Source organism: Enterococcus sp. DIV0682 (assembly GCF_051712685.1).
Lineage (GTDB): Bacteria > Bacillota > Bacilli > Lactobacillales > Enterococcaceae > Enterococcus > Enterococcus faecalis.
On record NZ_JBIOPK010000001.1, the window covers coordinates 798944 to 856614 of the forward strand.

47 protein-coding genes, 2 pseudogenes and 1 riboswitch (1 of these 50 cut by a window edge) are annotated in these 57671 nt (G+C 37.8%); of the genes and pseudogenes, 28 read left to right on the forward strand and 21 right to left on the reverse strand.

The genetic code is table 11. The annotated features are described in order from the left end of the window. Positions 1-102: 102 nt before the first annotated feature. Positions 103-705, reverse strand: coding sequence for a YczE/YyaS/YitT family protein (locus IGK96_RS03895; protein WP_010823843.1), 603 nt, complete (start codon positions 703-705; stop codon positions 103-105). An 84-nt stretch (positions 706-789) separates the two neighbouring features. Continuing rightward, positions 790-1569 carry an SDR family oxidoreductase gene (locus IGK96_RS03900; protein WP_085442969.1) on the reverse strand — a complete coding sequence of 260 codons (780 nt, stop codon included), beginning with the start codon at positions 1567-1569 and terminating at the stop codon, positions 790-792. Positions 1570-1984: 415 nt separating this feature from the next. Here IGK96_RS03900 and rseP point away from each other — a divergent pair, with 415 nt between their 5' ends. From rseP to asnS, 15 genes and pseudogenes are all read left to right on the forward strand, one after another. After that, positions 1985-3253, forward strand: a complete 1269-nt coding sequence (rseP, locus tag IGK96_RS03905; RefSeq protein ID WP_002362168.1) for an RIP metalloprotease RseP — start codon at positions 1985-1987, stop codon at positions 3251-3253. A 71-nt stretch (positions 3254-3324) separates the two neighbouring features. Then, a complete protein-coding gene (locus IGK96_RS03910) occupies positions 3325-5043 on the forward strand; it encodes a proline--tRNA ligase (protein WP_002359769.1) in 1719 nt (572 codons plus the stop codon). Positions 5044-5558: 515 nt separating this feature from the next. Beyond that, the gene (locus IGK96_RS03915) at positions 5559-6089 is read left to right on the forward strand and encodes a hypothetical protein (RefSeq protein ID WP_010707318.1); all 531 of its coding nucleotides are present in this window, start codon (positions 5559-5561) and stop codon (positions 6087-6089) included. A gap of 12 nt (positions 6090-6101) precedes the next feature. Further along, a pseudogene (locus tag IGK96_RS03920) lies at positions 6102-6425 on the forward strand (hypothetical protein); the annotation flags it as partial. Positions 6426-6486: 61 nt separating this feature from the next. Next, positions 6487-7023, forward strand: coding sequence for a hypothetical protein (locus IGK96_RS03925; protein ID WP_010828902.1), 537 nt, complete (start codon positions 6487-6489; stop codon positions 7021-7023). 13 nt (positions 7024-7036) lie between these two features. Beyond that, positions 7037-8353: a hypothetical protein gene (locus IGK96_RS03930; protein ID WP_010707320.1), complete on the forward strand. Its 1317-nt coding sequence runs from the start codon at positions 7037-7039 to the stop codon at positions 8351-8353. A 13-nt stretch (positions 8354-8366) separates the two neighbouring features. Continuing rightward, positions 8367-8657, forward strand: a complete 291-nt coding sequence (locus IGK96_RS03935) for a hypothetical protein (RefSeq protein ID WP_002400826.1) — start codon at positions 8367-8369, stop codon at positions 8655-8657. Positions 8658-8660: 3 nt separating this feature from the next. Beyond that, positions 8661-8996 (forward strand): hypothetical protein, encoded by a 336-nt coding sequence (locus tag IGK96_RS03940; RefSeq protein WP_002400825.1) that lies wholly within the window; start codon positions 8661-8663, stop codon positions 8994-8996. Between the two features lie 241 nt (positions 8997-9237). Further along, positions 9238-13593, forward strand: a complete 4356-nt coding sequence (locus IGK96_RS03945) for a PolC-type DNA polymerase III (RefSeq protein ID WP_085442968.1) — start codon at positions 9238-9240, stop codon at positions 13591-13593. Between the two features lie 210 nt (positions 13594-13803). Next, positions 13804-15261, forward strand: a complete 1458-nt coding sequence (locus tag IGK96_RS03950; RefSeq protein WP_002356790.1) for an amino acid permease — start codon at positions 13804-13806, stop codon at positions 15259-15261. A gap of 219 nt (positions 15262-15480) precedes the next feature. After that, the gene (locus IGK96_RS03955; protein WP_085442967.1) at positions 15481-16857 is read left to right on the forward strand and encodes a hypothetical protein; all 1377 of its coding nucleotides are present in this window, start codon (positions 15481-15483) and stop codon (positions 16855-16857) included. A 180-nt stretch (positions 16858-17037) separates the two neighbouring features. Then, positions 17038-19827, forward strand: coding sequence for an ATP-dependent DNA helicase DinG (locus IGK96_RS03960; RefSeq protein ID WP_085442966.1), 2790 nt, complete (start codon positions 17038-17040; stop codon positions 19825-19827). 75 nt (positions 19828-19902) lie between these two features. Next, on the forward strand, positions 19903-20421 hold the full coding sequence (locus IGK96_RS03965) for a cell wall elongation regulator TseB-like domain-containing protein (RefSeq protein ID WP_002382785.1): 519 nt from the start codon (positions 19903-19905) through the stop codon (positions 20419-20421). A gap of 38 nt (positions 20422-20459) precedes the next feature. Then, positions 20460-21659, forward strand: a complete 1200-nt coding sequence (locus IGK96_RS03970) for a pyridoxal phosphate-dependent aminotransferase (protein WP_002359774.1) — start codon at positions 20460-20462, stop codon at positions 21657-21659. A gap of 16 nt (positions 21660-21675) precedes the next feature. Then, on the forward strand, positions 21676-23028 hold the full coding sequence (asnS, locus tag IGK96_RS03975) for an asparagine--tRNA ligase (protein WP_002376912.1): 1353 nt from the start codon (positions 21676-21678) through the stop codon (positions 23026-23028). A 46-nt stretch (positions 23029-23074) separates the two neighbouring features. On the opposite strand, the gene IGK96_RS03980 is transcribed toward asnS, so the two are convergent. After that, complete coding sequence (locus IGK96_RS03980; RefSeq protein WP_002382786.1) at positions 23075-24034, reverse strand: Gfo/Idh/MocA family protein; 960 nt, start codon at positions 24032-24034, stop codon at positions 23075-23077. A gap of 166 nt (positions 24035-24200) precedes the next feature. On the opposite strand from IGK96_RS03980, the gene IGK96_RS03985 reads away from it, so the two are divergent. From IGK96_RS03985 to IGK96_RS04025, 9 genes are all read left to right on the forward strand, one after another. Then, on the forward strand, positions 24201-24725 hold the full coding sequence (locus tag IGK96_RS03985) for a hypothetical protein (protein ID WP_002382789.1): 525 nt from the start codon (positions 24201-24203) through the stop codon (positions 24723-24725). 59 nt (positions 24726-24784) lie between these two features. Then, positions 24785-24964, forward strand: a complete 180-nt coding sequence (locus IGK96_RS03990; protein ID WP_002384259.1) for a hypothetical protein — start codon at positions 24785-24787, stop codon at positions 24962-24964. A gap of 99 nt (positions 24965-25063) precedes the next feature. Further along, positions 25064-25705: a glycoside hydrolase family 73 protein gene (locus IGK96_RS03995; protein ID WP_002366997.1), complete on the forward strand. Its 642-nt coding sequence runs from the start codon at positions 25064-25066 to the stop codon at positions 25703-25705. A gap of 19 nt (positions 25706-25724) precedes the next feature. Then, positions 25725-26411 (forward strand): hydrolase, encoded by a 687-nt coding sequence (locus IGK96_RS04000; protein ID WP_002356802.1) that lies wholly within the window; start codon positions 25725-25727, stop codon positions 26409-26411. A gap of 146 nt (positions 26412-26557) precedes the next feature. Then, a riboswitch (purine riboswitch) is annotated at positions 26558-26655 on the forward strand. Positions 26656-26809: 154 nt separating this feature from the next. After that, on the forward strand, positions 26810-27391 hold the full coding sequence (locus IGK96_RS04005; RefSeq protein ID WP_002356804.1) for a xanthine phosphoribosyltransferase: 582 nt from the start codon (positions 26810-26812) through the stop codon (positions 27389-27391). 2 nt (positions 27392-27393) lie between these two features. Next, positions 27394-28713, forward strand: a complete 1320-nt coding sequence (locus IGK96_RS04010; protein ID WP_033625069.1) for a nucleobase:cation symporter-2 family protein — start codon at positions 27394-27396, stop codon at positions 28711-28713. Between the two features lie 327 nt (positions 28714-29040). Then, positions 29041-30156, forward strand: coding sequence for a 5-(carboxyamino)imidazole ribonucleotide synthase (gene purK / locus IGK96_RS04015; RefSeq protein ID WP_002382795.1), 1116 nt, complete (start codon positions 29041-29043; stop codon positions 30154-30156). A 42-nt stretch (positions 30157-30198) separates the two neighbouring features. Beyond that, the gene (purB, locus tag IGK96_RS04020) at positions 30199-31494 is read left to right on the forward strand and encodes an adenylosuccinate lyase (RefSeq protein ID WP_002356808.1); all 1296 of its coding nucleotides are present in this window, start codon (positions 30199-30201) and stop codon (positions 31492-31494) included. Between the two features lie 386 nt (positions 31495-31880). Then, complete coding sequence (locus tag IGK96_RS04025) at positions 31881-32942, forward strand: DUF916 and DUF3324 domain-containing protein (protein ID WP_029692814.1); 1062 nt, start codon at positions 31881-31883, stop codon at positions 32940-32942. A 153-nt stretch (positions 32943-33095) separates the two neighbouring features. Here the strand turns inward: IGK96_RS04025 and IGK96_RS04030 are convergent, their stop codons facing one another. The 4 genes from IGK96_RS04030 to IGK96_RS04045 all read right to left on the reverse strand — a co-directional run bounded on the left by IGK96_RS04030 (position 33096) and on the right by IGK96_RS04045 (position 35708). Then, a complete protein-coding gene (locus tag IGK96_RS04030; protein ID WP_001291561.1) occupies positions 33096-34313 on the reverse strand; it encodes a tyrosine-type recombinase/integrase in 1218 nt (405 codons plus the stop codon). An 81-nt stretch (positions 34314-34394) separates the two neighbouring features. After that, entirely contained in the window at positions 34395-34598 is a 204-nt protein-coding gene (locus IGK96_RS04035; protein WP_000814511.1) for an excisionase, read from the reverse strand. A 460-nt stretch (positions 34599-35058) separates the two neighbouring features. Then, positions 35059-35289 carry a helix-turn-helix domain-containing protein gene (locus IGK96_RS04040; protein ID WP_000857133.1) on the reverse strand — a complete coding sequence of 77 codons (231 nt, stop codon included), beginning with the start codon at positions 35287-35289 and terminating at the stop codon, positions 35059-35061. Beyond that, on the reverse strand, positions 35286-35708 hold the full coding sequence (locus tag IGK96_RS04045) for a sigma-70 family RNA polymerase sigma factor (RefSeq protein ID WP_000804885.1): 423 nt from the start codon (positions 35706-35708) through the stop codon (positions 35286-35288). The genes IGK96_RS04040 and IGK96_RS04045 overlap by 4 nt, the downstream gene beginning before the upstream one ends. A gap of 504 nt (positions 35709-36212) precedes the next feature. Here IGK96_RS04045 and IGK96_RS04050 point away from each other — a divergent pair. Beyond that, a complete protein-coding gene (locus tag IGK96_RS04050; RefSeq protein WP_001227347.1) occupies positions 36213-36566 on the forward strand; it encodes a helix-turn-helix transcriptional regulator in 354 nt (117 codons plus the stop codon). 59 nt (positions 36567-36625) lie between these two features. Here the strand turns inward: IGK96_RS04050 and IGK96_RS04055 are convergent, their stop codons facing one another. From IGK96_RS04055 to IGK96_RS04120, 14 genes and pseudogenes are all read right to left on the reverse strand, one after another. Then, positions 36626-36811 (reverse strand): cysteine-rich KTR domain-containing protein, encoded by a 186-nt coding sequence (locus IGK96_RS04055; RefSeq protein WP_011058338.1) that lies wholly within the window; start codon positions 36809-36811, stop codon positions 36626-36628. 100 nt (positions 36812-36911) lie between these two features. Continuing rightward, on the reverse strand, positions 36912-38831 hold the full coding sequence (gene tet(M), locus IGK96_RS04060; RefSeq protein ID WP_002371500.1) for a tetracycline resistance ribosomal protection protein Tet(M): 1920 nt from the start codon (positions 38829-38831) through the stop codon (positions 36912-36914). A gap of 15 nt (positions 38832-38846) precedes the next feature. Beyond that, positions 38847-38894: pseudogene (locus IGK96_RS04065) on the reverse strand (hypothetical protein); the annotation flags it as partial. Between the two features lie 313 nt (positions 38895-39207). Further along, the gene (locus IGK96_RS04070; protein ID WP_113851257.1) at positions 39208-40140 is read right to left on the reverse strand and encodes a conjugal transfer protein; all 933 of its coding nucleotides are present in this window, start codon (positions 40138-40140) and stop codon (positions 39208-39210) included. Further along, entirely contained in the window at positions 40137-41138 is a 1002-nt protein-coding gene (locus tag IGK96_RS04075; protein WP_000769868.1) for a bifunctional lytic transglycosylase/C40 family peptidase, read from the reverse strand. Before IGK96_RS04075 ends, IGK96_RS04070 begins: the two co-directional genes overlap by 4 nt. Next, positions 41135-43312: a CD3337/EF1877 family mobilome membrane protein gene (locus tag IGK96_RS04080; protein WP_000804748.1), complete on the reverse strand. Its 2178-nt coding sequence runs from the start codon at positions 43310-43312 to the stop codon at positions 41135-41137. The genes IGK96_RS04075 and IGK96_RS04080 overlap by 4 nt, the downstream gene beginning before the upstream one ends. Before the next feature lie 2 nt (positions 43313-43314). After that, positions 43315-45762, reverse strand: coding sequence for an ATP-binding protein (locus IGK96_RS04085; RefSeq protein WP_000331160.1), 2448 nt, complete (start codon positions 45760-45762; stop codon positions 43315-43317). Continuing rightward, positions 45746-46138, reverse strand: a complete 393-nt coding sequence (locus IGK96_RS04090) for a conjugal transfer protein (RefSeq protein ID WP_000723888.1) — start codon at positions 46136-46138, stop codon at positions 45746-45748. The genes IGK96_RS04085 and IGK96_RS04090 overlap by 17 nt, the downstream gene beginning before the upstream one ends. A gap of 88 nt (positions 46139-46226) precedes the next feature. Beyond that, positions 46227-46724: an antirestriction protein ArdA gene (locus IGK96_RS04095; RefSeq protein ID WP_000342539.1), complete on the reverse strand. Its 498-nt coding sequence runs from the start codon at positions 46722-46724 to the stop codon at positions 46227-46229. Between the two features lie 116 nt (positions 46725-46840). Beyond that, on the reverse strand, positions 46841-47062 hold the full coding sequence (locus IGK96_RS04100) for a hypothetical protein (RefSeq protein WP_001009056.1): 222 nt from the start codon (positions 47060-47062) through the stop codon (positions 46841-46843). A 42-nt stretch (positions 47063-47104) separates the two neighbouring features. Continuing rightward, positions 47105-48310 carry a MobT family relaxase gene (gene mobT / locus IGK96_RS04105; RefSeq protein WP_000398284.1) on the reverse strand — a complete coding sequence of 402 codons (1206 nt, stop codon included), beginning with the start codon at positions 48308-48310 and terminating at the stop codon, positions 47105-47107. 177 nt (positions 48311-48487) lie between these two features. Then, positions 48488-49873, reverse strand: a complete 1386-nt coding sequence (locus IGK96_RS04110; RefSeq protein WP_000813488.1) for an FtsK/SpoIIIE domain-containing protein — start codon at positions 49871-49873, stop codon at positions 48488-48490. A gap of 28 nt (positions 49874-49901) precedes the next feature. Beyond that, complete coding sequence (locus IGK96_RS04115; protein WP_000985015.1) at positions 49902-50288, reverse strand: YdcP family protein; 387 nt, start codon at positions 50286-50288, stop codon at positions 49902-49904. A gap of 15 nt (positions 50289-50303) precedes the next feature. Next, on the reverse strand, positions 50304-50618 hold the full coding sequence (locus IGK96_RS04120; protein ID WP_000420682.1) for a YdcP family protein: 315 nt from the start codon (positions 50616-50618) through the stop codon (positions 50304-50306). A 396-nt stretch (positions 50619-51014) separates the two neighbouring features. Between IGK96_RS04120 and IGK96_RS04125 the strand changes: the two genes are divergently transcribed. The 3 genes from IGK96_RS04125 to clpB all read left to right on the forward strand — a co-directional run. Then, positions 51015-55628: an InlB B-repeat-containing protein gene (locus IGK96_RS04125; protein WP_438755860.1), complete on the forward strand. Its 4614-nt coding sequence runs from the start codon at positions 51015-51017 to the stop codon at positions 55626-55628. 240 nt (positions 55629-55868) lie between these two features. After that, positions 55869-56240 carry a DoxX family protein gene (locus tag IGK96_RS04130; RefSeq protein ID WP_085443018.1) on the forward strand — a complete coding sequence of 124 codons (372 nt, stop codon included), beginning with the start codon at positions 55869-55871 and terminating at the stop codon, positions 56238-56240. Between the two features lie 271 nt (positions 56241-56511). Further along, a protein-coding gene (gene clpB, locus IGK96_RS04135) for an ATP-dependent chaperone ClpB (RefSeq protein WP_002362158.1) crosses the window boundary here: on the forward strand, positions 56512-57671 show its beginning. The gene runs 1447 nt beyond the window's last position; the window shows 1160 of its 2607 coding nt (coding positions 1-1160); the start codon lies at positions 56512-56514; its stop codon lies beyond the right edge, outside the window.

Below are 57671 nucleotides of genomic sequence, written 5' to 3' on the forward strand. Positions count from 1 at the left end.
ATACTAATCATGCTTCTTCAAAGAAGCACAAATAAAAAAGTGATGACTCGAGAAGAAAATCTCTATGAAGTCATCGCTTTTTCTTATATTTTAGTTAAAAAATTATTTTACTAAAGGTTGAAGTAACTTGTTCCAAAAACTAATAAGTGGGCCAGCACCAAATGCACAAATAATTGTACCAATCCCAATCGGACCACCAGCAATAAAGCCAATTAATAGGACCAACAAATCTTGTGCTTTTCGAACAGAAGCGTAAGGTTTGTTGATTTGTTGACAGATGGTTGGCGCAATCGCATCATAGGGGGATTCACCTTGATCTGTAGCCATGTATAAGGCGCAGCCAAATGTAAAAATCAGGACTCCGACGAATAAAGAAAGTAGTTTGCCAATTGTTGAGCCTCCTAAACTATCGGCGTAAGGTTGAAGCCAAGTAGAAATCTGTTGAATCAAAATCCCTACTAAAAGCATATTTAAAATAGTTCCCAGACCAATGGCTTTTTTGTTTTTTAAATAGACATAGAATAAAATAAACGCATTGACAATAATTTGAAAAATGCCTAATTGCATACCAAACATCGAAGAAAGTCCGATATTCATAGCAGTGAAAGGATCAACTCCTAAACCTGCCACTCTTAAAGTGGATGCGCCAATCCCGATAATAACTAAACCAATTAAAATTAAAAAAACATTTTTGACTAGTTTCATGGTAAGCCTCCTGAATAGATTTTGTGTGTGATAGTACAAAGTCTGCAACAAAAATTCATAGAGAATTTTGTTGCAGACTACTTTTTAACCAGCTCCGTGTTGGAACGAAGGGTATAGAGACATCCCGCCATCTACAAAGAGTGTTGTTCCGGTTACGTATGAGGATTCATCAGAAGCTAACCAAGCGGCCACAGCAGCTACTTGATTTGGTTTACCAATAATGCCCATAGGAACCATGCTCGTTGTTTGTTTTAACTGTTCGGGATCGGAAAATTTTTCAGCATTAATAGGTGTGTTAATCGCTCCAGGTGCAATACAGTTGGCACGAATACCATATTCCGCATATTCCAAAGCGATTGTTTTCGTGAACATTTCGGTTGCACCTTTACTTGCCGCATAGTGGGCGAACGTTGGCCAAGGAATTCTTTGGTGAACGGAGGACATATTAATGATTGACCCTTTGATTTTTTGATCTCTAAATATTCGGAGTGCCTCTCTAGAACCCAAAAAGACACCGTTTAAATTGACATCAATGACACGTTGCCATTCTTTTAATGGCATATCAATTGTCGGAAAAGAAGCCTCCACACCGGCGTTATTTACCCAAATGTCAACATGACCAAACTCTTTTAAAGCGGTTTCAGCTAACGCTTTAATATCCTCTTCATTAGAGACATCAGCCTTCACGAATTTTACGCGGTCTGCGTGCTTGGCTTGAACATCTTCAAATTCTTTAGGCAGCTCACCGACATAGTCAGCAACAACATTCATGCCCTCTAAGATATAACGCAGAGTAATAAATAATCCTAAACCCGTAGCTGCACCAGTGACAACGGCCACTTTACCATGTAATTCTCCATACATTGATTCATTCCCCCTAAAATTACTATTAATACTTTCATGGTAGCACATGTCAATCAGCGTGTTGATAAAATACGACAAACTGTCGGAAAAGTTTATGGTCTAAAGTTAGCTACTATTGTTGAAGGTCTTTAAAAAAATACTGGTCGTAGTAATCAATTCCTCTCATTTATAGAGTTTTCTAAAAAAACACAAAATATCCAGACGAAGTGGTCAAGTCCAATGGTTATTTATGAGTGAATATGCTAAAATAAAACTTGTCTTACATAAGGAAAGATTTGTTCACTAACAGTGGCGACTGTTCTCAGTAAACAGTTGCACTGGTTTATCGGGAAGGGAACAGAGCAAGTTTTACGAGACTTTCCCATGTAATAATAAAAAGCACTGAACGTCAGTGAATGAAGGAAGAAGGACATCTATGAAAACAATTATCACATTCATTATTGTCTTCGGTATTCTTGTCCTCGTACATGAATTTGGCCACTTTTATTTTGCAAAACGAGCGGGTATTTTAGTTCGTGAGTTTGCAATCGGAATGGGACCAAAGATTTTTGCGCATCGTGGAAAAGATGGCACCACTTATACGATTCGCTTATTGCCGATTGGTGGCTATGTGCGAATGGCTGGGATGGGCGAAGACATGACAGAAATCACACCAGGTATGCCTCTATCTGTTGAGTTAAATGCCGTGGGTAATGTGGTTAAAATTAATACAAGTAAAAAAGTACAATTACCTCATAGTATTCCGATGGAAGTCGTTGATTTTGATCTTGAAAAAGAATTATTCATCAAGGGTTATGTCAATGGAAACGAGGAAGAAGAAACCGTTTATAAAGTTGACCATGATGCAACGATTATTGAAAGTGATGGAACCGAGGTGCGGATTGCGCCACTTGACGTTCAATTTCAATCAGCGAAATTATCGCAACGCATTTTGACGAACTTTGCGGGACCCATGAATAACTTTATCTTAGGGTTTATTCTGTTTACGTTAGCGGTCTTTCTACAAGGAGGCGTCACTGATTTAAACACGAACCAAATTGGACAAGTGATTCCTAATGGCCCAGCCGCAGAAGCTGGGTTGAAAGAAAACGATAAAGTCTTATCGATTAATAATCAAAAAATCAAAAAATACGAAGATTTTACAACCATTGTGCAGAAGAACCCCGAAAAGCCGTTAACGTTCGTAGTTGAGCGTAACGGCAAAGAAGAGCAACTAACAGTGACACCAGAAAAACAAAAAGTGGAAAAACAAACGATTGGTAAAGTCGGCGTTTATCCTTATATGAAAACCGATTTACCGTCAAAATTGATGGGCGGTATTCAGGATACTTTGAATAGTACGACACAGATTTTTAAAGCACTCGGCTCACTATTCACAGGCTTTAGCTTAAACAAACTAGGTGGGCCAGTCATGATGTTTAAATTATCGGAAGAAGCATCCAATGCTGGAGTAAGTACAGTTGTATTCTTAATGGCCATGTTGTCAATGAACTTAGGGATTATTAATTTGTTGCCGATCCCAGCTTTAGATGGCGGGAAAATTGTTTTAAACATTATTGAAGGTGTACGTGGAAAACCAATTAGTCCTGAAAAAGAAGGCATCATTACGTTAATTGGCTTTGGGTTTGTCATGGTGTTAATGGTGTTAGTTACTTGGAACGATATTCAACGCTTTTTCTTTTAAGGAGAAAGCTTAAGTAAAAAAGTGTGTAAAGAAATCAAAAATAGTTGATTTTAAAATAGAGGAGAGTTTTAATGAAACAGTCAAAAATGTTAATTCCAACGTTAAGAGAAGTACCAAATGATGCAGAAGTCTTAAGTCATCAAATTCTGTTGCGCGCAGGCTATATTCGTCAAGTCGCTGCAGGGATATATTCTTATTTACCTTTAGCCAATCGTGTTTTAGAAAAATTAAAAACGATTATGCGAGAAGAATTTGAGAAAATTGATGCAGTTGAAATGTTAATGCCTGCGTTATTACCCGCAGAACTTTGGAAAGAATCAGGCCGTTATGAAACTTATGGACCTAACTTGTATCGCTTAAAAGATCGCAATGACCGTGACTATATCTTAGGCCCAACGCATGAAGAAACCTTCACAGAATTAATTCGTGATGAAATCAATTCTTACAAACGATTACCTTTGAATTTATACCAAATTCAAACAAAATATCGTGATGAAAAACGCCCTCGTTCTGGCTTATTAAGAGGCCGTGAATTTATTATGAAAGATGGCTATTCTTTTCATGCTGATGAAGCTAGTTTAGATCAATCATACCGTGATTACGAAAAAGCTTACTCACGCATTTTTGAACGCTGTGGACTAGAATTCCGTGCCATTATTGGGGACGGTGGTGCCATGGGTGGTAAAGATTCTAAAGAATTTATGGCGATTTCTGAAATTGGGGAAGACACTATTTGCTATTCAACAGAAAGTGATTATGCTGCCAATTTAGAAATGGCAACAAGTCTTTATACGCCAAAAAAATCACATGAAACACAATTAGATTTAGAAAAAATTGCAACACCAGAAGTGGGTACAATTGCCGAAGTGGCAAACTTCTTTGAAGTTGAGCCACAACGTATTATTAAATCAGTACTATTTATTGCCGATGAAGAGCCAGTAATGGTCTTGGTTCGTGGCGATCATGATGTCAATGATGTCAAATTGAAAAACTTCTTAGGCGCTGATTTCTTAGATGAAGCAACAGAAGAAGATGCTCGCCGTGTCTTAGGAGCGGGCTTTGGTTCAATTGGTCCAGTCAATGTTTCCGAAGATGTTAAAATTTATGCAGATTTAGCTGTTCAAGATTTAGCCAACGCCATTGTTGGGGCTAACGAAGATGGCTATCATTTGACAAATGTAAATCCAGATCGTGATTTCCAACCAATTAGTTACGAAGATTTACGCTTTGTTCAAGAAGGCGATCCTTCTCCTGATGGCAATGGTGTCTTAGCCTTTACTAAAGGAATCGAAATTGGTCATATCTTTAAATTAGGAACGCGTTATAGTGATGCTATGGGCGCAACAGTTTTAGATGAAAACGGTCGTGAAAAATCAGTGATCATGGGTTGCTATGGCATCGGCGTTAGTCGTTTACTTTCAGCAATCGTTGAACAAAATGCAGACGAGCGCGGTATTAATTGGCCAACAGGAATTGCTCCATTTGATTTACACGTGGTCCAAATGAATGTGAAAGATGAGTATCAAACAAAACTATCACAAGAAGTTGAAGCAATGATGACCGAAGCAGGCTACGAAGTATTAGTTGATGACCGCAATGAGCGCGCAGGCGTAAAATTTGCTGATGCTGATTTAATTGGTTGTCCAATCCGTATCACAGTCGGTAAAAAAGCAGTCGATGGTGTGGTAGAAGTCAAAATCAAACGTACTGGTGAAATGTTGGAAGTACGCAAAGAAGAATTAGAAAGTACACTTTCTATTTTGATGAACACAACATCAGAAGTGGAATAAATAAACAAACTTAATAACAGTATAAAGCTTAAAACGAAATCAAAGTTTCTCTGATTTTGTTTTAAGCTTTTTTAATGTAATAAAAAACTTAAATGTCTCAAGCTATAAACAATATTCGATTTTAAAAATTAATCTATATAAAATTATTCCATTTATTTTTTTTAATAACAAAGGAAATAAATAAGTGATTTAAGCTGATTAAATGATATTTTTGTGTTTTTAAACAAATTTTTCATATATATATAGAATTTAAAATTATATTTACAGTAATTATATGTTAATGGTATTATAAAATGGTGGCTAATTCATTAGATTAAATAGAGGAGGTTATAACTAATAAAAAATAGGTTAGAAAATTAAAGAAAATACTCTTTCAGAACAGAAACGATTGAATGAAGTTAGGTTAGTAAAGGGAACCCAGTAGCATTGGTGCTGTACTAGTGAAAGGAATTTATGGGACGAATCCAATAAGTGTTAAAACATGATTGTACATAAAAAAGAAAGGAGGGAAGCCAGTGAAAAAAGGAAAACTAAGTACCTTAGCTGCTGTAGTACTAATCATAATAGGAATTGGAGGGAAACAATACATGGATAAAAAAGCAATAGAAAAAGATTACCAACAAGGCATCGGTTTAATTCAAAAATATGTATCAAACTATTTGGTAGAAAACTATGAAGGTATTGAGAAGATTGAGTGGCAAGGCGTTGGCGTGGAATGGCGGAATGCAAAAGGATATGGGCCTTCGTTGTTGGGGAATTATGTGAATACTAGAGTGAATATATTTGTATCAGAAGATAAATATTTTTCTGTAAGATTTACTTTGACAGATGAAACAGATTATGACAATAATTTGAAAAAATATGTTAAAGCAAGTTCTTTGAATTCTGAAAATATTGATTTTTCAATCAAATCGGATTTGGAAAATGCTACCTATGATTTAAAACAGAGTGAAAAAGAATCATTCACGAAGCTAGAGAAGTCAATTTTTGGTAGTGATAATGCAAAAATCATTTATAACTTAGAAATTTATGAGTTGAACTATTAGGGGGGAGAATCTATGAGTAGAGAAATCACAACGGAAATATTAGCTAACGCTATTGATGAGACGAAAGATACTGTTCAAACAAAGAATACAAATGTACGATTGAAAATTCAAGGAAAAAAAACAGACTTCAAAATCATCCACAAAGCCGCCAGCACCCAATCCAGCCAACTAAATGCCATGGCCATCGCCCCTTTAGATGACCAAGGCAAACCTGACTATAACAATGTCACTGTCGTGTACGCTGGTACCAATTCCTTTGGTGATGAAGGCAAAAAAGGCTTTGAAACAGCTGGGACGGCTTTTGTAGGTGGCCTTTCTTCTGAATATCAGGAAGCCTGAATATCTTAACATAGAGTTTTAAAACATGATTGTACATAAAAAGAAAGGAGGGAAGCTAGTGAAAAAAGGAAGATGGTGGCTAATTGGTTTAGCTACTGCATTACTAATCATAATAGGAATCGGAGGAAAACAATACATGGATAAAAAAGCAATAGAAAAGGATTACCAACAAGGAATCGATTTAATTCAAAAATATGTGTCGAACTATTTAGTGGAAAACTACGAAGGCATTGAGAAGATTGAGTGGCAAGGCGTTGGCGTGGAATGGCGGAATGCAAAAGGATATGGGACTTCGCTGTTGGGGAATTATGTTAATAGTGAAATTAGAGTATATGTATCTAAAGATGATTATTTCATGATGTATTTTCGTCTAACCGATAAAACAGAATATGATGATGAATTGAAAAAATATGTTGTGCTAGACTCATTAAACGATAAAAATACAGATGTTGCAGTTAGAGTAGGATTAAGGAATGCGACATACGATTTGAACCAAGCTGAAAAAAAAGTTTTTGAGAGATTTAGAAAGTCTGATAAAGGAAGTCCAAATGCAAAAGTAGTTTATAACTTAGAAATTCATGAATTAATATATTAGGAGGGAAAGGAATTTGAGTAATGATGAAATTACAACAGAGACCTTAGCAAAAGCAATTGATTCTACAAAAGAGACAGTTCAATTGAATAGTGATACAGTAGCTTTAGAAATTCAAGACAAAACACAAGACTTCAAAATAATCCACAAAGCCGCCAGCACCCAATCCAGCCAACTAAATGCCATGGCCATCGCCCCTTTAGATGACCAAGGCAAACCTGACTATAACAACGTCGCTGTCGTGTACGCTGGTACCAATTCATTTGGGGATGAAGGTAAAAAAGGCTTTGAAACAGCTGGAACAGCTTTTGTAGGTGGACTTTCTGAAGAATATCAGGAAGCTGAAAAATTTTTAAAACAAACGCAGCAAAAAATCGCCTCGCAAAACGGCACAATTACCGATGTTGCAGGCTTTAGTCAATCAGGTGGCTACATGATGAAAATGGCAGGGAAATACGGGCAAGAAATGGGCTTTCGTACCACCAGTTTTGATGATTGGGGCCGCAATCAATTTGAACGTTTAACGACGAGTGAAAAACAGTGGCTACAAGAAAATCCAGAATTTTTGATTCGCTACCAAAATGATTCATGGGCAGCACTGTCAGGACGTGATAGTAAATATGGCACGATTTCTTCGATTTCAGGGGTTGGTGAACATAATACTTTAGCCAACTATTTTGACGGGGACGACTTGGATTTGGATCGTTTAGCCAAAGATGGCATTTTTGCACCGAATATGACTTTGGAGCAAGTCAAGTTAGCAGCGAAAGTCTGGGCAAAGAAAAATGGCGACTGGGATCCCACCACAAATAATGAAGCCGAAGCGAAAAAACGAGTGCAGGAGTACTTAGAACTCTATGGCGAATTTGCGCAAACGAATGCGAATTTGGAAAAATTAAAATCTGGTACTGATAAAGCTATTCGTTCTTTACATACAAAAATTGCCAGTGCTTCTGGCGGTCAAAAAATCAAGTTACGAGCAGACTTGGCATTACAGGTAGCTAATCAGGCTAGGACAATCGGTGAAGAAGCGGAGAAATTGCTAAAACAAAGCCAGCAAGACACAGAACAAGCGTTAGCAGAAATTTCCAAGGAAATTTTAACAAGTGCTAATGAAATTAGACAATATTTGTCTTATTCTGAGGTCCAAGCAATGATTGCACCGTATGAAAAAAGTCGTTTGTGGGACGAGGCACAGGCCAGTCACAATCGGAAACAAGTTCAACAATATAATCAAAAACTGATGACATTTAGTGAAAAGTTAACAACTGCGGCTAAAAATATTCAAGAATACGATCGCCAAGCAGGGAATCAGTTATTTGCACAGAAATGAAAGGATGTCGCACATGGATGAACTGGAAAGAGAACTTCAATTGGAATTAGAACGCGTACAAAAGATACAAGAACGCCAAGCCATTCAAGCTGTGATTACAGCAAAACAAACCAGAATCGCAACCATCAAACAAACCTCCACACATACAATCAAGAAACTTTCAGAATTGATGAGCAAACAATCAAAAACTACGTTGCCTTCTTCCTTAAAAGGTGCGTTTCAAGGGCAAGTGGCGGACGCAGCGAGCCATTATTTGAAAACGATTCCTGACGCAAATTTAAAAACACCAGCAAAAGGAGGTTAAGAGATGACACCGGAAGAAAAACGCCGCAGTTACCAGATGATTGAAGACAACTATTATCAAGAAAAGCGCAGAATCAATCAACAACAGCAACATGTTTCCGCTGAAATCCAGCGATTTAGACAACAAACGAACCAACTAGTAGGCAAGGTGGCTTATTTTACTAGAAATGATACTTGGGACAAACGAATGTTTCATCATCAAATAGCCACCAGTTTAGATGAAGTGAAACGAACAGAAAACCGATTTGTTTTAATCCTAGAAGAAACAGAACAAGCCATGCGGAAAAATTATCGAAAAGAGATTGAGAAATTGGAAGAAATGGCAAGAATGGATTTGTAAGGGATTGGTAAATACGGATTGACAGGATTTTTTTGTTCAATATGTTCAAACAAATAATGGAATTCTTCAGGAGTACATTACTCTTGTTCTCTAATTTTTAGCAAGCCATTGACGGAACAAGATTGTTTTTTTACAAAAAACGAGTATACTTAATAGAGAAGCGAATGCAGAGAAACCGAAAAAAGGCACTTGACAGATTTGTCTGAGGGCCTTTTTTCAATGATAGAAGGAGGTTCATTTTGTGACAGAAAAAGCACGCGATTTATTTGATAAACTGATGACGCAAATTCAGTTAGATGACACAGCGAAAGAACATCCCTTAATTCAAAATGGCCGGATTGACAAGGTCATTGTTCACCAACAAAGTCGCTTATGGGAATTTCATTTAAGTTTTGATGAATTGATGCCAGTGATGCTATATCAAACATTTATGCAACAATTGGAACTAGCTTTTCAACAAATTGCGCAGGTTTCCGTTCAAATAACCACAAATCAGACAACATTTACTGAGGAACAATTAACGGATTATTGGCAATTGGCCTTGTTAAATAGTCAATGCAATACACCGTTAGTTCAGAAAGTCTTAAAAACACAGACACCACAATTTGAAGATCGGAAAATTATCTTACCTGTTGATAATGAAGCAGTTATTCCTTATTTGAAGCAACAATATTTACCAATTATTGAGGAACTTTATTTCTCTTACGGGTTTCCTAAATTTCATATTGAACCAAAAATGGATCAACAGCAAGCTGCAGAAGTGCTGAAAAAGTTTGAAGAGCAAAAATTAGAACAAGCCGCAGCCTTTCAACAACAAGCTGCTGAATCGCTTGTTAAACATGAACAAATGAAAAAAGAAAAACAACAACAAGCGCCTGCGTTTGATGGTCCAATTCGTTTAGGGCGGAATATTCCCAATGATGAACCCATTATGCCAATGGGAAATATACTGGAAGAAGAACGTCGGATAACGATTGAAGGCTTTATTTTTGATAAAGAAGTGCGTGAATTGCGTTCTAAACGAAAAATTTTAATTTTGAAAATAACTGATTATACTTCCTCTTTCGTGGTGAAGAAATTTTCGAATGGGGAAAAAGATGAACAAGTTTTTGATGCGATTCAACCGCAAAGTTGGATTCGTGTTCGTGGTAGTGTACAAGAAGATACCTTCATGCGTGATTTAGTCATGAATGCCCAAGATTTGATGGAAGTCGCCCATGCGCCAAGAAAAGACTACGCGCCAGAAGGTGAAAAACGTGTAGAATTACACCTGCATAGTAACATGAGTACAATGGATGCGACCAATAAAGTCGGTGACTTGGTGGCCCAAGCGGGGAAATGGGGGCACAAGGCCATCGCAATTACGGATCATGGCGGCGCCCAAGCGTTTCCTGATGCCCATGCTGCAGGTAAAAAAGCAGGCGTTAAAATTTTATACGGCGTGGAAGCTAATATTGTTGATGATGGTGTACCCATTGCTTACAACGAAGAACATATTGAATTAACAGATGCTACCTATGTGGTCTTTGACGTGGAAACAACGGGGCTTTCCGCTGTTTATGATACAATTATTGAATTGGCCGCAGTCAAAATGCACAAAGGAAATGTCATTGAGACTTTTGAGCAGTTTATTGATCCTGGCCATCCATTATCTCAAACGACAATCAATTTAACTGGGATTACAGATGAAATGGTGCGCGGTTCAAAATCCGAAGAAGAAGTTTTACGCATGTTTAAAGAGTTTTCAGAAGGAACTATTTTAGTGGCCCACAACGCTTCTTTTGATATGGGGTTCTTAAATACAAGTTATGGCAAACATGGAATACCTGAAGCGGCTAATCCCGTCATCGATACATTAGAATTATCCAGATTCTTGTATCCACATTTCAAAAGCCATCGTCTAAATACCTTATCGAAAAAATTTGGCGTCAACTTAGAACAACATCACCGCGCCATCTATGACTCGGAATCAACAGGTCATTTGTGCTGGATTTTCTTAAAAGAAGCGAAAGAGAATCATGATATGCATTTCCATGATGATTTGAATCGTCATATTGGCGAAGGAGACTCATACAAACGAGCTCGACCTTTCCATGCAACGATTTTAGCAACAACTCAAGCAGGATTAAAAAATCTTTTTAAATTGATTTCCATGTCCAATGTAGATTATTTTTTCCGAGTACCACGGATTCCTCGTTCGCAATTATCGAAGTTAAGAGAAGGGCTTTTAATTGGTTCCGCATGTTCAAACGGCGAAATTTTTGAAGCAATGATGCAAAAAGGTGTCGAAGAAGCAAAAAATCGTGCCAAATTCTACGATTATATTGAAGTTATGCCCAAACCAGTTTACGCGCCATTAATTGAACAAGAATTGGTGAAAAATGAAGCAGATTTGGAAGAAATTATTAGTAATCTAGTGAAAATCGGTGACGAACTTGGCAAGCTGGTTGTCGCCACTGGAAATGTTCATTATTTAAATGAAGAAGATGCCATCTATCGGAAAATTTTAGTCGGGTCTATGGGTGGCGCTAATCCGTTAAATCGCCATAGTTTACCAAAGGTTCATTTCAGAACCACCGATGAAATGTTAACGGAATTCCAATTTTTAGGACAAGACGTCGCTAAGCGAATTGTAGTAGAAAATCCCAACAAAGTCGCTGATTTATGTGAAGAAGTTATTCCAGTAAAAGACGATTTGTATACGCCAAAAATTCCTGGGTCTGAACAAGAAATCACTGATTTAAGCTACAATCGTGCGCGCGAATTGTATGGCGATCCTTTACCAGAAATTGTCGAAAAACGGTTAGAAAAGGAACTGAATTCGATTAACGGGAATGGTTTCTCGGTCATTTATTTAATTTCTCAAAAACTGGTGCATAAAAGTAATGAAGACGGCTATTTAGTCGGTTCACGGGGCTCTGTCGGTTCGAGTTTTGTTGCGACAATGACAGGGATTACTGAAGTAAATCCTTTAGCGCCACATTATTATTGTCCTGAGTGTCAATATTCTGAGTTCTATGAAGATGGTTCCTATGGTTCAGGGTTTGATATGCCTGAAAAAGCCTGTCCAAAATGTGGCGCTCGATTGTTTAAAGATGGTCATGACATTCCTTTTGAAACGTTCTTAGGGTTCCATGGCGACAAAGTTCCCGATATCGATTTGAACTTTTCTGGCGATTATCAAGCCGAAGCCCATAACTACACGAAAGTTCTTTTTGGTGAAGAATATGTCTACCGGGCAGGAACCATTGGTACAGTAGCCGACAAAACAGCGTATGGCTTTGTTAAAGGATATGAAAGAGATCATAATTTACATTTGCGTGGTGCTGAAATTGATCGCTTAGCCAAAGGTTCAACAGGGGTTAAACGGACGACTGGGCAGCATCCCGGCGGTATTATTGTAATTCCTGATTACATGGATGTTTATGACTTTACGCCAATCCAATACCCTGCTGATGATCAAGAGGCAGAATGGAAAACGACGCACTTTGATTTCCATTCCATTCACGATAATATTTTAAAACTTGATATTCTGGGACATGATGATCCAACCGTGATTCGGATGTTACAAGATTTATCTGGGATTGAGCCAAAAACCATCCCAACAGACGATCCAGAAGTGATGCGTATTTTTGAAGGACCTGATGTTCTAGGTGTGGATGCAGAGCAAATTTATTCTAAAACAGGAACTTTAGGAATTCCTGAATTTGGGACACGTTTCGTTCGAGGTATGTTAGAACAGACCCATCCATCAACTTTTGCAGAATTACTTCAAATTTCTGGACTGTCTCACGGAACCGATGTGTGGCTAGGGAATGCAGAAGAATTGATTCGCCGTGGCGAAGCCAATCTTGCTGAAGTAATTGGTTGTCGGGATGATATCATGGTTTATTTAATTCATGCTGGTTTGGACAGTGGGATGGCCTTTAAGATTATGGAAACGGTACGTAAAGGACAATGGAATAAGATTCCTGATGAACTACGGGATACGTATTTAAATGCGATGAAGGAAAACAACGTCCCTGACTGGTATATTGATTCTTGTTCTAAAATTAAATATATGTTCCCGAAAGCCCATGCGGCAGCATACGTATTAATGGCGTTGCGGGTCGCTTACTTTAAAGTTTATTTCCCAATCTTATATTACTGTGCGTTTTTCTCCGTTCGGGCGGATGACTTTGACTTAGTGGCAATGTCACAAGGAAAAGAAGCTGTGAAAGCACGAATGAAAGAAATTACGGACAAAGGGATGGACGCCTCCACTAAAGAGAAAAACTTATTAACGGTTTTAGAATTATGTAATGAAATGTTGGAACGGGGCTATAAATTTGGCATGATTGATTTGTACAAATCAGATGCTGAAAATTTTGTGATTGAAGGGGATACCTTGATTGCACCTTTCCGAGCAGTGCCAAGTTTAGGCCTCAACGTAGCGAAAGCCATTGTTGCTGCGCGAGAAGAGCAACCGTTCTTATCGAAAGAAGATTTGGCAACACGAGGCAAAGTTTCTAAAACGTTAATTGAATACATGAATGAAAATGGTGTCTTAAAAGACTTGCCAGATGAAAACCAATTATCATTATTTGATATGTTATAAAAGAAAAATCTCTTAGAAAAAGGCTGGTGAAGCAACTTATTCACCGGCCTTTTTTAGTCATCAAATAAATTAGAAAATCATTGCTAGAAGCGTTTTAATTACTTATTAAAAAGCCATCTTTATTTAATTATGTTGAGCTTGTGCATAAAAAGTAAAATGCTTATGATAAATGAAGAGCTTTATTTTTTTAATAAGAAAGGAATTGGTTATATGGACAAAAAGCAATTACGATGGTTCACCGTCGGGTTAATTGCCTTTAACATGGTCTGGGGTCTTGGAAATGTTGTGAATAATTATGCACAACAAGGGATTTCAGTGGTCACTTCATGGCTTTTGATTTTAGTTTTATATTTTATTCCCTATGCGTTAATCGTAGGACAATTAGGTTCAACATTTAAAGACAGTAATGGTGGGGTTAGTTCGTGGGTGCAAAACACCAGTACTAAACGTCTAGCCTATTATGCAGCATGGACTTATTGGGTAGTGCACATTCCTTACTTGGCACAAAAACCACAAGCAATTTTAATTGCCTTAGGTTGGGCAGTTCAAGGGAATGGAAACCTAGTCAATACGATGCCAATCGTAACGGTATCATTTATTTCATTAATAATTTTCTTGGTTTTCTTGTTATTATCAACAAAAGGGTTAACCACCTTAAAAGTTATTGGTGGTTTAGCTGGAACCGCCATGTTTGTGATGTCTATTTTATTCATTTTATTAGCGGTAGGCGCACCATTTATTAATTCAACGGTTGAATTTGCGACGCCAAACATGTCACAAGTCAGCACCTACATTCCTAAATTTGACTTTAGTTATTTTACAACCGTATCAATGTTAGTTTTTGCGGTAGGTGGCGCTGAAAAAATTTCTCCTTACGTAAATGCAACTAAAAATCCAGCCAAAGAGTTCCCTAAAGGAATGATTTTCCTAGCAGCAATGGTTGGTTTATCGGCTGTTTTAGGTTCATTTGCAATGGGCATGTTATTCTCAAGTGACAATATTCCTAAAGATTTAATGGCAAATGGTGCCTACAGTGCCTTCCAAAAATTAGGCGCATATTATGGTGTCGGTAATCTCTTAATGATTGTTTATGCTTTGACGAATACAGTGGGTCAAGTGGCTGCGTTAGCCTTTTCAATTGATGCTCCACTGAAAATTCTTTTAGCTGAAGCAGATCCAGAATTTGTTCCAAGTTGGTTACGTAAACGTACGAAAAAAGGTACGTTAATTAATGGTTACCTATTAACTGGTATTTTAGTAAGTATTATTATCGCTTTACCGATGTTTGGGTTGAAGGACATGAACGAAGTGGTTAAATGGCTAACTAACTTAAATTCTGTAGTTATGCCAATGCGTTACTTGTGGGTCTTCTTTGCCTATATGCTTCTAAACAAAGCATACAAACAATTTAATTCAGAATATAAATTTGTTAAAAATCCTAAAATTGGTTTTGTGTTTGGTCTTTGGTGTTTCCTATTTACAGCCTTTGCTTGTATCCTAGGAATGGTGCCTAAATTTGAGTATGCTTCAGACCCTCAAGGCTGGTTGTTCCAATTAGCTTCTAACATTGTGACACCAATCGTCTTAATTCTATTAGGAATGATTTTACCAGCAATTGCACGTCGCGAGAAAAAAGACACGATTTTGCCAATTGATTCAGCAGAATAATTGGTTACATGTCCAAGGATAAAATAGTCAGTTTAAGTATTTTACGTGAGATAAATGGTCAATAGGACTGTTTATCTCACGTTTTTTTTTCTGTCGATTTTTCTCTAAAATTTCTATTGTCTCTTAAAAATATGAGAAAATCAGAAGAATTTCTCCTGTATACTAAAGGTATCTATCATTAAAAAATGGTTATTAACGGAGAAAAAGGAAGTGAATCTCATGACTAAAACACTTGAAACACAACCAGAAGAGAAAACGGTCTTTCTTTGTAAAGAAACGAATCCAGATTTTTTAGGACGAGAAATTTATGCAGATAATGTTGAAACACCGTATAATTTTTACTTAATTCGCAAGCTTTATTTAGCGAAAGAGTATCAAAATTTAGCAGAAGGGGAACAATTTTTTGAGGCTTTATGCGAAAGTTGGGATGAATCAGAACAGTTTGAAGAGTTAATTGTTAAAAAGATTTATGTCTATGTTGAAACGGAGTTAATGTACTACACTGTTTATTTTGGAAGTTTTGAGCCGACCACTCGTGACTTACGATCCGCACTGAAACAATGGATGTATGAAATACCGACAACTAAAAATAAAAAAACAGTCCGTATGAATGAAACCAATGTGCAAGTAGTGCCGCAAGAAAATCAATTAACGGAATTAGCTGGTGAAATTGCTGTCTTACGTGAAATGTTGACACTTTTAAAAGAAAATTTAGCCTCTTTAAATGAAGCCGTTAATCAAACGAGAAATCCCGTCATTTCTAGACAAATAAAAACGATCCATTTGAAAAGAGCTTCTCCTGTGATAGCCGCAGAACAGGCATCGCTGAAAGTATCAGAGGATACTAATCTGGAACAACCAGACGTCAATCTCTCGCCTGATAATCGGGAAAATCAAGAAGGTGAAACAACTGTAGCAACAAGTGAAGCAGTGCTTCCTGTTAACAAACTAGCGCTTGAAGAACCAGCGAAAGAACCAGTGTTATCTGAAACAGTGCCAATTAAAGAAGCACAGCCAGAAAAAAAACAAGAAAACCAGCAGAGCACTGCGGCAAAACCTTTATTTACTTTTCCACAAGAAACAGAAAAAAGCTCGCTAAATTCAGTGGATAAGTCTGCCGAAAAAGAAGAGGAGCAGAAGCCAGAAAAAGAAGCTGTCTCTATGGAAAGTGAGAAAGAAAATTCATCAAGTCGGACAATTCCTGCGGACTTTCAACGACAATTGGACGAATTAGAAGAGGAAATTTATCGTCGCTTTATGAGTCGCCAGTTAGAGGATACTGATGGAAATCAAGCAGTACCGAAAATAACGATTGAAAAAAGACAGTTAGAAGCACAAATGTTTGAAGCAAAAGCATTCTCACAATCATTTAAACAAGTTCAAAAGAAAAAGGCAGGAGACGTGCGAATTTGCAATCAGTTAAGTTGTATGAAATTAGAAAAAGGATTAGATAAATTTTTAGACGAAGTTACAGAATATGTTGAAAAGCGGACACTATTTAATAAAAAGGTTCGTTGTCCGCTCCCAGTAATCAGAGAATTGGAAGGCTATGGGCAATTAAACCAGTATATGCAGAAAATCCTTGACTGTTATTAATCGTTTATTTAGGAGAAGGTAAGACAAAACCGTTCAGTTTATCAGCTTTTAAGCCTGAAACAAAAATCACTTTGGATTTTTGTTTCAGGCTCTTTCTTATTATTTCTGGAAAAGATTTCAAGAGAATTTTTGAAATACTAGTGAAAATCCTATAAATTGTAGTATAATTTTCAAAGATGAATGAAAGGCGTGAAGTCATTGAAAGACAAACAAGTGTATGCAGTAGTTGACCTTGAAACGACTGGAACAGATCCTACAAGTGATCGGATCATTCAGTTTGGATGCGTTCTCGTTCAAGATGGAAAGATTATTGCGAACTTTGCGACAGATGTGAATCCCAATCAAGTAGTACCAAAACAAATTCAAAGTTTAACGGGGATTAGTAATACGCAAGTTCAAAAAGCGCCTTATTTTGAAGATGTAGCACATACAATTTATCATTATCTGGAAGATACTATTTTTGTGGCGCATAACGTCCACTTTGATTATAATTTTTTAGCTCGTGAACTGGTACGGTGTGGCACGCCGCCACTTACCATTCCAGCCATTGATACAGTGGAATTGGCACAGATTTTTTTACCGACAGAAAAAAGTTTCCGTTTAAGTGATTTGTCGGAAAGCTTAGGTTTGTCTCATGAGAATCCCCATCAAGCAGATAGTGATGCGCAGGTTACAGCCGAACTTTTGTTATTAATTCAAGAAAAAATGAAATCTTTACCATTAGTCACTATGGAAAAAATTGCGGAATTAAGTCAACAGACAGCGCGGGAAACCAGTACTTTTATTCAACAAACGTATGAACAAATGAAAAAACAAGTCACACCATTAAATCCAGCTTATCAAGTGGTCAGTGGCATTGCTTTACGCAAAAAAGAAGTTCCTCTTTTTGAAGAAACGTTCTATCAGACTAGCACGTATCCCAAAACTAAAAAAGCCAAAGAAAAACTGTTTGGCGAACGTTTCGCTTATCGTGCGGAACAGAGTCGGATGATGAATTTAGTCTATGATCATTTTACAGAAGGAACGACAAAAGATTTATTTATTGAAGCGGCGACTGGAACGGGAAAAACATTAGGCTATCTGTTGCCGATGAGCTATTTAGCAACGCCAGAAAAACCAGTCATCATTTCAACAGTTTCGATTGTTTTACAAAATCAATTAGTGGAAAAAGATTTACCATTAGCCAATCAAATCTGCCAAGGGAAATTACGAGGCATTGTTATTAAAAGCCATCGACACTATCTTGATTTACAACGCTTTAAGGCAACGTTGAATCAGCCAACTCCGCAAAAACAATACGCTCTTTATCAAATGGGCGTTCTCGTCTGGTTGCTAGAAACAGAAACGGGCGATTTAGATGAACTACAATTGACGAATTTAAATCATTTATTCTGGAAAGAAGTTACACATCGCGGATTGGATTTTCTTTCAAAAAAAGATGAACTTTATGAAGTTGACTTTTTAAGACATCTGTATAAAAAAGTCGCTCAAAGTAACGTGTTGATTGTTAATCATGCATTTTTGGCGCAAGAGTCGCTAAGAAAACAACCGTTATTACCTGAAAGTCCGTGGCTAATTATTGATGAAGCACATCATTTACCAGACATCGCTAGTCGGATGGCGAGCGAACGAGTAAACAGTGTGATACTAAAAAAACAAGTCACACATTTTATTGAAAAAGAACAACTTTTTGTTGCTTTACAGCAAATTTTTCAACAGTTTTCTGAAGAGCAGCGGTTTGTAAAAATTTATCAGCAAGGTTTACTGGATTTTGTGGATGAATGGCAAGATTTTCTTTTTGAATTGCATCGTTTATTTAGTAAAACGCAGAAGCGAATAGACCATCAGGAGTTGCTTTTAACCAAAGAACGTATTGATTATTTATCTGCTGCGGGAGAAAAACATAGTCAAACGCTCCAGCTTTTACTGCAGGAGCTGTTAACTATTCAAAGTAAGTTACAGCAAACAATTATGAGTCAGTTGGAAACCTTTAGTTTGGCTGATCGCATCGTTTTTGTTCGCTTGTTTCAATTTTTTGATGAAATTGAACGTATTCACCACTGTTTTACCATTTATCTTGATGATTGGCGTCCACGTTGGGTAAAAGAATATTTACCACAAAATGAAGACCATGGCTTGATTGAAATTCATGACTTAGAAGCTAGTTTGCTTCCTGAAACAAAGTGGTATCCGCGGTATGAACGAATTATTTATACAAGCGGCACATTGAAGTTTGGCAACAATAAAAAGTATTTACCGCAACGGTTAGGTTTAACAGAGGTGACGTTCAAAACCCTACCAACGCCATATAACTATGCAGAAAATGCGCGAGTCTATGTACCGGAAGAAGCAGTAGCCATTCAAAATGCCTCTTCCTATGAAATGGGTCAATACATTTCAGATACCATTGAAAAATTGATGGCGCAAGAGGAACGTTCGATGTTGGTTCTTTTTACTTCGCATGAATTATTGTCCACCGTGTATCATCAAGTCCAGCCGAGATTATTGGAAAAAGGACAAGAGGTCCTCGCCCAAGGGATTAGCGGCAGTCGTGAAAAAATTCTTAAACGGTTCTCTAATGGAAAACCGAATGTCTTGCTAGGAGCCGATAGCTTTTGGGAAGGTGTGGACTTACCAGGAACATCTTTACAGTTATTGATAGTCACGCGTTTACCTTTTGAAAACCCGAAACGACCACTTGTGCAAGCAAAATATGCGTATTTAGAAGCAGAAGGGATACAACCATTTGCTCAAGAAGCGGTACCGAAAGCAGCCTTACGTTTGCGACAAGCACTGGGCCGTTTAATCCGTTCTGAAGAAGACAGAGGGGCATTGCTGATTCTGGATCGTCGTTTAGTCACTGCAAAATATGGCAAACGATTAATCAAAGCGTTTCCCAAGGGACTTTCAGTAAAAGAAGCGCCCATGCCTGAAATTTTAGAAGAATTAAAGGAATTTTTAAACAAATAATCGATTATTTTTAGGTCATATTTGTGAAAGGCCGCTATTTTTCTGCTATAATAAGACCCAGTAAGTTTAGAGAGGATGGAAGGATTTTTGGAGGAATTAGAAGAAAAGAAAGAGAAGAAACGGATTACTGTCCTTTTAACCCTATTGGCAATCCTTTTAGCAATTCTTGTAACAATAATTATCTTTTTTGTACGAACCAATCAACCAATGGCTCAAGCCAAAAAAGAAGCAACCGCAATTGCCAAAACTTCTGCTAATTTAGAAACAGTTGATAAATTTTACTGGTTTACACGCAAAAATACGTATTTTACTTTAACCGGCAAAAATGATAAAGGCACAGAGATTGTCGTGATTGTCCCTAAATCGGGAGAAAAAGTCACGGTCTTAAATCAAAAAGATGGTCAAACTGAACAACAAATAACAGACATTGTTGCTAAAGCCCATCCCGATGAATCGGTGATGAAAGCTACGTTAGGGCTTTATGATAAGCGCCCTGCATGGGAAGTGGTCACCGAAAATGATCAAGGAGTACTAACATATTATCTTATGAGCTTTGATAAAGGCGAAGAGATCAACGTTGTCAAAGATATTTAATTTAGATAGGTTTTGATGAAAGTGGGAGTGAAAGGTGTATGAACGTATCAAATCGAGCACAGCAATTGACTCCTTCTGTTACATTAGCAGCTGCCGCCAAGGCGAAAGCATTAAAAGCAAAAGGTGTAGATGTTTTAAGCTTAACGGTTGGGGAACCAGATTTTGTAACCCCAAAAAATATTCAAAAAGCAGCAATTGCTTCAATTGAGGATGGAAGAGCAAGTTATTACACACCTTCTGGCGGCATTCCTGAGTTAAAGCAAGCAATTGTCTCTTATGTAGAACGAGAATATCAACTTCGTTATCAACCCAAGCAAGTTATTGTGACAGATGGTGCCAAATATGCGCTGTATCTATTATTTCAAGCCATTTTGAACGTTGGGGACGAAGTGATTATCCCTGTCCCTTATTGGGTAAGTTATGGTGAACAAGTCAAGTTAGCAGAAGGCAAGCCAGTATTTGTATCAAGCACGCAAGAGCAATCATTTAAAGTGTCAGTCGCACAATTAGAAGCTGTACGAACGGACAAAACAAAAGCAATCATTTTAAATTCACCATCTAACCCAACTGGTGTTATTTATACGGAAGAAGAATTACGCCAAATTGGTGAATGGGCAGTTGCTCATAATATCCTCATTATTGCAGATGATATTTATGGTCGTTTGGTGTACAATGGACATCGGTTCACACCAATTGCAACCATCTCAGAAGCAATTCGTCAACAGACAATCATTATTAATGGTGTTTCCAAAACATATGCAATGACAGGCTGGCGCATTGGTTTTGCAGTCGGGGATGAAAAAATTATTCAAGCAATGACACAACTCGCTTCACAATCCACCAGTAATCCAGTCGCAGTTAGCCAATATGCGGCAATTGAGGCTTTAACAGGTGAACAGTCGACAGTTGAAGACATGCGTCAGGCCTTTGAAAAACGCCTGAATCATATCTATCCAAAAGTAGCAGCTTTGCCAGGTGTTTCGCTAATAAAACCTGAAGGCGCCTTTTATCTATTCCCGAATGTCAAAAAAACGTTAGAAATTTGTGGGTATGATAACGTGACTAACTGGGTGGAAGATTTATTACAAGAAGCGCATGTTGCTCTGGTAACGGGAGAGGGCTTTGGTGCACCAGAACATGTGCGGATGAGCTATGCGACAGATTTAATGACGTTAGAAAAAGCGATTGAGCGAATGAACGACTTTATAGAAAAGAAACGAATTCAGCACAACGCCTAAAAGAATAAACTAAGAAATGAACGGAGAGACAAACGTGGAACAAATTCAAATTATTGATTCAAACAAACATGTTGGAGAAACAGTAAAAATTGGCGCTTGGATTGCTAACAAACGCTCAAGCGGGAAAATTGCCTTTTTACAATTACGTGACGGGACAGCCTTTTTCCAAGGTGTCGTGTTCAAACCAAACTTCATTGAAGCCTTTGGTGAAGAAGCTGGTACAGAAAAATTCCAAGAAATTAAACATTTATCACAAGAAACAGCAGTCATGGTTACTGGTGTTATCAAAGAAGATAGCCGTTCTAAATTCGGCTATGAAATGGATATCACTGATTTAGAAGTCGTTGGCGCTTCAGAAGATTACCCAATTACGCCGAAAGAACACGGCACAGATTTCTTAATGGATCATCGTCATTTATGGTTACGTTCAAGCAAACAACATGCGATCATGTTAGTTCGTAACGAAATTATTCGTGCTACTTACGAGTTCTTTAACGAACAAGGATTCATTAAAATTGATAGCCCAATTTTAACAGGCTCAGCACCAGAAGGCACAACAGAATTATTTGAAACAGATTACTTCGGACAACCAGCATTCTTATCACAAACAGGTCAATTATATGCAGAAGCTGGTGCGATGGCATTTGGAAAAGTCTTTACTTTTGGACCAACTTTCCGTGCGGAAAAATCCAAAACTCGTCGTCACTTAACGGAATTCTGGATGATTGAACCAGAAATGGCATACACAACTCATGAAGAATCACTAGATATTCAAGAAGCCTACGTAAAACATTTAATTAAATCAGTATTGAAAAATCAACAATATCCATTGGATGTTTTAGAACGTGATACAGCTTTACTGGAAAAATATGTTTCGGAACCATTCAAACGTATTACTTACGATGATGCGATTGAGTTATTACAAAAAGAAGAAGCAAACAATGATTATGATCACATTGAATGGGGCGAAGACTTTGGTAGCCCACATGAAACCTTTATTTCAAATTACTATGGCGTTCCAACATTCATTTTAAATTATCCAAAAGCAATTAAAGCCTTCTATATGAAACCACATCCAACACGTGAAGATGTTGTAATTTGTGCCGATTTAATTGCGCCAGAAGGTTATGGTGAAATTATCGGTGGTTCAGAGCGTGCAACTGATTATGATTATTTGAAAGAAAAAGTAGCTGAGTTTGGCTTATCTGAAGAAGAATACAGCTGGTATTTAGATTTACGTAAATACGGTTCTGTGCCACATTCCGGCTTCGGGTTAGGTTTAGAACGTGCTGTTACGTTCATTACTGGTAATGAACACATTCGTGAAGCGATTCCGTTCCCACGTATGTTAAACCGTATTTATCCATAGAGAACAAATAAAAAAGAGAACTTCGGCAAAAGCCGAAGTTCTTTTTTTAATTCTGCCATAATTTTTGCATCTGGTCCAAAATATCAATGACTTCTGTCGTGAAAAATAAGGAGCGGTTGGGTTGAGTACCTTTGATTGCTTCAACCATATTGTAGATTTCATAATTCATGGCTTCAGCTGAGTACCCAGAAACGATGGTCTCAACCGTACCGTCATTGTAGTGAACGATTGCTTCATCTGCACGTGGATAATCTGTAATGGTAATATAGGCATCTTCAAAAGCAACAATTCCTTGCTTTGGCATTTTTGCTTGGAATGTTAATGAAATAGTAGCCAACTCATTTTCTTTATTCCGAAGCAATGTCACCGATTGTTCATCAACGCCAGTAGAGAAGGGAACCATGCTAGAAGCTAAAACGTCTGGCTGTGAGCTGAGAAACCAACGAGCAAACGAAACCGCATAAGTACCAATATCTAACAATGCGCCGCCTGCTAAGTCAGGATTAAAAAAGCGATTTTTAGGATCGGGTTCTTTGTAACTTCCAAATGGTGCTTGAATCATTTTTAACTGACCAAATTTGCCAGCATCCATCAAGCGACGTAATTCGTCGTATAGTGGCATGTTAAAAATAGTCATGGCTTCTGCTAAAATAAGGTCATTTTTTTCTGCAACTGCCAAGGCTTGTTTTAATTCTGCCGCGTTCATCGTAATAGCTTTTTCACACAACACATGTTTTCCGGCCTGGAGCGCTTTTAAAATGTGTTCAGCATGTTGTTTATTTGGCACTGCTATATAGACAACATCGATTGTTTCATCTGCTAGCAATTCTTCATAAGAACCATAGGCTTTAGGGATTGAATAATCAGCGGCAAATTGTTCTGCTTTAGACAATGTCCGTGAAGCAACAGCTGCAAGTTGGCTAGTTTCTTGTTTAAACGTTGAAGCAAATTCGTGGGCAATCCCACCTAATCCTACGATGCCCCATTGATATAATTTTTTTGTCAAAAGAAGTCCTCCTAATCTATGCAATTTCTTCAAATCTTCTTCATTATTTATTATACTGTAAACAAGAGAAATTAGAAAACAAGGACAATTTAGTAAATATGATAAAATCCAGAGATAAAAAGATGCTTTTTTTAGAGAATTTCAGTAAAATAGAAAATGGAGGCGAATGATTATGCATCAAGTTTATGTAGATATTATTGTTGACGCAATTATTGAACAGTATCAAACAGAAGAAAATTTTTACTCCGCTTATCAAATTCAAGCAGCCGATTGGCAAGCTTGGAAAGAAGGCCAATTTGGTTTGGACAATGAAGTTATGCAAAAAATTAAGAATTTGTTTACAGATTATGAGTGGATGTTGACTCAAAAAATACTCCGCCAAACCATCTTATTTCCGGAAAAACGTAACCTAGCTGTTTCGGAATATAAACGGTTAAAAACAACAATTGCCAAAAAATGGCTACAATCTGATTTGGGCGTTGTAGAATTGATTCCTAACAATAAACAGGAACAAGAAATTGCTGCTGGTTATATCGATTTGAAAGTGACGCTGGCCTATGGTGAATGGGGTTTTGATGACATTATTACATTCCGGTTACCAGCTACGATTCAACGACAATTGGAAGGTTCAAAAGTTGAATTATTAGATTGGGTCAATGAAAATCTGATGGATACTTACGTAGGTGAATAACGAATAGGAAGGATGGTCTTTTGAAATACACAATTGCTGGGATTTTATCTGTGATTATTATGTTTGGTGCGGTAATTTTTGTCTTTTTTGGCAAAAAGCCAGTTGAAGAATCTGTTCACACATCAACTGAAACAACAGTGAAATCATCCACTAAAATTTCTGAAAGTAGTACAGTTTCTTCAACTGCTACCACTGAATCAAGTACTGAAATCACGAGCGTAAGCAGTGATGAAAGTTGATAATTTTCTGTGAAAATGATACAATTATTCGGTTATAGTAACAAATGAAATCAATCACGAAAGTGAAAGATAGTGAAACATTTTATCGGAAAATAAAAGATGAAGTGGGGAATTAATGAAGTGAGCAACTATCAGAAAAAAAGAAAAAAGCAGCTGAATTTGCCAAAGTTATTCTTAGGCGTAGTTGTCGTCGGTTTGGCCTTTGTCTTTTCGTTATCTGTCCTTTCTGATTCAGATAAGGGACAAAGCGAGTCAGTCAATCGCCAAAATGAAAACATCTCAAAAGAAGAATTTGTTGCTGAAATCACACCGTATGCACGTGAATTACAAGAATCTTACGGGGTGTTACCAAGTATTATTATGGGGCAAGCAGTTTTAGAATCAAATTTTGGACAAAGTCAATTAGCATCGAAATATAACAATCTTTTTGGGATTAAAGCATATGGCAATCAACCAAAAGTCAATTTAGAAACAAAAGAGTATGTCAATGAGGTCTGGATTACGATTCAGGGTGATTTTCGAGTTTATGACAATTGGGAAGAATCCATGCGAGATCATACCAAGTTATTTGTTGATGGGGTCGATTGGGATCCAAATTTATATGAAAAAGTCTTGTTAGCCAAAAATTATAAAGAGGCTGCACAAGCGCTTCAAGATGCTGGATACGCAACGGATCCTACATACGCTGATAAGATCATTCATGTAATTGAAGAATACAATTTAAATAAATACGACCGTTAAGCATGGAGGAACGATGACAATGAGCGAAAAGTGGATTCCAGAAATTATGACACCGCTGAAACAAGATATTGTAAAAATGCCAGAGATTATTCGGCAAGCCAGTGGCATTAAAATTTTTGGCCGTAAAATAAAATCAATTATTTTTACGACAGATATTGCGATTATCCGCAATACGGATGCACAGGCAGTGATTGCTGTATATCCTTTTACACCGCATCCAGCGATTACAAAAGGCATTATTGAAGCAGCGGATATTCCTGTCTTTTCAGGAGTCGGCGGCGGTTTAACGCAAGGCATGCGTTCTGCTTATATGAGTTTATTTGCAGAAGCACAAGGCTCAATGGGTGTCGTTTTGAATGGTCCTACACCAATTGAAACAATTAAAATGGTGGATGAAGCAATCGATATTCCTATTATCAGCACAGTAACTTCTATTCATACGCCAATTGATGAAAAACTTGCGGCTGGCGTGGATATGATTAATATCAGTGCAGGAAAAGACACTGCAGCCACTGTACGCTATTTCCGTGGCAAGTATCCAGAATTACCGATTATTGCAACAGGAGGACCAACTGAATCGAGTATCCATGAAACCATTATCGCCGGAGCGAATGCTATTACATATACGCCCCCTAGTAACGGTGAATTATTCAGCAAAAAAATGAAAAAATATCGTGAACAAGAAAAAGCAACCGATGAAGAATAAAAAACGCTTTGGCAGCCGATCCTGCCAAAGCGTTTTTGGCTATTTAATGTTCGCTTTTACGGAACAATGGAAGAATGAACCAATTATTTGAAAATTCTAATGAAAAAAAGTTGTTAAACCATTGAAAGTTAGAGATTTTTGTACTATCCTAGAGAAACATAGAAGCTTGTATAAGGTCAAAATACGGTTGACCGTCTCTACCCAGCACCGTAAATGCTGGTCTATAAGTGAAGAAGAGCGGATAGCCCTTTTTTGCTTTGGCAAAATGGGCTTTTTTCTTTTGTTAGAACACGAATATAAATAGCACTTTGTTTTATTTCGTTCGTTTTTAACGAACCGTCCTTTCCTCAGGATGAGAACAAAGCATCTATCGAAAAATAAGTAAAGGAGTTCATATTGTGAAGGAATTAGTCGAACGTATTAAAAATGATGGCCGTGTATTAGGTGAAGGTGTTTTAAAAGTAGATAGTTTTATTACGCACCAAGTGGATCCAGAATTGATGGAGGCTATGGGTAATCGTTTTGCTGAGGTTTTCGCAGAAGCAGGCATTACCAAAGTAATTACAATTGAAGCATCAGGAATCGCTCCTGCCTTATACGCAGCGCAAAAATTAGGCGTGCCAATGATCTTCGCGCGTAAGGCAAAAAGTTTAACCATGGATGAAGAGCTTTTAACAGCTTCAGTTTATTCATTTACAAAACAAGTGACAAGTCAAATTTCCATTTCAAGAAAATTTTTATCTGATGCTGATAAAGTGTTGATTATTGATGACTTTTTAGCTAACGGACAAGCTGCTAAAGGATTGGTAGAATTATGCCAACAGGCTGGTGCAAAGGTTGAAGGAATTGGTATCGTAATTGAAAAATCATTCCAAGATGGTCGTCAGTTATTAGAAGACATGGGCTTAAATGTAGTCTCTTTAGCACGTATCGCTTCATTAAGTGAAGGAACGGTGACGTTTTTAGAGGAGGATGCATAATCTTGGAAACAAAACAATTGAATACACCACAACAGACGGAAACACCAAATGGGAAAGCCGCCGTTTTAGGATTGCAACATTTATTAGCGATGTATGCTGGAGCAGTTGCGGTACCTTTATTAATCGGAACCGGCTTGAATTTTGATTCGCAACAAATGACGTATTTGATTTCAATCGATATTTTTATGTGCGGCGTTGCGACACTTTTACAATTAACGGTGAATAAGTTTTTTGGGATTGGCTTGCCAGTCGTTTTAGGTTGTGCCATTCAAGCAGTTGCGCCTTTAATCATGATTGGTACGAACAAAGGGGTTGGTGCAATTTACGGTTCAATTATTGCTTCGGGCATTTTTGTCGTTCTTATTGCAGGATTTTTCTCAAAAATTAAGCGTCTATTTCCGCCTTTAGTCACCGGCACAGTCATTACAGTTATTGGTTTGACCTTAATTCCTGTTGCTGTTGAAAAAATGGGTGGCGGCTTAGCAACGGACAAAAGTTTTGGTGATCCTAAAAACTTGCTCCTCGCATTTGTAACAATTGCCTTAATCATTGTTGTGCAAGTTTGGGGACGTGGCTTTATCAAGTCAATTGCCGTGTTAATCGGCCTAGTCGGTGGCACAATTTTAGCTGCGTTTCTGGGATTAGTGGATTTGTCTCCTGTTGGTCAAGCTACGTGGTTTCACTTTCCACAGCCATTTTATTTTGGCAAACCAACGTTTGATCTTTCTTCTATTGTGTTGATGATTATTATTTCAATTGTTAGTATGGTTGAATCAACAGGTGTTTATTTTGCCTTAGGAGACATTACAGGGAAGAAAATTGGCGAAGATGATTTACGTCGTGGGTATCATGCAGAAGGTTTAGCCGTCATTTTAGGGGGGATTTTTAATACGTTTCCTTATACAGGTTTCTCTCAAAATGTCGGGTTAGTTCAATTATCTGGAATCAAAACACGTCGGCCAATCTATTTTTCTGCTTTTTTCTTAATTATTTTAGGCTTATTACCAAAAATTGGTGCGATGGCCCAAATTATCCCAGAGCCAGTTTTAGGCGGCGGAATGCTGGTTATGTTTGGAATGGTGGCTGTCCAAGGAATGCGCATGTTGTCAAAAGTTGACTACTCAAATGACAAAAATTTATTAATTATTGCCATTTCGATTGGCTTTGGTTTAGGCTTTAATATTATGCCAACGCTCTTTAATAAAGTACCAGAAACTGTTAGCATGTTTACTGGTAATGGAATTGTCATGAGCAGCATTACCGCAATTATTTTAAATCTTTTATTCAATGGTTTAAAAGAAACCTCAGAAAGTAAGGAATAGTTTCAAAAAAGTATGATAGATAAGGTCAGGTGGCTTTTCTTTCATACTTTTTTGACCTAATCATCGTTTAGAAAAATTTAATGTTTTCATCAATCTGAAGAGAAAAAGAGAAAAAAGCTTGGTTACAAAGAGACGAGTAGTAAGTTACCGCTGTTTTATCCTAAAGTATGTTAATAAATTCTGATGAGAAAACCTAAGGGAAACACTGCTGGCACTTGAAGTTGAGCCTTTTTCCTTGTATCATGTAAAAAGAGCACTCTTAAAGGCTAGACTGCGACGAGAAACCGCAGAAGGATTTTAAGGATAAAACTGTGATGGAAAGTTGTGATGAACTTGGATAAACCACTATTACCTGGTCAAGTGATTGGTATCATTGGTGGCGGACATTTAGCAAAAATGATGGCCCTTAGTGCAAGAGAAATGGGGTTTCGAGTGGGTGTGCTAGATCCACAAATTGATTGTCCTGCTGCACAAGTTGCCGATTGGCAATTATTAGGAGCATATAATGATCCTGAAGCGTTAGAGAAATTGGCAAAACGTGCCCAAGTGATTACGTATGAATTTGAACATGCAGATGTTGATGCGTTAACAGCGATTCAACATTTAGCGAATATACCACAAGGAACAGACATTTTAGCGATTACGCAAGATCGCTTAATGGAAAAAAGTTTCTTGGAAGATAATAATATTGTGATTGCACCTTATGCAACGATTGTTAGTCCGACTGATATTCAAGAAGCAATTGATGGCATTGGTTATCCGTGTATCTTGAAGAATACGCGAGGGGAAGGTCGTTATGTACTACATAGTACTTCAGACTTAGCGCCATCCATGAATCTTCTGAGAGAAGGAACCTGTGTCTTGGAAGCTTGGATTCCTTACGAAAAAGAATTATCTGTTCTGATTTCTGGTAATGGTCGTGGCGAATTTGCGACATTTCCAGTTGTGGAAACAATTAAAAAAGAGCGTAAGCTACATGAAACGATTGCGCCAGCCCGAATTGATGACGAAGTCAGTGGCGAGTTGCAACGAATTGCTAAGGTGATTGCTAAAGCAGTTGGTTTAGTCGGCACCCTTTCAATTGAAATGTTTTATACAGAAACAGGCGGGATTTATGTAAATAAAATTTTACCTCGTCCAGAAGATGCTGGGAATTTTTCAATAGATGCTTGTTCTTTTAGCCAATATGATACGCATATTCGTGGTTTATGTAATTGGCCAATGCCAACGATTCAACTGTTGTCAGAAGCGGTTACGGTCAATGTGCTTGGGAATGAAGCCTATGAAACGATGGACATTATTAATGAACATCCAGATTGGCATTTCCACTATTATGGCCATAGTGAAGCAAAAGCGCAACGAGCGATGGGGCATATTACTATATTAACCAAAGAAATCGATGAAACACTGGAAGAAATTAAAGAAACAAAGATTTGGTCGTAATTATTTTTCAAAAATTGAGGAGTAAAGAGGGGATAAGGTACAATGATTGATCGTTATACAAGACCCGAAATGGGCGCAATTTGGACAGATGAGAACCGCTACAAGGCATGGCTAGAAGTTGAAATTTTGGCGGATGAAGCTTGGGCAGAACTTGGCGAAATTCCTAAAGAAGATGTACAAAAAATCCGAGAAAATGCATCATTTGATGTTGCACGTATTTTAGAAATTGAAGCAGAAACACGTCATGATGTTGTCGCTTTTACTCGTGCCGTTTCAGAAACGCTTGGTGAAGAGCGAAAATGGGTACACTATGGGTTAACCAGCACAGATGTTGTGGATACTGCCTATGGTTATCTATTGAAACAGGCGAATGATATTTTACGGAAAGATTTACAAACATTTACGGAGATTGTCGGAGCCAAAGCCAAAGAGTATAAACATACGGTCATGATGGGAAGAACGCATGGTGTTCATGCAGAACCGACTACATTTGGTTTGAAATTAGCGTTGTGGTATTCTGAAATGAAACGCAACATTGAACGTTTTGAACATGCAGCCAAAGGTGTCGAAGCAGGTAAAATCAGTGGAGCCGTAGGTACCTTTGCCAATATTTCACCATTTGTTGAAGAATATGTTTGCGAACATTTGGGGATCCGTGCTCAAGAGATTTCGACACAAGTTTTACCACGTGATTTACATGCAGAATATGTTTCTGCCATGGCATTAATTGCGACAAGTATTGAAAAATTTGCAACAGAAATTCGTGGTCTACAAAAATCAGAAACACGTGAAGTAGAAGAATTTTTTGCAAAAGGACAAAAAGGATCTTCGGCAATGCCGCATAAACGGAATCCAATTGGTTCTGAAAATATGACTGGTTTGGCACGTGTGATTCGTGGTCATGTCATTACTGCCTTTGAAAATGTGAGTTTATGGCATGAACGAGATATTTCTCACTCGTCTGCTGAACGGATTATTATTCCCGATACAACGATTTTGCTAAATTACATGTTGAATCGTTTTGGTAATATTGTCAAAAACTTAACGGTCTTCCCAGAAAATATGAAACGTAACATGGATGCGACCTATGGACTAATTTACAGCCAACGTGTCTTGTTAAAATTGATTGACCATGGCATGACACGTGAAGAAGCGTATGATCTGGTCCAACCAAAAACAGCTTACGCATGGGATCATCAAACGGCGTTCCGTCCGTTGCTAGATGCGGATGAAAAAATTACATCTGTCTTATCAAAAGAAGAGCTAGATGATGCCTTTGATTATCATTATCATTTAAAAAATGTTGACACGATTTTTGAACGTGTTGGTTTAGGATAAAAAAGAGCGTTCAGGAAAAAACAGTTTCTTCCTGAGCGCTTTTTTTATTTTCAGAAAAAAAGTTGAAAAGTTATTTAGTAGAAATAAGAAGAAAAAGTATTAATTTTTAGCGAGCAAACGTCAAAAGGTATAATTCATTTATTTACCTTTTGACGTTTGCTCGCTATTTGTTTGGTTTTTCTTTAGATTATAAAGGAGATATTTTCAAAAAAAGATGGAATTTAGGTGTTTTCATAGGTGTAAAGCGCTATCAAACCCTTATAGGATAAGCATATATCATTTTTTAATTATGGGTTTAAAAATTCAAAATTTTTTTTTGTGTATCTTTAGCTATAATGAGTCTATTAACGATAATTATTAAAAGAATGGAGGGAAAGTTGATTGTAATGAAATTGTCACAAGTCCCAAATAAAACGACGGGGAATGGAATAAAAATATTCTGTTATCTCTGTTTTATAGTTAGCTGTTATCTAATCTTTTTACGCTTCGAAGTTGCTTTATCCCAACAACCAGAGCCACAGCCACTGGCGGGTTTCACAGTTGAAAGTGTGATACCAGATAATCAGCTAGATAAGAACCAAACTTATTTTTATTTAGGTGTTCAGCCAAGTAATCAGCAGATTATTCAAGTGAAAATCAGAAGTTTGCAAAAAGAGCCCGTAACTGTCGCTTTAAGTATTCATGATGCAGTGAACGGAACGGAAGGACAGATTGACTATACGCAGACGAGCCCCAAACTAGATTCTAGTTTGACAAATTCCATCACACAAATTGTTCATTTGCAAAATAAGGAAGCTACGGTCACTGTAAAAAACTTTGAAGAAAAAATAGTGAATTATGAAATCAAAATACCCAAAGAGCCATTTTCTGGAGTTAAATTAGGCGCATTACGGTTTATTAAACAATTAGAGGATGAATCATTAACAAGTAATCAGTTTACATCAACCTATGCGTATACTATTTCCGTCATGTTGACAGAAGATAAACAACCATTTGATGAAGGAGCAGAATTGCAACTAAAAAAAGTTGGTACAACGATCAGTGCTGGCCAACCTGTGGTTCAAGTAACATACCAAAATCGGCAACCAAAAGTTATGAAAGAAGCAACAATTACCAATTGGTTAACCAAAAAAGGTCAGACAAAAGAGTTACTAAAAAAAGTACAAGCAGATGTGACAGTGGCACCTAATTCGCTATTAGCTATGGATCTGCCATTGAATGACGTTGTCCTGCCAGCGGGAACTTATACTGTTCACAGCCAAGTAAGCGCTGGTAATCGCGAATGGCAGTGGCGAAAAGATTTTACAATTACACAAACGCAAATAAAACAATGGTCGACGAATACACCTTCAGCAAAAAGGCAACCGTTTTTGTTAGTGGGGAGTAGTGCAATGGTCCTCGTTGTAGTTAGCATTTATTTTTATCTTAAACAAAGTATAAATTTCTAATTATCTTTTTATATTTTCTTAAATGCTCGTAAAGCCTTATTCTATGTGCTTTCGAGTATTTTTACTGTAGGAAGATACTTCACGTTTCTTTGCATATTTCCTCATGTCTTAGCTGTCAGAAGTGGTAAATAAGTAGTAAATTCATTTGTACTACTAAGCAACAAGACGCTCCTGTTGCTTCTCTTTATTCAAGCGTTTCATTTCTGCCATTGCAGAATCGAATGTTGCATGTGCGTAATAGTTCAGCGTCATGGCTATATTAGCATGTCCCATAATGTACTGTAATGCCTTTGGATTCATTCCTGCATTTGCATAGTTGGTACAGAATGTATGTCGCAAACTATGTGGAGTGATGTGTGGCAATTTATCCTCGTTATACTTATTGTATTTCTTAACAAGACCTTTCATCATGCCGTTGTAATCACTTGCCACTTTTGGATAGTTCTTTCTATTAAGAAAGAGGAAATCACTATATCCATCAATCTCAACACGCTTATCATTCTTTCGATTCGCTAACACTCGCTTAAATGCTTGATAGGCTTCTTCAACCATAGGAACTTGACGTTCGCCACTTTTGGTCTTTGGTGTTTCAATGTAGTACCCAATTTCAGTATCTCTCAATAGCTGATGGTCTATATTGACAAGACGATTCTCAAAATCTAAATCTGGAAGTGTCAAACCACCAAACTCTGAAATACGAAGACCTGTTTTTAAGAGTATCAGAATTTCATCATAATTTTTGCTGTAGGTTTTATCAGCTTTTGCAAAGGCTAACAGTTTTTCTTCCTGTTCTTCTGTTAGTACGGTCTTAGGGACAGTATCATCATCAAGAACTGCTTTCAGTTGAAAGTCAAATGGATTCTTCCGAACACAATCATCTTGTATAGCAATATAGAATGAAGCCTTTAAAGAACGTTTGTAGTTATTGATGGTTTGATAAGCATAACCATTTTCACTCATTCTAATAGCCCATTCTTTAGCGTCTGATGGCTTAATACTGTCAATACTTCTTACACCTAACTTGTCTTTCTTCAAAATATCCATAAGATATTTGCGTCCAGTTTCAGTGTTTTTTCTAACCTTTGGTCTTTGAGCGTTCTGTTTTGCGTAAAGCTGGCAGAGTGTCATTTTCTTTCCTACAACATCAATACCATCATGAATGTCTTTCTGTAACTCTGCGATTTTCTCTCTAAGTGAGATACAATCACGCTTTCCTGCTGGTACTCGGTCTGTAGCCACAAGTTTCCACGAGTAAACAAATTGCGGTTCTCCAAATGAATCTATATATTTGTATAAGTATCTTCCGTCTTTTCGTTGGCTCTCTCCAGTCTTTAAGATTCGACCTTTATTGTCACGTCTTTTTTCTGACATGGCATTTGCTCCTTTCCTTTATGGAAAGAGCCTTGATACGACTTAATACTATTTTATCATATACAAGACCCTTTGGCGACGCTAGATTGCGTCCAATGTATCTATAATTTTTTCAAATTGTTTTCGTTTAATCTGAATACGATTGCCATTCATAATCAGCCAATTTGCATTTTTATTTTCCTCTGCCAAGCGTCGTAGCTTGTTTTCGCCAATACGAAAATATTTTGACGCTTCTTCAATGGTTAGGGTATAACGTTCCCAAATAGGAATGTCAGTCTGCTTCATAAAATCCTCCTTTCCAAATCACTTATTTGGATTTCATAAAAGTTGTTTTACCAGCAATCGAACAGCTTTAGCAAAGCTCACGGGAGTTCCACCCCTGCATGGTTCTCATGTAGCCATACTCATTGCCTGCGACGGTTTTATCACGCTCGGACTATTGACTGTATGGGAGTATCATTATCACGATAAGAATGTCGTTGCAGGCAATCCTGCTAAAGATTGCTTCTCGGATCACTAACATGAATCGCTCGCTATCTTTATAAGATAGGTCATGGCGGTTAGTTCCGTTGGCTCTTTTCTTATCGAAACGTATTCGATTACTTTTATTCAGTTTTCAAAGAACAATGGCTCGTTAGCCTATCAAAACACATTGAAAGCTCAATATGCTTTGGTGGAATAACAAACCTCCCTGTTCGGGAAGCGTGGAATGGTTTAGCACGCTTCCACGAAAGGAGAGAGGATATTACTTAATTTCAAATGACAAAATCTTTGTAATCAGTCTGGTTTCCATTCTTCCACGTAAGACTTCATCAACGACCATACTTTGATTGCCATATTCATCTTTCATAAGTCGTAGGGAACGCTTCGTTATGTACCCTCTGTAATGATGTAGAATCTGGTTAATCGCTTCGGTATCGCCATCTGTTGCCTTTACAATGAGAGGAAAGGGAATCATAGGATATTGTGTTTTCATTCTTCAAATTCCTCCATAAACTTTTTAATTAAGGCTAGTCCACTGGTTCTATGCCGATAGACAGTAGAACGGTTCAATTTCAACAGGTCTGCAATTTCTGAATCGCTCATGTCCATAAAGTAAAACAGCAGTAGAATTTCACGTTTCTTGTCTGGCAACTCACGTAATGCTTCACTCAACAAATCATTTTCAACGCCTACTGATAACCCATTGAGTGTAAAAATCTGAAAGTCAGTTGAATAGTTATCTGTTGTCGCAAACTGGCTAACAAGATAATCGCCAACATCCGAAAAGGACACCTCACGCTTTGCAATCCTTGAAAGATAAAGCATATAATTCTTTCGCTCGTCTTCCATAGCACGTTTACAGATATAGTCAAACTGATTTTCTATTGTGGTCTGAAAAGAAGATGGTTTCATGTTTCTCACCCCCTTTCTGTCTAGGAAAGGAAGTGAGCCTTGCTCGTTTATCTCCTTTCACTCTTAGTCCCAATGTGAAAGGGGGATTTGTTGCATTACTGATAAATAAACTTTGTAAAAAAGTTCTGAATAGCCAAAAAAGCATATAAACAGATTTATTTCTCTGTTTACATGCTTCTGTTATTCTATCTATATGATTTATAAAACCACATTGGTGGACGTACTTATCTATTGCAGATAGACGACTTTTTTTGACAAGAACCCAATGTAAGGAAATTTATTGTATATGATGTACTTCATGGCGACGTTGACCTCCAACAAACCGCCATTTGGAAGTAATATACAATATTTTAACAGCGTAAATAGCACTACCATATAACGGTTTTTTTTATTGGCGTTTAGTAGTGCTTTTTATTAAATATAAACCTATAAACCATATAACACGTTTTTCTATACCTGTTTTTAATTCAGTAGGAACAATAAAATGTATAGAGGTGGTCTACTATGCGTAAAAAAGAAGATAAATATGATTTTAGAGCCTTTGGTTTAGCCATTAAAGAAGCTCGATTGAAACGAGGTTTAACTCGTGAACAAGTGGGAGCATTGATTGAAATTGACCCACGGTACTTAACTAATATTGAAAATAAAGGGCAACACCCCAGCATACAAGTTCTTTATGACCTTGTATCGTTACTTCATGTTTCCGTTGATGAATTTTTCTTACCTGCTAATAACTTGGTAAAAAGCACCCGACGATTACAGATAGAGAAATACATGGATAGCTTTACAGACAAAGAACTATCCTTAATGGAATCTTTAGCCAGCGGTATCAACGAAGCAAGAAACATCGAAGACTAATTAAAAGAATCCATACATAACGGAAAGAGCCGATAAAATGAGATTGTATTAATCTCATTTTATCGGCTCTGCGTCTTTGCGTCTGGCTCTGTAATCACAGTTACTTTGAACTGCTTTATTTCAATTAAATTTTCTTGTCTGCATTTCGGACAATAGAGGGGGAATTTTTTTAATTCAGTATCTTCCCTTATCTTTAATCGTGTTTTATTTCCACATACAGGACACAATATCCACTTGTAGTTTATAATAACTATCTCCTCCTTTACACTTTAATTCAAATCTTTATTAAAAAATATTTCATCTTATTTAACAAGAAACCATATTTATATAACAACATAAAATACACTAAGTTATTTTATTGAACATATATCGTACTTTATCTATCCGACTATTTGGACGACGGGGCTGGCAAACAGGTTCACCGGTAGTAACATGGTACCCTTTTAACTCTGTTAAACAAACACTACGTCCATTTGTAAAGAAAGTTAAATCACTACGATATTCTTGAATACACCGAGCAGGGATTTCTCCACTAAGAATGACCTCATTATTTTTCAATTGAGTGTCTACGATGTTCGCACAATATTTAGGAGCATCGTTGTATGCTCGTGAAAGATATTCCTGTGGCGCATAAATTTTAAAACTAAGATATGGCTCTAACAATTCTGTTCCAGCTTTTTTTAAGACTTGTTCCAATACAATAGGAGCAAGCATCCGAAAATCTGCTGGGGTACTAACAGGGCTATAGTATAAGCCATACTTAAAACAGATTTTACAGTCCGTCACATTCCAACCATACAATCCTTGTTCACAGCCATAGCGTATCCCCTCCATAACTGCATTTTGAAACGATTGATTTAAGTATCCAAGAGAAACCGAGCTCTCATACTGCATTCCACTTCCCAACGGAAGCGGTGATACAGATAAACCAATGGAAGCCCAGAAAGGATTTGGCGGCACTTCGATGTGAATGGTATATTCTGCATTTTTTAACGGTCTCTCCATATAAATGACTGTAGGCTCTTTTAGTTCTATCTCCACATGATACTTTTCTTGCAACAGTGCACTAATCACTTCCATTTGTACTTTCCCTAAGAAAGAAAGTATAATTTCATGTGTCGTAGAATCCACGTAATATCGTAGAAGCGGATCACTATCTGAGATTTCCAAAAGGGCATCAAGCAACATTTCTCTCTGTTCAGGTTTACTCGGTTCAACAGTTGTTTGTAGTAGAGGGTGCGGATTTTCAATCTTTTTTCTCTGTGGCAATAGTTTTGTATCTCCAAGAACACTATTTAACTTCAAAAACTCATTCTGCAAAATAACAATTTCCCCGGAATAAGCCTTATCGATTTTACATAATTCACCATTTATTGAAGTATACATTTCTGTAACTTTTATTTTTTCTTTTTCTGATACTCTAACCGAATCTCGTAAATGTAGTACTCCACTATAAAGGCGTATATATGCAAGACGTTGTCTTTTTTTTGTATATTCAATTTTGAAAACATTTCCGCAAAGTTCAGACTGACCTCGATGTGTTGATGAATAAAATTTATTAGTAATAACTTCTATAAGGTTATCAATCCCTATATTACTTTTTGCACTTCCATGATAAAGAGGGAACAGAGAACAATTCTGAAATCTTATGCTTTCCTCTTGTTCGAGTTCCAATGCTTCTAATGATTTACCGGACATATATTTCTCTAAAAGGTCATCGTTTCCCTCTATTACCGTATCCCATTGTTCAGATTCGGTAAAGTTCGTCACACACATATTAGGATACAGTTCTACCTTCTGTTTGATTACAATTTCGGCAGAAAGTTTCTCTTTAATATCCTGATAAACCGTTGATAAATCAATTCCATTTTGGTCAATCTTATTGATAAAAAAGATTGTGGGAATCCCCATTTTCCTAAGTGCATGAAATAATATACGAGTTTGTGCTTGTACGCCATCTTTTGCAGAAATCAGTAGAATTGCCCCATCTAAAACTGATAATGAACGATATACTTCTGCTAAGAAATCCATATGTCCTGGCGTGTCTATGATGTTCACCTTCGTATTTTCCCACTGAAAAGAGGTTATTCCTGTCTGAATTGTAATTCCTCTCTGACGTTCTAAAAGCGTATTATCCGTCCTCGTTGTACCTTTGTCCACGCTTCCTAATTCTGTAATCGCTCCACTGTTATATAATAAGCTTTCTGTTAAGGTAGTTTTTCCTGCATCAACATGAGCTAAAACTCCAATATTAATAATTTTCATGTGATTTTCCTCCATTCAAAAACCCAAAAGGGCATAAAAATCCCAGTGATAAATACTTTTATCACTGGGATTTTTATGCATAACCATAGGTATACAAAGCATACAGATATTCTCTGGATACTTTAGAATCACATGATAAAGGTATTTTTAAACTGGGTACAAAAAACTAAGCCCTCCTAAAAAAGGACATCCAATTATTTGTTCCCACTATCAAATTGACAGTTTATTTAAGAATACCTTGCCGCATATTTATTAACTCCTTTTAAATAGATACTTAAATAATAGCACGTAAGAGCATATTTGTAAAGGAATCTCCAATTTTTTATCAAAGAGAGTACGTGATTACAAAATAGCTGTAATAATGTACCAATATTTGTTATTCTATAATCTTCCAATTACTCCCGTTCTTTTCAAGTACCAAATCAAATTGAGATACCTGCGTTGCTTTGGTCTGCTGGTCGATATACTCCACTGTCAGCGATACCGTGACTTGATTATCCTTACGATTGTGAATAGGATTTACCAGTTCTTGAAAGATGTACTCTTTTCCGATTGGTTTTAATATCCCGTCATTCACATAGTAGGAAAGTTCACTGGCTGTCGCTGTAGGATAGAGCTTGAAGAACATCGTTAAAAACTCATTGATTTCATTGGTTGTAATGGAATCAACCGTCCCCTCACTTTCAATGGCTTTTGGTTTATAACTTGATTTCTTAGGTATGTTGGTAATGGTCGGATTCTTAACCAGTACCATATTTCCAGAACCATCTACATAGACACTCACTATATAAGCAGAGTGGACGGTCTTTGTATTTTCTCCCTCTGTAATGAGCTGGTCTACACTGTAGGTTACATTAAACTCATTGTCGCCAGTTGGCTCTACCGTCCATATCTGAAATCCTCTTACAGAAGACGATACAGGAATATCTTTGCGTACTGTATCAACATTGAGAGCTTGAAGTTCATCTGTCAGATAGCCTTTTAGACTTTCCATTCGATTATCAATGGACTTATCGGATTGCTCCCATGAATAGTAGACTTTCGCAAAGTTCTCTACAAAATTTTCTACATGATGAGTATCAACGTATTCCTTTTCTATGATAGTTGTTTCGTGAATAGTATGAGTATCTATAGCTGTAAAGTGCTTGAATATCGCAAAGCTGAAACTAAGCCCTAAAAGTACCCACAAGGCAATCACAACCTTTTTATGAGGATTGACCTTATAGACACGAGGTTTCTTTTCCTTTGGTATCTGTTTTTCTTTATTCTGATTTTTTCTAAATTTCATCATTAAATCTTCCTTTCTCATTGTTTGATTCGTCCTGCTCCCACTAAATGCTGTTGCCAGTAGGGGCTTGTTAAGTCGGCATAACCGATTGGGTCGCCTGCATGAAACATACGGTTATTGCCAAGGTATATCCCAACATGAGTAATATAAGAGCCAGCGTTATAGGTAGAATGAAAGAAAACCAAATCGCCAGCTTGTGCTTCCGATAGTGGGATATGCTGGGTCACATCATATTGCTGTTGTGCGGTTCGTGGTAAGTTAATTCCAGCTTTTCCATACGTCCATTGTGTCAGTCCGCTACAATCAAAAGAAGTAGTCGGGGAAGCTCCACCGTAAACGTATCGCCAGCCCTCATATTTCAGTGCTTCGTCCATGATGGCTTGTACCGTATCATCATCAAACTCTGTTGTGACAAGATACTGCGTTACCAGTTGCACATAAAACATATTGCCATAGTTGTATCGCCAGCCCCCATTGATAGGTATGGCTATGGGATTGGGGTAAGACACTTTTTCGCCACCTGAATACTCTTTTGAGAAACTTTGAGCCAGTTCAAAGGTATATTTATTTCCACGATTAGCCACATACCCTAAGAAACCACCACCATAATTGTAGGACTGGATAACCGATTCTAAATCTACACTGAGCCTTTCGCTACTGGCTAATAATTCACTGAAATACTTCACACCTTGCTTAATGGATTCTTCTGTACTCAATGAATTAGGTGGAAGACCGAGGGATTCCGAGGACTGCATAACATCTTCCGCAGTACCGCCCGATTCCACCTGTATAATCGCAAGAAGTATGTTGACATATTCTTCAACGCCATATTCTTTGGCATATTTTTCTACCATAGGCTTATGAGCCAGCACTTCTGCGGAAACATTCACACCTCCATAATGAATATTGGAAATTCCGCTGTCCTGTTCATCTGAAAATAAAATGGCAACAAACAGAAGCAGTGAGAAGACCATCAAGAATAATCCAGAACCACCAATCACTAAAGTTTTCAACTTCATGGTTTCTTACCGACTTTCTTAATGGTGGCGGTTTTGATTGGTGGTCTACTTCTTGTATTTTGTAGTGGTACTCTTTGAACAGTAGACGGACGTTCTTTTGTGATTGGACGTTGTGAAGTTCTATCTGCTGTAGTGGTTGAAGTTGCTGGCTTTTGAACGGTTTTTTCTTGAACGGTATTGCCTTGGCGTTCCACTTTTGGACTTGAAAAATCGGACTTAACTGCTGGACGCTCTTGTTTGGCTTGTTGAGATTCCTTATATGAAGTCTGAATATTAGACTGTTTTGAGGTCTGTTCATCATGATATTGTTCTTGTCTTGTAGTCGGTCTTTCATGAACAGAAGAAGCAGGCTGTTTTTTCTGTTTGACCTGTTCCATTTCAGAGCGACGCTTCGCAATGGTTTTTCGCCTTTGTTCCTGCTGTTCCTTGCGTCCACTGGCTCTGTCCGCTTTGGTTTGAGAAATACTACTGGTTAAATCACGGACATTCTCTTTTACTTTGGATTTTCCTTGATATACTGCATATCTTGCATTGGTCGGCAAATCTTTAACCTGTTCTTTCAAACCACTAGCAGTGTCTACCATTCTGTCTTTGGTATCAGCTACTGTACCGATGGTTTGACCGATACGTTTTCCAAGTGTTGATTTTTCCTTTCCGTCTGGTCGGGAGTGATCTGCTTGTGTCCTTGCAGAACTCCCCGAACCCGACTGTCCTTTTTTACCTGTAACAATGGCAGACCCAGCCCCTAGAGTAGTCATGGAACGTCCAAGTTTCCGCTGTAGACGGTGCATGTGAGCGTGCATAAGCATACGAGGTTTTCTCATCACACGACTTCCCACACTTTGAGAATCGTTACTCTGTAGAGAAAACATACTCATTAAATCGCCCAGCTTGAAGTAGATTCCTGCAAAGGTCACAATCTGTAGAAAAGCAATCAAAAAGAACGGATAACCAGCCGATAAGGTATAGAGCATGGTTGAAATACTAAATGCTGTCGTAATAATCAATGTGATTCCAGCTCGTGTCAAAATGGTATTAAAGAGCTTTGTTATGGCTCGTTTTGACATACCATCAAATGATGGAATCATGCTTAAAATAAAGCTCACAGGCAGAAACATAGCATAGATGATAAAAAGTACCTGCGAGAAAATCATGATTCCTGTTAATAGGAATACAAATATGGAAATCCCAATATTGAAGACAAATAGGAAGAAGACTGTACCTAAACGGTTAATGGTCTTTGTAATGGTTAGATTGGTATTGCTTCTGTCTTCAATTTCTTCCGCAACAATTTTTTCTCTGTCTTCGCCATTGTTGGAATCTGGGCTGGTGGAGAGCAGGCTTTCCACACGGTCAATACCGATACTTTCAATGTCTGAACTGTTGTATTGAAGCAGTAGCCACGGTTGCTGAACCTGTATGGAAAACAGGCTATCTCTGATTAAGTCCACGCTGTCCTTGCCTTGACTATCGGAATGGGGCATGACAATCTTCGTGCCAAGTGATAAACTGGCATTACTGATGTCTGATGAAAAGTCATTGATTTTTTTAATGTAGTCGGGAGCGTAGGCAATAAAGGAAGCCGATAGGATAAACACCAGCACAAAATTCATAATGGCATGAATTGCCTTTGTGGTTTCTCTCTTTATCAGTCCCGTATAGGCAACATAAACCCCAAGAACCAAAATCAAGAGTAAGAGGAATCCAACATAGAAACCCTCTGTTGAAAATCCGTTTGCACTCACACCAGCTAAGGTCTGCATATTCTTACCAATGGAATCTGCTGTAGCGGAAATGAAGTCTAAGGAATAGGCTTCCTGTACTAAGTAACCTGTCGCATTGGAAACATACAAACTGATTGTCCAAATAAAATTGGTAATGGCATATAGTCCATACATGACCTGTTTTCCAATCCCGTCCGACCAGTTCCACGGAAGCCAGCCCCAGCTATTATCCACATAAAAATCCAGTTGATAGTTTTCAAGTGGGTATCGGCTGTATTCATTTGCCACATTGACCGTATCATCTACCAAGCCCGCAGCTTGAACCACCGTTCCCAGCATGGCTAAAAGAAAAATGGCAATCACAAGTGTGAAAGCCACTGTCATTGCCACTTTACCTAGACGTTTCAGCGTCCAGTTTGATTTTATTCTGTTTACTATTGATGGTTTCACATTTACACCTCTTTTCGCACAGGTGGTCTGGTATCAAAGGCATGGAGCAGTTCTTCAAATACAGGGTGGAACTGTATCACACCGACACGACCATATAAATCACTGATAAGGCATTGCCCGTTTTCCAAATCACGCAATCGCTTCTGATTGTTTTCGTCCTCTGGGTCTACACCAAAAAAGGCTAAGGTCTTTTTAATCTCGTTAAGGTCAGTGGAACGAAATGCAAATTTTAAGCCGAGGTTATTTTTCAGTTTTTCATCTAAGAGGTCGTCTGTATTTTGGGTCACGAAATATACCCCAGCGTTCATAGCACGACCAGCCCGAACCAGCTTCATAGATAGTGTTTTTCCTTGTGCTACCTGTAAAAAGCTCCATGCTTCGTCTAAATCTACAATCTTGAAAATGCTTCGGTCTGTATGGATAAAGTCTAAAGCAAAGGTACTAATGACAATCAGCATAGCAACGGATAAAAGCTCCATAGTGGTATATTCCTCAAAGGAAGTTTCCTTGTCGGGAAGTACCAAGTCCGCAACCTGTATAATGTTCAGTTGTTTTTCTAAGCTGATAGACTGCTCCACATAACCATTACTGAATAATAAATGTGCAAAGTCATAGTCTGTAAAACTTTCGATATGGTCGGCTATACTGGTACTTAGTGGCGTATTCTCAACCCGTAATTCCTCAATCACTTTCATCAACCCTCGTACTTCACTATTGGTTACTGCACGAATGGCTTTTCTAAGGATTGGGAAGCGTTCCCCATCACGAGAGGAAATCCCCGTAAGAAATGTCAGAATATCAATAGCCAGTGATTCAGAATCTTTGGGATTTTTCATAATCACATAAGGGTCAAGTAAGCCTTTGTTTTTCTCATCAGAAGTCAGAGTGACGATATTGATTTCATGGGAAATCTCTGGCAAGGTTTCTTTCCATCTGCCACGTTCTGCTTTTGGGTCTACAATCACTGCTTGTGCCCCATAAAGCACCGCATAATAGACGATAAGGTTATTCGCAAAGGATTTACCACCACCCAGCGAACCAACAAAAGCCGACGCTAACGCATTGGTTACTGAACCCTTAACCCCTTGACTGGCAAGAGCAGGTTTCAGATAGACATTGCGTCCAGTATCTAAGCTGTAGCCAACATAAATCCCCTCATTTTCCCCCAGCATTTGAGTAGCACCAAAACCTAAACCAGCGAGGAAATCAGAGGTCACGTATTGAATATAATCATTCATATAACGCTTGCTGGCAGGTAAAAATTCTTCATGTAAGCCGAGCATATCCCCAAATGGTCGTACCAGTTTTACGCTTAAATCGTCATAAAAATCTTTCACTTCATTACAACGACGTTTGAGTTCGTCAAGATCATTTGCTGATACCCTTACCACATAAGACAGCTTGTACATAGATTCCTTGCTTTGGTCTAAATTGGTTTCCAGCTCATTCACACTTTCCAGAGCTTCCGCCACATTGGAGCTGGTTTCATTATCACTTTGCCAAGCGTGGTTATCCAAGTCTTTCAGTTCTTTCTTTTTATTGCGGACAGTAGATAGGGCTTTACGATTCGCTACAATTTCCACATTCATTGACGTATCAATCGGGAATGTAAATTGCTGTTGCTGGTAGTAGAAGATTTCAGAGGACGGGAAGTCCAGTTCTCCGACAATGCTGTTAATGGTAAAGTAAGCTACATAGACGGTTTCATCTTCCTGCTGGATTTTCAAATATCGCTGTTTTTCTTCCACCAAACAGCGAGTAGGCTTAATCAAGTCATAGTATTTAATCAGCGTTTCATTATCCAGCTTTTTCTTTGATAGATGGTACTCATACTCTTCATAGGCAGTGCCTGTCTGTCCGTAAAGGTGTTCAATCAGATAGCCGAAGTCGTCCTTATCTAACCTGCGGATTTTGAAACGACGAGAGATTTTATTTTCTAAGAGCTTTTCCATCTTCTGAAAACGCAGGATTTCATCATTACTCATACTAACAAAATCGCCCATCAGCTTATGGTTCACATCATAGACAAAATCAGACAAAGCATTTTTTGCTTCAACGGTAAGACTTTTCATAGAAAACTCCTGATCGTTGAGAAGCAACTTAAAGCCGATAAAGAAACGGTAGTTCACTTGATTTTCGCCAATCATGGATATTAAAGCGTCTGTCTGTTGGTCGATTTTGTCATAGGCAACCGCTTTGAGCTTGCCAGTGACTTCATTTTTGGAACGCTCTTGTGCAGAACGTATGCTGGATTCTGTACTGATTTGTAAAGCATGAATTTTGCCATCACGATTTTGTGCGATAAGCTGTCTGAAAGAATCATGCACTTGTATTTTCTGTTCTGGACTTAGAAATGAGTAATTGTAAGGAACAAGCTCATAGTAAGCATAACATTCCCCGTCTTTATTCCAGACGAGATTGTTTTCAATGTATTTAATTGGATATGCCATAAAATTCACTCCTAACTGCTGTAATGGCTTCTTGTGGCTGGTTTCTGCCAAGCGTTACTTTTTTTCCTGCATAGGTCAGCTTTGGTCGCAGTGCATAAGCAATGACAGACTTCAAAAATCCATAAGGCTTTTTACCATCAAAAGTTTTTGTAGACATAAACCATGTGAAAGCCACAGGAATCCCAAAGTATTTGAGAAATGCTCCCTCTATCATGGAAAGAGGGGGCAAGTTGCCAAGTATCATCACTGCAAAGAGTGACACGACAAACCATGTCATTTGCGTAAAGGTTATGGGAAACGGAAGTCTAAAATCATTGATAGAATACAGTACCTTTTCCACAGACCAGATACTGGTATAGCTTCGTATTTTCTTCATGTAATCAATCCTTTCATAAAAAATAGGGGTAGCTGATTGAGCCACCCCGTAAAATAGAAAATCTGCCAGTAGTAATGTACCGACAGATTTAATAGACGATTTCAAAAATCCCATGATTGGTTGAGATAAACGTTCCTGAAAGGTCTAAATCCCGACCATAGGCTTGATAATCAATATAGTTTTGAAGACTAGCTGGTACTTCGCCTAAAGCACCCGTTTCTTCAATGTAGTAGCGTGCCACGTCATACATATCATCACAATCGGAATGAATGATAATATCCTCTTGATGTTCGCTTAGTTCTTCAATGCTTGAAAAATGAGTGAGCAGAGCAGATAGCTCCGATTGTAATTCTTCGGGTAATTCCGATACCATTTCCCATAGTCGATTGAGTTCGCCAATGGAAGTGTATTCGTCAACCGTAAAGGGTAACTCGTAGTCATGAATGGCGTATTCCTCATATTCATCATTCAAGCCGATTTTCTCTTTGACTTCCTCAAAGTCAATGGGAAAGGTAAACCACGCACCGACCAATTCGCCCTCATTGTATTTGCCTAAATTCGCAATATAGACTTGCATATCGTCCATATATTCACGTCCTTTCTTTGTAGAGATTCAAAAATCCCTACCGCACTTCGTTTGGTGTACCATTCCTTTGCGGAACATAAGAAAACCACTTATATTCCACAAAAGAACGGTTTTATTTAAGCACCAATAATGCGATTGAATAGCTCTAGTAAAATGTCTTTTACTCCAGCAGCGTTGAAGACTAAGCCAACCGCAATAATCGCAATAATTAAAAAGCCAATCAGTTTGCTAAACTCACGCTTGAAGCCAAGATACAAGCCAATCACAACGATTGCTAAAAGCACCAGTGATTGAGCGTTTGATAGAAACCAGTTATAAAGGTTTTGTCCAAAATTCATAAAAATGTTCTCCTCTCTATATTCAATGAATTTGTATTTGAGTTATTTTTTTGTTGTTATCACGTCCTGTTCTTTTACTGACTGTTGCTTCAAAATCTGCTTGTGTCGGTCTGTCAGTTTCGCATGGTCGAGAATGTCTTTTACAACCTGCGTCTGGTTGATTTCATCAAGTTTAATCGCAACCTTTAAGGTCGGGGCAACTTGATGAGATAGCCAGTTCAGCGTCCTTTGGAAGGAGTAAGGCTCTGGTTTTGTGGTTAGTTTTAATCGTTCACGATTGTTCCCAATAAACCAAGCCCATTCTTCATTCAGTTTCCAATCAGAACGAGGTTTGGAATCGTCTTTATCTACAAAACGGATATACCGATTGATAATTTTAAAGGCGGTATGCTCTGGATTGTCATAGACGAGTAAATCACGGACTGCATAATAGGCACGCTCATTTTTCAATCGAATCTCAAAACGGTTTTTTACTTCTGCGTCTTCAATGGGAATATCATTTTTCTTGTACTGCTCGTAGTCCTTTTCATAGATACAGAAATAAACTTCACTTTGTAATGAACCGATATAGAGGGTGTTTCCCATACATTCCTTTTCCTCTTTGCGTACCAGTTCGCCACTGCGATAGCTTTTAAAACTGCGGAAGACGGAGATACATTCTTCCTGTTGGCACTTTTCAGTGAGTACAGGGATATTTAAAATCCCTGTCTTATCGTTAATGGCAAGGTCAAGGCGTTTCATCACACCGCCAGCCACCAAAACGTCCATAAAGAACTCATACCAGCTTCTTTGTTGTGCCAGAAGATAGCTTTCAAATTGTCTGCACCCACGACCTTTCAATTCCACCAGAACTCCTTTGTCCAGTTCATGGGAGCAAAGGACGAATATGTCGCCTAAAGCATAATGCTCTGAATAAGAATAGAAACCATAGTCCTCATGAAGAAAATAGGACAGTTTCAGTTGTAAGATGTTTTCGACCACCTGCTGTACGTCTGTTGTCGGAAAGCGAATTCTTACATAATCAAACAGCATTTCAAGGGGAGCGTCGGGATTGAAGCGTTCCAGAGCTTCCCAAAGGGACTGCTGTAAATCCTCTGATGGCTTGACTTTTCCTGTTTCAATATCGCTTAGATACTGCCTTGTAATACCAGTCGCAACAGCTAAACGGTTTTGAGATAGTCCATAAGCCAAGCGTTTTTCTTTTAAATGCTGTAACCAAGTTTGTTCATTCAGTAAAAATCCCTCCAATCAAAAAGGCGTATGTCAACTTTTAAAGCCCATTTGACATACGCTGAAATTTTGTAAATCCCTTGTAACCAAAGGATTTTCTAATGTTTTTTTGACTGTTTCCTGTCGATTTGTACCCCCCTGTTAGATACGGGGGGTTAAGTGCTGGCGTGGCTATTGCCACACCAGCCAGCAAGATCAGTCCACACCTGCGACTTCCGCTTCGCACGTCGCCTGCGTGGACTGTCTGCTGTTGGATAACTTTTTAATTTCCTCCAAGAAATCATATCCTTTTGGTACAAGGGGAGTATAAAACTCTGATATGACACTTGTTCCTACATCAACATAGCCACGACCTTTGATTCGCTTTAAGAAGAAATCCTTTTGTACGTCACTGCCAAACATCATGCCATAGCCCATTTCAGACATACGACCTAAAGCCACTCTGAAATTAAACTGATCACGGATTCCGTCGCCTAAATATTTTGCGTCTGGACGTTGACAAGCCAGTATTAGAAAGAAGCCAGCTTGACGACCTAACATGACAATCTGTTTCAGCTTATTCATAACTGCGGTGTTTTCTTTTGTTCCCAGCATTTCCATGAAAGCGACGTATTCATCAAAGATTAAGAAGTGTGCCGGGAGACCTAAGTAAGCATAATTTTTGCCAGTCTTATAGTTCTTCATCTGCTTCATTTCCTCACTACGTTTCATCATTTCTTCATAGAATGTTTCAATGCAAGAAAGCAAGTCTTCTTTTCTATAGTAGACATTTGCCATCACAGAACCTAAGTCCGCAAGATCAGCATTTTTCGGGTCAAGAATATACAGTTTTGAATCTGTATGAAGCAAGGCTTCAATCAGTGTCAGTATAAAGTAAGTTTTACCGCCACCTGTACCACCAGCAATCAACATATGAGGGAGCTTATCATATTCCCACCATACGTTTTTCATTAAGCGAAGTTTACCATCTTTAGCTTCTACTTCATCAATAGAAATACGACTGGCTATGGTGTCATAGAGCAAAGTATATTCCACATAGGAATCCTTTAACTCTTTATCCGTCAGCTCACAGTACAAGCCACTCTCTAATTTCTTTTCCAAGTGTAAGAGTTGGTCTTGATATTTTCCCAGCGTGATTTCCACCCGTATCTGTATCAAGCCATTTTTAAGTCGATAATACATTTTAGGGAAGTAGGTTATCTTTTCCTTTGTACGACCAGCACTATCTTTAAAGAAACCCTCTGTTTTGACCTGTTCAGATTCATACCACTTGTTTTCAAGTATCATCTTTGCCAGTTTTTGACGGTGGTAAAGTTGTTTAACCGTATCATAGCGAACCCGTTTGAATACAAACGCTACCAGCAAGCAGATAAGAATTGCGACACTGAAACTGATAATTAAATAGGGAATGTCAATCTTATCTGCTTGTGATAGGTTAAAATCCTGCCAGTTGATCTGCTGGATTGTCTTCACATGAAACAGTCCGACAACCAGCAGGAAAACAGGCAGGAGTGACGCTATCGTAAAATGAAAGACTAAATCTTTACCAGATGGGCGAATCCTTTTACCACGCTGTTTCATGCGAAAAAGTCTCCTTTCTACCTAGCGACTATTTGTCTTGTGTCGGTTCTTTCTTTGCTTGTGGTTGAGCTTTGAATGAACTAGAATCCTTTGTCAGCACAATATCGTCTGCCTTGATATACCAGTCAACATCTGCTCCTTGATAGGTGGCAGTAGCAACGGTGTCCGCAATGGGATTGATAAGTTCCACCCGTGCGTTATAATCAAACTCTTTCAAAGGCACGCTGGCAGGAATACTTACTTGAATCATGCGTCCTTGTCCTTTGGATTTTAAGTCATAGGTACGTTCCTTGATTTCATCTGAAACCGACCCGTCTTCATTTTGGATTCTCACTTCACGACGTAGAGCAGAGAATTTCAATTCTCCAAAAGTCGTGTCTTTATCTAATACAATGCCATTTGCTAATCTCATCATTTTTCCTCTCTTTCTTTATTCTTTTATCATGTCGTCAGCATGTAAAAGGTAATTTGTAAAACCACGAGTGCCGATTTTGTAGCCCTCTGCGGTAATACGTGGATTGACTAACTTCACACGTTCCTCAAAGCCGAAATGTTTTTCGCCAGCTTCAGCAGGAAGCACCACCACAATATCATCTGCTCTTTGAACATCAGAATAGAGATTATAGCTTCTTGATAAGACAGTTAGCCGTCCGTTGATTCTTCGCTGAACGACTTTATCCTCGCCAGCAAATTCTAAATTGCCGAATGTTTTTTCCATGTTGGGAATCACAAATTTAAGTTCCATATTTTTACCTATCCTTTCTTTTTTATTGGCTGAATGAATGTTTGATGGTCTTAAAGAGTGGGGAACGACCTTTTGATTCTTGATTTTTTGTTTTCATAAGTTCACTTCCTTTCAAAATCGGGTAAAAAAATAGACACCTCATTTTTTGAAGTGTCTACCTATTAAATATTCAAATTTTATTGGAAGTATCTTTATATCTTCACTTTTCAAGGATAAATCGTCGTATCAAAGCTCATTCATAAGTAGTAAATTAGTAGTAAATTGAGTGGTTTTGACCTTGATAAAGTGTGATAAGTCCAGTTTTTATGCGGATAACTAGATTTTTATGCTATTTTTAATCTAAAAAAGAGTAGAACTAAATAGTAAAGAAATAAAAAGGAAAAGCAGGTGTTGGTTATGAACAAGAAAATGACTAATCTAATCTGTGTCATATTATTAGGCACGATGATTTTACCAATTAATGGCTTAGCTGAGGGGACTGAGTCAACAACAGTAACGAGTGAAATGCAACAAATTATTGAAGATTCATTACCTAAGCTATCAGAACCGTCCAAGCAAACGATAGAAACAACTGAAACAACCGATTCTTCAATTGAAAAAACTCAAGCAACTGAAGCAACGAAAGAAGTAGAAACTGTTTCCTTTACTTGGTCACAACAAGAATCAGAACGTCAAGTAACTGCCGGAGCGGATTTTTATCTAAAAATAATTAGCAATGCAACCTGGGCGGAAATCCAATTGCCTCAGGAAATTCAATATAATCCCCAAAAGAACCAACAATTGCAGGAGCATAGTTCTTATAATCAAGAACAACATAGCTTGGTTTTAAGAGACTTAGCCCAGTTGGGGGAGAGTTACTTGCTGTTAACGACAACAAAAGCAGGAACCTTTACATTGTCAGTCAAAGATAAAAACCAAGAAACGTTGGCTAATAATTTAGACGTGACGATTGTGAAAGAGCAAGTAGTAGTGCCACAAGAGACCCAGAAGAGTAGTGAGCAGAAGCAAACAAAGGAAAATGAAAAAAGCAACCCTGTCGTTAAGTCTAAAAACATTGCCGCTAAAGCGAATGGGATTACGGTCGGTTTGACTGCACCAGCCACTTATCGTACATATACTGACCCTGCGACAGGAACAGCACCAGATTACTTAACTGTTTCTTTACCAGTTTCCATCAGCCAAGCGGGCCTCACTGGTACTTCGATTGAGCTTCCTTATGGCTTTTATCCAAGTAAAAGTGACCCGATTTTTAAAGACTTTGATAGTACAGCACCGATATTTTCGTTGGTGACACCTAGTACACCTAGTGCTAACTCCATTGTGGCTTCGTATGTAAACGATACGGCCAATAAAAAATTAATTATTCGCTTGAAAGAAACCAAGACAACTTTAGAGACGATTAATTTACGTTTTAAATTTAATAATGTCTATGATGCCAAAATCCCACCTGAACAAATCGTGTGGAATAATCTCCAAGCGAAGGTATTTGATAATACGGGGACACAAATAGCAAGTTCAGCGACAAATAAAGTGTTAAAAACTGATGTGGCTGTTTCTAGTGCTTCATATGTGCTTTCTGGTTACGCAGTTCCTAGTGATGACAATTATTTTGATGGTGATATTGTTATGACAAACTCTTATCGGTTTAATTATTTAGCTAGAGCGAATTTAGACCCTAATTATGAGCATCAAGTGTATGTTGAAATTCCCACGGGAGCTACATTAACGGGAACTTTAGCCAATAAATTATTAAAAACAGGGATCACAAATGCACAAGACCCTAGTGTGCCAGCGGGTTTTACTCGGTACTATCAGAAATTAGTAACTCTCTCACCAAATATTTTAGAAAACCCAGCAACTCGAATTGATTTATCCTATACTAACACAAGGGTTACTTTGAATAAAACGTATGCAGAAGGGAGTACTTTTTCTGTTAATTTTGGAATGAAAGTAAAATTCCTAAATGGGAAAATAAATACGCTTACCACTACGAAAAGTTATGTAAAACGTTCTCGGCCAGATTTTCAATTATCAGGAACAGGCTATCATTCGACTGTTATAGGTTCTACTAACACAGTTAATAACTTAGATAATTTAGCGACAGCTGGAAATTTTTACGCTTTTAGCTCTGGGATATTTAACCGCTCTGCTACTATTAAGAATACTGGCGCTAAACCAATTCAAGGAGTGACATACAAGTTACAAGAATTAACTGCAGGCTCAGCTAAGGGAAACTTTACTAATTTATATATTTTAGGTTTGACTGATGGAGTGAGTGCCCCCGCCTATTATCGCCCTTTGTATCATATTAAAAATGCTGTAACTGGAACGAGTCGTTCTGTTTGGAGCAGTACACCTGCCACGACTGGTAGCTTTAGTCCAGCTTTACCGACTTTAGCAACCAATGAGTATATTTCAACCATTGATATTATTCCTATGGGAACCGATGGCACAACCGCCAATTCGTTACCTCCAGGCAATGGGATGGCACTCCGATATCGAATCAAAAGTTGGCCTAATGGGCGGTGGCCAGATGGGACAGTACTTTCTAAGATGACTAATCCAATCACCTTTGGAGCCACAATGCAGTACCAAGACGCAATGGGGACTCCTACAGAGCTTAAATTAAACAATAATGTAGTATATTATAATAAAGGCGTGGCCTTACGTGTTTCTGCTAGACTTACCAGTGTTAATAGTGAAAATAAACTGCCTGGGGACACGGTTAACTATGAAATACTCGGGAGAAATAGTGGCTACTATACAGATACTTCTTCTGGGGATTGGGAGAATCCCATTATTACAATTAAAGTTCCCAAACAGTTACGTTTAAAAGCGACTACGAAAAAAGATTTTATTGATGAGAGTAATCAAGTGACCTATCCAGCTTCGGTGACCGTTGAAACCTTAGCTACAAATGATACAACTTACAATTATTATCGTTTTAAGACGTCCAGCACGGCTTATAAATCTAAAGTAACGGGAGAGGCTAGTTTTTTTCGGATTCCTTTAGAATTTGTAGTGGATAGTTCAGCGGCTTCTGGAAGCTATCAAATTCCTTATATCGCCTATAGTAGCCCTAAGCCAACTGATTTCTTTCATGGTGTACTTACTCAATTATCCGCTGCAGAGGCTAAAAAAATCGGTGTAGACAACACGAAAGAAAATAGCTACGAGATCAACTCATCTCCTTTTAATGTCGGCTTTTCTGTTGTGGATTCTTCTAAGTTAGACAGCGCTACTAATGCTCGTGGCTCCGCGACGCAAGCTTGGTCAAATACGAATATCTTTGCGGTAGATCGCAAAGGCACCCCGCAAATGCAAACGGTCATTAAAAATTCTGGAAATACAAACTTCAATAACGTTCGCTTGTATAATATTTTACCTTCTTCTAGCGATGGTCGTGGTTCAACAGGCAGCATCGGGTTTACAAACTTGACCAGTAATAATGGGACAGCCAAAACTTACTATACAACTAAGCCTGTCTCACAATTGCCTAGTTATGCTAACAATGATTTGCAAGCGTGGAATGCCACTAAACTAACCAGTTTAGGGTTCACTACAACTAAACCCGCTAATTCAGCTTTAATCACAGCAATCTATGTCGATTTTGGCGCAACGACAATCAAACCAAGTGAGACATTAGATGCGATTATGAGTTTTTTAGTGCCAGATGCAGAGAATCAAAAAGCAATTAACCAATTTCAATATTCTGCTAAAGAAGCTAAGGCAGGAGCCACTTTAACAGCAGTTAGTGATGAAATTACCTTTAGCACAGAGTTTGCTCAAGTAGCCTATGAACAAAATTTACCGAGTATTACAGTTCCTGGAAGTGGAGTGAAAGATTTACCTTCTCCGCAAACAATCCAGTTAGATGTGAATGATGCCGGCAAAATTGTCATTCCAACAGCCAAACCAACGCTTAGTGGTTATACTTTTGTAGAATGGCAAGATGTTGAAACACCAACCAAAAAATATCAACCGGGAGCAACGATTAGCTTTACGTCTACGTCAACTACCACAAAAATAACTCTGAAAGCTATTTGGGAACCAATCTCAGTGAATGTGACTTTTAGTGCCAATGGGGGCTCGGGTGGTACGGCTGCTAAAGCCTATACTTTTGGGACAGTAGTTAATTTAAGCACGGTTGTGAAGCCAACAAGAACAGGCTATATTTTTCAAGGTTGGGCTACAACAGCCAGTGCCACAACACCAGATATTACAACAAACCCTCTCGTTAATTATGCCTCAGCTAAGACCTATTATGCTGTTTGGAAGGGGAACGCTTATACCGTAAAGTTTGATGCGAATGGGGGAACTGGTACTATGCCTAACGCTAGTTTTATTTATGGAACAGGCAAGCCATTACCAGCCAACACCTTTACGAAAGAGAGTAATACGTTCCTTGGTTGGTCGAGGACACGGACAAGTGCAGTTGTCTATACGGATAAACAAATAATTTCGACATTAACTGCTACTAATAATGGGACTGTAACTTTATATGCGAAATGGAGTGGGCAACGACCTGTATTGATGGGGACACCAAGTACGTTTGATTTTGGCAAACAAACGATTTCGCCAACGGCAAAAAGTTATGGACTAAATTCAGCAAGCTATGTAGGAAGTCCCGAATTACAACAAGCTGGTTTTATGTTACGTCTAGAAGATAATCGACCAACTAGCACAGGTTGGAAATTAAACGTTAGTTTATCTGAATTTAAAGATAAAACTGGTAAATCTTTACCACAAGGAGAAGGAATTACCTTAAACTTTGCGGACACTCAGCTTCAAAAAGTTCAATATGCTAATACAGCTGAGGAATCAGTAACGACTGGTTTTACCAATGGACCGATGTTAGGTTCTCAAGCTTTTCGATCGGGTGCAACAGCCCAATCAATAATCACAGCAACTGGAGCACAAGGAAGTGGAACTTGGCAACTATATTTTCCTTTTGAAGAGATAAAATTAACTGTGCCTGCAAATGTAGGAGAAATATCAAAAGTATATTAATCGACAGTAACTTGGTCATTGGACGATGTAGTCTAATCTTAGTATGATTTACTTAGAAGGAAAGTTAATTGTATTAAGAAAAAATGTTTCTGAAGAAAAAATATAAGTTTTACAGTAATAGAAAAAAACAAACGTATTGTTAAATACGTTTGTTTTTTTCTATACTTTTTTCTATTTATCCTTTATAATGTAACTAAAATAGTTACATTAGCTATTTAATACAAATAAAGGAGGAGAAGTATGGATAAACAACAACGAGGCGTTCAAGTGATTAGAATTTGGCTAGGGGTGACGATGCTAATTCATGGAGTGATGAAAGTAACGTCATTGGAAGATACTTTAGCGTTTTTTGCTAGTATTGGTTTGCCAAGTCTTTTTGTTTATGGTGTAGCAGCAATTGAATTAATTGGTGGATTATTTATGATTATTGGCTTTTTAATTCCATTGGTATCAGTAGGATTCATAGCAGTTTTAGTCGGAGCTATTTTTTCTTTTGGTTTGGCAAGTGGTTTTAGTGGTTATGAGTACGAATTATTTTTAGCAATAACCAGTTTGGCTATTTTGGTTAGCCATGCCGATAAAAAGTATCTTACGTTAAAACTTTATTTTTAATAAATCAATGCAATAAAGAGTTGGTCAAACTAGTTGTTATTGCGAAAAAAGCCCTAAAACAGTGATATTTAACTGTTTTAGGTTTTTTTAGCAAAAAGGTCAAAAAAGGTCAATTTATTTATTGACCTTTACTGACCAATAGGGTATAATAAATTTATAAGGTTTACAAATACCTTAACTTTTGAAGAAATCCATCAAAAGTCGGATAATAATAATTGTAAAGAATGTTAAAATAAAAAAAAGACAAAACAATAAACGGGAGGGATCGTTTATGAATATTGAAAAAATGACAACAACGCTACAAGAGGCGATTGCTGAAGCTCAAAAAGTTGCGGTGACACGGCAACATCAAGAAATTGATATCGCACATTTATGGAAAATTTTTCTTCAACCAAACCATTTTGGGCGTAATTTTTACACAGATGCTGGTTTAGATGTTGACGCATTTGAACGAGAAGTAGATAACGCGTTAGATGAATATCCAAGTGTGGCAGGCGGTAATGTGCAATATGGTCAAAATTTAAGTCAAAATTTGTTCCATTTATTGCAAGAAGCTGATTCACTTCGAGAAGAATTCCAAGATGAATTTTTATCAACCGAAATTGTACTTTTAGCTTTAATGAAATTGAAAAATTATCGTTTAACAAAATATTTAATGCAACAAGGCATTACAGAAAAAGAGTTAAGAAAAAATATTGAAGAGATGAGAGGAGGAGATCGTGTGACTTCTCAAAACCAGGAAGAACAATATAAAGCACTAGAAAAATACGGTGTTGACTTAGTACAACAAGTAAAAGCAGGAAAACAAGATCCAATCATTGGTCGTGACGAAGAAATTCGTGACGTTATTCGGATTTTATCAAGGAAAACTAAAAATAATCCAGTCTTAATTGGTGAACCAGGTGTTGGTAAAACAGCGATTGTTGAAGGATTAGCACAACGAATCGTTCGTAAAGATGTTCCCGAAAACTTAAAAGATAAAACTATTTTTTCTTTAGATATGGGCGCCTTAATTGCGGGAGCAAAATTCCGTGGCGAATTTGAAGAACGGTTAAAAGCTGTTTTAAAAGAAGTGAAAAAAAGTGATGGCAAAATCATTTTATTCATTGATGAAATTCATAATATCGTCGGAGCTGGTAAAACAGAAGGCAGTATGGACGCCGGGAATTTATTAAAACCGATGCTAGCACGTGGTGAATTGCATTTAATCGGTGCCACAACGCTTGATGAATATCGCCAATATATGGAAAAAGATAAAGCCTTAGAACGTCGTTTCCAAAAAGTATTAGTCAAAGAACCAACAGTAGAAGATACAATTTCTATTTTGCGTGGCTTAAAAGAACGATTTGAAATTCACCACGGCGTGAATATTCATGACAATGCTTTAGTTGCTGCTGCTACTTTATCCGATCGCTATATTACTGATCGTTT

Bases quoted from the DNA above. Each gene is read 5' to 3' on its own strand.
- rseP (WP_002362168.1), top strand. From the start codon at position 1,985: ATGAAAACAATTATCACATTCATTATTGTCTTCGGTATTCTTGTCCTC.
- purB (WP_002356808.1), top strand. From the start codon at position 30,199: ATGATTGATCGTTATACAAGACCCGAAATGGGCGCAATTTGGACAGAT.
- IGK96_RS03955 (WP_085442967.1), top strand. From the start codon at position 15,481: ATGACTAAAACACTTGAAACACAACCAGAAGAGAAAACGGTCTTTCTT.
- IGK96_RS04090 (WP_000723888.1), bottom strand. From the start codon at position 46,138: ATGAAGAAAATACGAAGCTATACCAGTATCTGGTCTGTGGAAAAGGTA.
- IGK96_RS03940 (WP_002400825.1), top strand. From the start codon at position 8,661: ATGACACCGGAAGAAAAACGCCGCAGTTACCAGATGATTGAAGACAAC.
- IGK96_RS03960 (WP_085442966.1), top strand. From the start codon at position 17,038: ATGAAAGGCGTGAAGTCATTGAAAGACAAACAAGTGTATGCAGTAGTT.
- IGK96_RS04110 (WP_000813488.1), bottom strand. From the start codon at position 49,873: ATGAAACAGCGTGGTAAAAGGATTCGCCCATCTGGTAAAGATTTAGTC.
- IGK96_RS03900 (WP_085442969.1), bottom strand. From the start codon at position 1,569: ATGTATGGAGAATTACATGGTAAAGTGGCCGTTGTCACTGGTGCAGCT.
- IGK96_RS04095 (WP_000342539.1), bottom strand. From the start codon at position 46,724: ATGGACGATATGCAAGTCTATATTGCGAATTTAGGCAAATACAATGAG.
- IGK96_RS04120 (WP_000420682.1), bottom strand. From the start codon at position 50,618: ATGGAACTTAAATTTGTGATTCCCAACATGGAAAAAACATTCGGCAAT.
- IGK96_RS03910 (WP_002359769.1), top strand. From the start codon at position 3,325: ATGAAACAGTCAAAAATGTTAATTCCAACGTTAAGAGAAGTACCAAAT.
- IGK96_RS04130 (WP_085443018.1), top strand. From the start codon at position 55,869: ATGGATAAACAACAACGAGGCGTTCAAGTGATTAGAATTTGGCTAGGG.
- IGK96_RS04040 (WP_000857133.1), bottom strand. From the start codon at position 35,289: ATGAAAACACAATATCCTATGATTCCCTTTCCTCTCATTGTAAAGGCA.
- IGK96_RS03895 (WP_010823843.1), bottom strand. From the start codon at position 705: ATGAAACTAGTCAAAAATGTTTTTTTAATTTTAATTGGTTTAGTTATT.
- IGK96_RS04075 (WP_000769868.1), bottom strand. From the start codon at position 41,138: ATGAAGTTGAAAACTTTAGTGATTGGTGGTTCTGGATTATTCTTGATG.
- IGK96_RS04000 (WP_002356802.1), top strand. From the start codon at position 25,725: ATGAGCGAAAAGTGGATTCCAGAAATTATGACACCGCTGAAACAAGAT.
- IGK96_RS04125 (WP_438755860.1), top strand. From the start codon at position 51,015: ATGAACAAGAAAATGACTAATCTAATCTGTGTCATATTATTAGGCACG.
- IGK96_RS04115 (WP_000985015.1), bottom strand. From the start codon at position 50,288: ATGATGAGATTAGCAAATGGCATTGTATTAGATAAAGACACGACTTTT.
- purK (WP_002382795.1), top strand. From the start codon at position 29,041: ATGAACTTGGATAAACCACTATTACCTGGTCAAGTGATTGGTATCATT.
- IGK96_RS03935 (WP_002400826.1), top strand. From the start codon at position 8,367: ATGGATGAACTGGAAAGAGAACTTCAATTGGAATTAGAACGCGTACAA.
- IGK96_RS03990 (WP_002384259.1), top strand. From the start codon at position 24,785: ATGTTTGGTGCGGTAATTTTTGTCTTTTTTGGCAAAAAGCCAGTTGAA.
- IGK96_RS04050 (WP_001227347.1), top strand. From the start codon at position 36,213: ATGCGTAAAAAAGAAGATAAATATGATTTTAGAGCCTTTGGTTTAGCC.
- IGK96_RS04100 (WP_001009056.1), bottom strand. From the start codon at position 47,062: ATGAATTTTGGACAAAACCTTTATAACTGGTTTCTATCAAACGCTCAA.
- IGK96_RS04035 (WP_000814511.1), bottom strand. From the start codon at position 34,598: ATGAAGCAGACTGACATTCCTATTTGGGAACGTTATACCCTAACCATT.
- IGK96_RS03995 (WP_002366997.1), top strand. From the start codon at position 25,064: ATGAAGTGGGGAATTAATGAAGTGAGCAACTATCAGAAAAAAAGAAAA.
- IGK96_RS04045 (WP_000804885.1), bottom strand. From the start codon at position 35,708: ATGAAACCATCTTCTTTTCAGACCACAATAGAAAATCAGTTTGACTAT.
- IGK96_RS04085 (WP_000331160.1), bottom strand. From the start codon at position 45,762: ATGGCATATCCAATTAAATACATTGAAAACAATCTCGTCTGGAATAAA.
- IGK96_RS04030 (WP_001291561.1), bottom strand. From the start codon at position 34,313: ATGTCAGAAAAAAGACGTGACAATAAAGGTCGAATCTTAAAGACTGGA.
- IGK96_RS03965 (WP_002382785.1), top strand. From the start codon at position 19,903: ATGGAAGGATTTTTGGAGGAATTAGAAGAAAAGAAAGAGAAGAAACGG.
- asnS (WP_002376912.1), top strand. From the start codon at position 21,676: ATGAACGGAGAGACAAACGTGGAACAAATTCAAATTATTGATTCAAAC.
- IGK96_RS03985 (WP_002382789.1), top strand. From the start codon at position 24,201: ATGATTATGCATCAAGTTTATGTAGATATTATTGTTGACGCAATTATT.
- IGK96_RS03950 (WP_002356790.1), top strand. From the start codon at position 13,804: ATGGACAAAAAGCAATTACGATGGTTCACCGTCGGGTTAATTGCCTTT.
- IGK96_RS04070 (WP_113851257.1), bottom strand. From the start codon at position 40,140: ATGAGAAAGGAAGATTTAATGATGAAATTTAGAAAAAATCAGAATAAA.
- IGK96_RS04025 (WP_029692814.1), top strand. From the start codon at position 31,881: ATGAAATTGTCACAAGTCCCAAATAAAACGACGGGGAATGGAATAAAA.
- IGK96_RS03970 (WP_002359774.1), top strand. From the start codon at position 20,460: ATGAACGTATCAAATCGAGCACAGCAATTGACTCCTTCTGTTACATTA.